The organism is Rhizobium pisi (assembly GCF_003938655.1).
In the GTDB taxonomy this organism is placed as follows: Bacteria; Pseudomonadota; Alphaproteobacteria; order Rhizobiales; family Rhizobiaceae; genus Rhizobium; species Rhizobium pisi.
Map to the genome: position 1 here is coordinate 1 of NZ_RJJT01000030.1, position 56,874 is coordinate 56,874.

General features: G+C 61.5%; 55 protein-coding genes (1 of these 55 only partly in view). 23 read left to right on the top strand and 32 right to left on the bottom strand.

Annotated features, from left to right (window positions below):
• The 3 genes from EFD55_RS29165 to EFD55_RS29175 form a co-directional block, all read right to left on the bottom strand.
• On the bottom strand, positions 1-162 hold a 162-nt coding region (locus tag EFD55_RS29165), incomplete at its 3' end, for a transposase (RefSeq protein ID WP_502362136.1).
• Positions 163-260: 98 nt separating this feature from the next.
• A complete protein-coding gene (locus EFD55_RS29170; protein WP_125850041.1) occupies positions 261-1,862 on the bottom strand; it encodes a DHA2 family efflux MFS transporter permease subunit in 1,602 nt (533 codons plus the stop codon).
• A 24-nt stretch (positions 1,863-1,886) separates the two neighbouring features.
• A complete protein-coding gene (locus tag EFD55_RS29175; RefSeq protein WP_125850043.1) occupies positions 1,887-3,101 on the bottom strand; it encodes an HlyD family secretion protein in 1,215 nt (404 codons plus the stop codon).
• A 153-nt stretch (positions 3,102-3,254) separates the two neighbouring features.
• On the opposite strand from EFD55_RS29175, the gene EFD55_RS29180 reads away from it, so the two are divergent.
• From EFD55_RS29180 to lysS, 5 genes are all read left to right on the top strand, one after another.
• Positions 3,255-3,935, top strand: a complete 681-nt coding sequence (locus EFD55_RS29180; RefSeq protein ID WP_125850045.1) for a TetR/AcrR family transcriptional regulator — start codon at positions 3,255-3,257, stop codon at positions 3,933-3,935.
• A gap of 107 nt (positions 3,936-4,042) precedes the next feature.
• Positions 4,043-4,882, top strand: a complete 840-nt coding sequence (locus EFD55_RS29185; protein ID WP_125850047.1) for an AraC family transcriptional regulator — start codon at positions 4,043-4,045, stop codon at positions 4,880-4,882.
• A 218-nt stretch (positions 4,883-5,100) separates the two neighbouring features.
• Entirely contained in the window at positions 5,101-5,850 is a 750-nt protein-coding gene (locus EFD55_RS29190) for a TerC family protein (RefSeq protein WP_125850049.1), read from the top strand.
• A gap of 245 nt (positions 5,851-6,095) precedes the next feature.
• Positions 6,096-7,550, top strand: coding sequence for a glutamate--tRNA ligase (gltX, locus tag EFD55_RS29195; protein ID WP_125850051.1), 1,455 nt, complete (start codon positions 6,096-6,098; stop codon positions 7,548-7,550).
• Between the two features lie 22 nt (positions 7,551-7,572).
• Positions 7,573-9,066, top strand: coding sequence for a lysine--tRNA ligase (gene lysS / locus EFD55_RS29200; protein WP_125850053.1), 1,494 nt, complete (start codon positions 7,573-7,575; stop codon positions 9,064-9,066).
• Positions 9,067-9,127: 61 nt separating this feature from the next.
• On the opposite strand, the gene EFD55_RS29205 is transcribed toward lysS, so the two are convergent.
• Positions 9,128-9,865 carry a hypothetical protein gene (locus tag EFD55_RS29205; RefSeq protein ID WP_125850055.1) on the bottom strand — a complete coding sequence of 246 codons (738 nt, stop codon included), beginning with the start codon at positions 9,863-9,865 and terminating at the stop codon, positions 9,128-9,130.
• Positions 9,866-10,044: 179 nt separating this feature from the next.
• Between EFD55_RS29205 and EFD55_RS29210 the strand changes: the two genes are divergently transcribed.
• From EFD55_RS29210 to EFD55_RS29240, 7 genes are all read left to right on the top strand, one after another.
• A complete protein-coding gene (locus EFD55_RS29210) occupies positions 10,045-10,953 on the top strand; it encodes a LysR family transcriptional regulator (protein ID WP_125850057.1) in 909 nt (302 codons plus the stop codon).
• A 117-nt stretch (positions 10,954-11,070) separates the two neighbouring features.
• Complete coding sequence (locus EFD55_RS29215; protein ID WP_125850059.1) at positions 11,071-12,231, top strand: ABC transporter substrate-binding protein; 1,161 nt, start codon at positions 11,071-11,073, stop codon at positions 12,229-12,231.
• A gap of 214 nt (positions 12,232-12,445) precedes the next feature.
• Positions 12,446-13,432, top strand: a complete 987-nt coding sequence (locus EFD55_RS29220) for an ABC transporter ATP-binding protein (RefSeq protein ID WP_125850061.1) — start codon at positions 12,446-12,448, stop codon at positions 13,430-13,432.
• Complete coding sequence (locus EFD55_RS29225) at positions 13,429-14,391, top strand: ABC transporter permease (RefSeq protein ID WP_125850063.1); 963 nt, start codon at positions 13,429-13,431, stop codon at positions 14,389-14,391. Before EFD55_RS29220 ends, EFD55_RS29225 begins: the two co-directional genes overlap by 4 nt.
• Positions 14,381-15,193, top strand: coding sequence for an ABC transporter permease (locus EFD55_RS29230; protein WP_125850065.1), 813 nt, complete (start codon positions 14,381-14,383; stop codon positions 15,191-15,193). The genes EFD55_RS29225 and EFD55_RS29230 overlap by 11 nt, the downstream gene beginning before the upstream one ends.
• Positions 15,194-15,206: 13 nt before the next feature.
• Positions 15,207-16,634: a gamma-aminobutyraldehyde dehydrogenase gene (locus tag EFD55_RS29235; RefSeq protein ID WP_125850067.1), complete on the top strand. Its 1,428-nt coding sequence runs from the start codon at positions 15,207-15,209 to the stop codon at positions 16,632-16,634.
• Positions 16,635-16,875: 241 nt separating this feature from the next.
• Entirely contained in the window at positions 16,876-17,049 is a 174-nt protein-coding gene (locus EFD55_RS29240) for a DUF1328 domain-containing protein (protein ID WP_003582429.1), read from the top strand.
• Between the two features lie 61 nt (positions 17,050-17,110).
• On the opposite strand, the gene EFD55_RS29245 is transcribed toward EFD55_RS29240, so the two are convergent.
• Genes EFD55_RS29245 through EFD55_RS29255 form a run of 3 tightly spaced genes read right to left on the bottom strand, consistent with a single transcriptional unit; the run spans position 17,111 to position 19,067 of the window.
• Complete coding sequence (locus EFD55_RS29245) at positions 17,111-17,557, bottom strand: DoxX family protein (protein WP_125850069.1); 447 nt, start codon at positions 17,555-17,557, stop codon at positions 17,111-17,113.
• A 58-nt stretch (positions 17,558-17,615) separates the two neighbouring features.
• Positions 17,616-18,080 carry a tetratricopeptide repeat protein gene (locus EFD55_RS29250; protein WP_183736878.1) on the bottom strand — a complete coding sequence of 155 codons (465 nt, stop codon included), beginning with the start codon at positions 18,078-18,080 and terminating at the stop codon, positions 17,616-17,618.
• 12 nt (positions 18,081-18,092) lie between these two features.
• Entirely contained in the window at positions 18,093-19,067 is a 975-nt protein-coding gene (locus EFD55_RS29255) for an MBL fold metallo-hydrolase (protein WP_125850071.1), read from the bottom strand.
• A 299-nt stretch (positions 19,068-19,366) separates the two neighbouring features.
• Here EFD55_RS29255 and EFD55_RS29260 point away from each other — a divergent pair, with 299 nt between their 5' ends.
• Together EFD55_RS29260 and EFD55_RS29265 are read left to right on the top strand one after the other, a co-directional pair.
• A complete protein-coding gene (locus EFD55_RS29260; protein WP_183736881.1) occupies positions 19,367-20,119 on the top strand; it encodes a sigma-70 family RNA polymerase sigma factor in 753 nt (250 codons plus the stop codon).
• Positions 20,116-20,907, top strand: coding sequence for an anti-sigma factor family protein (locus tag EFD55_RS29265; RefSeq protein WP_125850075.1), 792 nt, complete (start codon positions 20,116-20,118; stop codon positions 20,905-20,907). The genes EFD55_RS29260 and EFD55_RS29265 overlap by 4 nt, the downstream gene beginning before the upstream one ends.
• Positions 20,908-20,911: 4 nt before the next feature.
• Here EFD55_RS29265 and EFD55_RS29270 read toward each other — a convergent pair whose 3' ends face one another.
• Positions 20,912-21,580 (bottom strand): DUF1345 domain-containing protein, encoded by a 669-nt coding sequence (locus tag EFD55_RS29270; protein WP_125850077.1) that lies wholly within the window; start codon positions 21,578-21,580, stop codon positions 20,912-20,914.
• A 92-nt stretch (positions 21,581-21,672) separates the two neighbouring features.
• Entirely contained in the window at positions 21,673-22,638 is a 966-nt protein-coding gene (gene tal, locus EFD55_RS29275; protein WP_125850079.1) for a transaldolase, read from the bottom strand.
• A 425-nt stretch (positions 22,639-23,063) separates the two neighbouring features.
• Here tal and EFD55_RS29280 point away from each other — a divergent pair, with 425 nt between their 5' ends.
• Positions 23,064-24,089, top strand: coding sequence for a sugar-binding transcriptional regulator (locus EFD55_RS29280; RefSeq protein ID WP_125850081.1), 1,026 nt, complete (start codon positions 23,064-23,066; stop codon positions 24,087-24,089).
• 81 nt (positions 24,090-24,170) lie between these two features.
• Here the strand turns inward: EFD55_RS29280 and EFD55_RS29285 are convergent, their stop codons facing one another.
• Both EFD55_RS29285 and EFD55_RS29290 read right to left on the bottom strand, forming a co-directional pair.
• Positions 24,171-25,043: a methylated-DNA--[protein]-cysteine S-methyltransferase gene (locus tag EFD55_RS29285; RefSeq protein ID WP_125850083.1), complete on the bottom strand. Its 873-nt coding sequence runs from the start codon at positions 25,041-25,043 to the stop codon at positions 24,171-24,173.
• An 84-nt stretch (positions 25,044-25,127) separates the two neighbouring features.
• A complete protein-coding gene (locus tag EFD55_RS29290; protein ID WP_125850155.1) occupies positions 25,128-25,625 on the bottom strand; it encodes a DUF2244 domain-containing protein in 498 nt (165 codons plus the stop codon).
• 22 nt (positions 25,626-25,647) lie between these two features.
• Here EFD55_RS29290 and nth point away from each other — a divergent pair, with 22 nt between their 5' ends.
• Positions 25,648-26,430, top strand: coding sequence for an endonuclease III (nth, locus tag EFD55_RS29295; RefSeq protein WP_125850085.1), 783 nt, complete (start codon positions 25,648-25,650; stop codon positions 26,428-26,430).
• On the opposite strand, the gene EFD55_RS29300 is transcribed toward nth, so the two are convergent.
• Complete coding sequence (locus EFD55_RS29300; protein ID WP_125850087.1) at positions 26,395-26,973, bottom strand: TetR/AcrR family transcriptional regulator; 579 nt, start codon at positions 26,971-26,973, stop codon at positions 26,395-26,397. The genes nth and EFD55_RS29300 overlap by 36 nt on opposite strands.
• Before the next feature lie 84 nt (positions 26,974-27,057).
• On the opposite strand from EFD55_RS29300, the gene EFD55_RS29305 reads away from it, so the two are divergent.
• Complete coding sequence (locus EFD55_RS29305) at positions 27,058-27,483, top strand: VOC family protein (RefSeq protein ID WP_125850089.1); 426 nt, start codon at positions 27,058-27,060, stop codon at positions 27,481-27,483.
• Between the two features lie 3 nt (positions 27,484-27,486).
• On the opposite strand, the gene EFD55_RS29310 is transcribed toward EFD55_RS29305, so the two are convergent.
• Positions 27,487-28,200, bottom strand: a complete 714-nt coding sequence (locus tag EFD55_RS29310) for a sulfate transporter family protein (RefSeq protein ID WP_125850091.1) — start codon at positions 28,198-28,200, stop codon at positions 27,487-27,489.
• Positions 28,201-28,436: 236 nt separating this feature from the next.
• Between EFD55_RS29310 and EFD55_RS29315 the strand changes: the two genes are divergently transcribed.
• Positions 28,437-29,291 (top strand): MurR/RpiR family transcriptional regulator, encoded by an 855-nt coding sequence (locus EFD55_RS29315; protein WP_125850093.1) that lies wholly within the window; start codon positions 28,437-28,439, stop codon positions 29,289-29,291.
• Between the two features lie 68 nt (positions 29,292-29,359).
• Here the strand turns inward: EFD55_RS29315 and EFD55_RS29320 are convergent, their stop codons facing one another.
• The 9 genes from EFD55_RS29320 to EFD55_RS29360 all read right to left on the bottom strand — a co-directional run bounded on the left by EFD55_RS29320 (position 29,360) and on the right by EFD55_RS29360 (position 39,273).
• Positions 29,360-30,943, bottom strand: coding sequence for an FGGY-family carbohydrate kinase (locus EFD55_RS29320; protein WP_125850095.1), 1,584 nt, complete (start codon positions 30,941-30,943; stop codon positions 29,360-29,362).
• Positions 30,943-31,632, bottom strand: a complete 690-nt coding sequence (locus EFD55_RS29325) for an HAD family hydrolase (RefSeq protein WP_125850097.1) — start codon at positions 31,630-31,632, stop codon at positions 30,943-30,945. Before EFD55_RS29325 ends, EFD55_RS29320 begins: the two co-directional genes overlap by 1 nt.
• A gap of 96 nt (positions 31,633-31,728) precedes the next feature.
• Positions 31,729-33,210: a mannitol dehydrogenase family protein gene (locus EFD55_RS29330; protein ID WP_125850099.1), complete on the bottom strand. Its 1,482-nt coding sequence runs from the start codon at positions 33,208-33,210 to the stop codon at positions 31,729-31,731.
• Between the two features lie 80 nt (positions 33,211-33,290).
• Entirely contained in the window at positions 33,291-34,289 is a 999-nt protein-coding gene (locus tag EFD55_RS29335) for an ABC transporter ATP-binding protein (protein ID WP_125850101.1), read from the bottom strand.
• A gap of 18 nt (positions 34,290-34,307) precedes the next feature.
• Positions 34,308-35,138 carry a carbohydrate ABC transporter permease gene (locus EFD55_RS29340; protein ID WP_125850103.1) on the bottom strand — a complete coding sequence of 277 codons (831 nt, stop codon included), beginning with the start codon at positions 35,136-35,138 and terminating at the stop codon, positions 34,308-34,310.
• 1 nt (position 35,139) lies between these two features.
• A complete protein-coding gene (locus tag EFD55_RS29345) occupies positions 35,140-36,012 on the bottom strand; it encodes a carbohydrate ABC transporter permease (RefSeq protein ID WP_125850105.1) in 873 nt (290 codons plus the stop codon).
• A 137-nt stretch (positions 36,013-36,149) separates the two neighbouring features.
• Positions 36,150-37,460, bottom strand: a complete 1,311-nt coding sequence (locus tag EFD55_RS29350; RefSeq protein WP_125850107.1) for an ABC transporter substrate-binding protein — start codon at positions 37,458-37,460, stop codon at positions 36,150-36,152.
• A 145-nt stretch (positions 37,461-37,605) separates the two neighbouring features.
• Positions 37,606-38,559, bottom strand: coding sequence for a sugar-binding transcriptional regulator (locus tag EFD55_RS29355; RefSeq protein ID WP_125850109.1), 954 nt, complete (start codon positions 38,557-38,559; stop codon positions 37,606-37,608).
• A gap of 135 nt (positions 38,560-38,694) precedes the next feature.
• Entirely contained in the window at positions 38,695-39,273 is a 579-nt protein-coding gene (locus EFD55_RS29360; protein WP_183604866.1) for an exopolysaccharide biosynthesis protein, read from the bottom strand.
• 293 nt (positions 39,274-39,566) lie between these two features.
• Here EFD55_RS29360 and EFD55_RS29365 point away from each other — a divergent pair, with 293 nt between their 5' ends.
• The gene (locus EFD55_RS29365) at positions 39,567-40,484 is read left to right on the top strand and encodes an ROK family protein (protein WP_125850113.1); all 918 of its coding nucleotides are present in this window, start codon (positions 39,567-39,569) and stop codon (positions 40,482-40,484) included.
• Here the strand turns inward: EFD55_RS29365 and EFD55_RS29370 are convergent.
• The 5 genes from EFD55_RS29370 to EFD55_RS29390 all read right to left on the bottom strand — a co-directional run bounded on the left by EFD55_RS29370 (position 40,481) and on the right by EFD55_RS29390 (position 48,175).
• A complete protein-coding gene (locus EFD55_RS29370; RefSeq protein ID WP_125850115.1) occupies positions 40,481-42,391 on the bottom strand; it encodes a beta-N-acetylhexosaminidase in 1,911 nt (636 codons plus the stop codon). The two genes, EFD55_RS29365 and EFD55_RS29370, sit on opposite strands and share 4 nt — an antisense overlap.
• Positions 42,392-42,549: 158 nt before the next feature.
• On the bottom strand, positions 42,550-45,696 hold the full coding sequence (locus EFD55_RS29375) for an efflux RND transporter permease subunit (RefSeq protein WP_125850117.1): 3,147 nt from the start codon (positions 45,694-45,696) through the stop codon (positions 42,550-42,552).
• A gap of 25 nt (positions 45,697-45,721) precedes the next feature.
• A complete protein-coding gene (locus EFD55_RS29380) occupies positions 45,722-46,861 on the bottom strand; it encodes an efflux RND transporter periplasmic adaptor subunit (RefSeq protein ID WP_125850119.1) in 1,140 nt (379 codons plus the stop codon).
• A gap of 50 nt (positions 46,862-46,911) precedes the next feature.
• Entirely contained in the window at positions 46,912-47,520 is a 609-nt protein-coding gene (locus EFD55_RS29385; RefSeq protein WP_125850121.1) for a TetR/AcrR family transcriptional regulator, read from the bottom strand.
• A gap of 223 nt (positions 47,521-47,743) precedes the next feature.
• Positions 47,744-48,175 (bottom strand): OsmC family protein, encoded by a 432-nt coding sequence (locus EFD55_RS29390; RefSeq protein WP_125850123.1) that lies wholly within the window; start codon positions 48,173-48,175, stop codon positions 47,744-47,746.
• Between the two features lie 346 nt (positions 48,176-48,521).
• On the opposite strand from EFD55_RS29390, the gene EFD55_RS29395 reads away from it, so the two are divergent.
• Positions 48,522-48,917, top strand: a complete 396-nt coding sequence (locus EFD55_RS29395) for a DoxX family protein (protein WP_125850125.1) — start codon at positions 48,522-48,524, stop codon at positions 48,915-48,917.
• 36 nt (positions 48,918-48,953) lie between these two features.
• On the opposite strand, the gene EFD55_RS29400 is transcribed toward EFD55_RS29395, so the two are convergent.
• Positions 48,954-50,171 (bottom strand): adenylate/guanylate cyclase domain-containing protein, encoded by a 1,218-nt coding sequence (locus tag EFD55_RS29400; RefSeq protein ID WP_125850127.1) that lies wholly within the window; start codon positions 50,169-50,171, stop codon positions 48,954-48,956.
• A 62-nt stretch (positions 50,172-50,233) separates the two neighbouring features.
• Positions 50,234-51,259 carry a LacI family DNA-binding transcriptional regulator gene (locus EFD55_RS29405; RefSeq protein ID WP_125850129.1) on the bottom strand — a complete coding sequence of 342 codons (1,026 nt, stop codon included), beginning with the start codon at positions 51,257-51,259 and terminating at the stop codon, positions 50,234-50,236.
• 95 nt (positions 51,260-51,354) lie between these two features.
• On the opposite strand from EFD55_RS29405, the gene EFD55_RS29410 reads away from it, so the two are divergent.
• The 3 genes from EFD55_RS29410 to EFD55_RS29420 all read left to right on the top strand — a co-directional run bounded on the left by EFD55_RS29410 (position 51,355) and on the right by EFD55_RS29420 (position 54,573).
• Entirely contained in the window at positions 51,355-52,542 is a 1,188-nt protein-coding gene (locus EFD55_RS29410) for a phytanoyl-CoA dioxygenase family protein (RefSeq protein ID WP_125850131.1), read from the top strand.
• 203 nt (positions 52,543-52,745) lie between these two features.
• A complete protein-coding gene (locus EFD55_RS29415) occupies positions 52,746-53,567 on the top strand; it encodes an SDR family oxidoreductase (protein WP_125850133.1) in 822 nt (273 codons plus the stop codon).
• A gap of 94 nt (positions 53,568-53,661) precedes the next feature.
• The gene (locus EFD55_RS29420) at positions 53,662-54,573 is read left to right on the top strand and encodes an SMP-30/gluconolactonase/LRE family protein (RefSeq protein ID WP_125850135.1); all 912 of its coding nucleotides are present in this window, start codon (positions 53,662-53,664) and stop codon (positions 54,571-54,573) included.
• A 1-nt stretch (position 54,574) separates the two neighbouring features.
• On the opposite strand, the gene EFD55_RS29425 is transcribed toward EFD55_RS29420, so the two are convergent.
• The 3 genes in view from EFD55_RS29425 to EFD55_RS29435 are tightly spaced (at most 34 nt apart) and all read right to left on the bottom strand, a layout consistent with a single transcriptional unit that may run on beyond the window.
• Complete coding sequence (locus EFD55_RS29425) at positions 54,575-55,324, bottom strand: ThuA domain-containing protein (protein ID WP_125850137.1); 750 nt, start codon at positions 55,322-55,324, stop codon at positions 54,575-54,577.
• A gap of 34 nt (positions 55,325-55,358) precedes the next feature.
• Entirely contained in the window at positions 55,359-56,441 is a 1,083-nt protein-coding gene (locus EFD55_RS29430) for an ABC transporter ATP-binding protein (protein WP_125850139.1), read from the bottom strand.
• A 19-nt stretch (positions 56,442-56,460) separates the two neighbouring features.
• Positions 56,461-56,874, bottom strand: partial view of a carbohydrate ABC transporter permease gene (locus tag EFD55_RS29435; RefSeq protein ID WP_125850141.1) — the 3' end only. The gene runs 498 nt beyond the window's last position; 414 of the gene's 912 nt are visible here — the last part of the coding sequence; its start codon lies off the right edge, out of view — the gene reads right to left on this strand; it ends in the stop codon at positions 56,461-56,463.

Below are 56,874 nucleotides of genomic sequence, written 5' to 3' on the forward strand. Positions count from 1 at the left end.
TGGGCGGCCGTTGTCGGCGCAATAAAGCCCCGCAACGCGATCGTGGATGAAGGAAAAGTCGATCACCGCGTCGATCTTGCGAAGCAGGTGATCCTTCGGCACCAGGCTATCGAGCGTCACCATCTCAGGAGCCGTCTGGGTGGGGGCAGGTTTCTTCAACATGTCCCAATGAATCATAAACCCCTGGACGGTGCCAGGGGTTTGTCAGCAGTCTGAGGCCCTCCGGAGAGGGCCTTTTCAAGGGGCGACGGGGCCGGAGGTCAGTGGCCGCCGCCACCTCCTCCCCCGCCTTGGGGCGCGGGTTTCTTGATCATGGCGACACCGAGGATCATCGCAACGAAAAGCGCGGTCAGAATCAGGAACACATCGCTGAAGGAGAGGATGACCGCCTGCCTGGTGGCAAGACCCACCATCTGCTTGATTGCGACCGAGGCCCCGTCCATGCCATAGGCGTTGAAATTGGCGGTCATGTTGTTCATCTGGTCGATCGCCGCCGGATGACCCCAGTCCATATTCTCCCGCAGCCGCTCGTAGTGCACGTCCTGCCGGTTGGTGAGCACGGTGTTGATGACGGCAAGGCCGACGGCGCCGCCGAGATTCCTTGTCAGGTTGAACAGACCGGACGCCCCGCGGATACGCGAGGGTGGCATCGTGCCGAGCGCGATGTTGTTGATCGGCACCATGCACATCATCAGGCCGAAACCGCGCAGGATCTGCGGGATGAAGAGCTCGTAGAAATCCCAATCCGCCGTCAGGTGCACCATGATGAACGTGCCGGCGGCGAAGCTGATGAAGCCGATTACCATCATCAGGCGCAGGTCCATCTTGGTCGACAGCCGCCCGGCAATCGGCGCGGTGAAGAACATCGCAAGCCCGGAGACGAACATCGTCTGGCCAATCATCAGCGAGTCATAGCCGCGGATACGCCCGAGATAGACCGGATAGATATAGGTGAGCCCATAGAGGCCGATGCCCATGACGAAGGAAAACACCGAACCGAAGGAGAAATTCCGGTTCGAGAATGCTCTGAGGTCGACGACGGGGAAATCCACCGTGAAGGCCCGATAGAAGAAGACGATGCCTGCAACACCGGAGGCCACGGCCGCGATGGTAATGGACTGGTCGTTGAACCAGTCGTTCGAATTGCCCTCTTCGAGCACATATTCCATCGCGCCGAGGAAGACGCCCATCGAGATCAGCCCCCACCAGTCGAACTTCTTGAAGAGCGACAGTTCAGGCTTGTCGAAATCGATAAAGTTCCAGGTGACGAGCGTTACGATGATACCGGGAACGATATTGACGAGGAACAGCCAGTGCCAGGAGAAGGCGTGGCTGAGATAGCCGCCGACCGTCGGGCCGATGGTCGGCGCCAGCGTCGCGATCAGGCCGATGATCGGCGAGACGATGCTGCGCTTCGACGGCGGAAAGATGGTGAAGGCAGCCGCGAAGACAGACGGGATCATGCCGCCACCTATGAAACCCTGGATGGCGCGGTAGACGATCATCTGGTCGATATTCGTCGCCGTCGCGGCGAGCGCGCTCGCCATGGTGAAGCCAGCGGCCGAGATCGCGAAGAGATAACGCGTCGAGATGATGCGGGCCAACGTGCCCGAAAGCGGGATCATGATCACTTCGGCGATCAGATAGGCCGTCTGCACCCAGCCGATCTCGTCGGAGCCGGCCGAAAGGCCGGCTTGGATTTCAGCCAGCGAGGCCGAGACGATCTGGATGTCGAGGATCGACATGAACATGCCGAGCACCATCGCGAAGAAAGCGATGAGCTTCTTCGGATCCATACGATCCGCGGCATGGGCAGGCGCTGCCGGAATCGTTCCTGCTGTTGCTGTCGCGCTCCCGGCCATCGGACCACCTCCGCCTTTTAAAGGCTACTTGTCCGGCGCCGTACGCGTATCAACGTCGACGACGACGCTGAGACCCGCGCGCAGGCGCCTGCTGTCGAGGACATCCTGCGGCAGAGCGATGCGCACCGGCACGCGCTGGATCACCTTGGTGAAGTTGCCCGTGGCATTTTCAGGCGGTAGCAGCGAAAAGACCGAACCGGACGCTGGCGAGATCGATTCGACGGTGCCGACGACAGGATGGTCGCTATAGGCATCGACGTGGACGTTGACCTTCGAGCCCGGAACGAGATGCTGGATCTGCGTTTCCTTGAAATTGGCGTCGATATAGAGTTCATGCACCGGAACGAGCGCCATCAGGCGCTGGCCGGGCGAGACGAGATCGCCTTCCTGAACCGAGCGGTTGCCGACAATGCCGTCATAAGGCGCCTTGAGCACGGTGAAGGAGAGATCGCGAGCGGCCTTGTCTCGGGAGATCTCCAGCGAACGGACCGAACCTTCGGCCTCCTTGCGCTGAGCTTCAAGGATGGCAATATTGGCCTGCGCAGCCACGATATTGGCATCGCCGCCGGCAAGATTGGCCTTGGCCTGATCGAGTGTAGTATTGGCATCATCGAGATCTGCGGTGGTGCCGACCGACTTTGCCTGCAGGTCGCTCTGGCGCTTCTGCTTGATTTCCGCGCCGCGAACCGTGGCTTCGAGGGCAGTCTTCTGGGCCTGCGCCTGCACGAGGCTGGCCTTGGCACCTTCGATCTGCGCATCGATACGGCCTAGCGAAAGCTGCTCGGTCGCGATCTGGGCATTCGCCTGATCGAGGGCATTCTGGTAGTCGCCGTTATCAAGGGTAGCGAGAACATCGCCTGCCTTGACTTCCTGGTTGGCAACAACATTCACCTTCGCGACATAGCCGGTAACCTTCGGCGAGATGGTCGCGATATCGCCTTCGATGTAGGCGTCGTCGGTCGACACCATGAACCGGCCGTTCGTCCACCATTCGTATCCATACCAGCCCCCGCCCGCGAGCAAGGCGAGCACGACGATCGGCAACACCGGGCTGCGGCGCTTCTTCGCAGCTGCAGGAGGAGCAACCGGAGCCTGGGCCGGCGCCGACTGCGCGGGAGCAGGCGGCTTTTCCAGGGCCTCCGCTGTCGGAGCCTCCGCAACGGCAGCGACCTCTACCTCTTCGGCTTCGGCGTTTTCGCTGACGATCCGCGCGACGTTGCTCTTCTGGTTGCTCGACATGGCCACTTTACCGATCTTGGAGTAAAATAATCGAACTGAACGGTTCGGTTCAGTTGACGTAAACCTGTTTTATCGTCATATCAAGATGTATAGAACCAATCGGTTCGATTTCTTTTAAAGAAAATGCCAAAACATGAAGACGGTTAAGGAGATATGACACTGAAACCCGACCATGCCGCAGCATTCAGCCCTCCTGCTGCAGGGGGGAGATTTGCCGCAGGCGAAGATCCGGCAAAGCGCCAGCAGATCCTCGCTGGCGCCAAGCGCGTCTTCATGAAGATGGGCTTCGACGCCGCCAGCATGAACGACGTGACGCGTGAGGCCGGAGTCTCCAAGGGAACCCTCTACGTCTATTTCACCAACAAGGAAGAGCTGTTTTCGGCGATGATCGAGGCCGAGCGCGCCACCTTCCTGGCGACCATGCGCACGGCGCTTGCCGAACACGACGATCCCGAAACCGGCCTGTACGAATTCGGCATCAGCTTCGTCACCCATATGACCGACGAAAAGGTCATCAGTGCGATGCGCACCGTTCTCGGTGTTCGCGATCGCATGCCGGTCCTCTGTCAGCGCTTCTTCAAGGGGCCGGAAAACCTGCGCACCGTCCTGCGCGACTTCCTGGAACGGCACATCGCCGACGGCGCACTTGAGATCGACGACATCGAATTGGCCGCCGGTCAGTTTCTCGATCTCGCCAGCGGCAGCTTCTTCAAGCTTCGCCTGTTTGGAAGCATGGAAGAGCCGCCGCCGCGCGACGAAATCGAGCGTGTCATCCGCGGCGCGATCCGGGTCTTCATGGCCGCCTACGGCGTGCGCCGGCACACGACCGCCTGACCTATATCCTTGACTACAGCCCTCCGCCGGCCAGAATCCCGCAATAGCGATCAAACCCGACTGCTGGTTTTTCTCTAAAGAGGAAAGCCGCAACCAAGGGAGTTGAGATGAGCGCCGTCGCACGGGCGATCTGGTTCATAGAGAGCCATTTCGAACATGATCTATCGCTGGAAGAGATATCCGAAGCCGCCGGATTGTCGCGTTACCATCTGTCGCGCGTCTTCGGGCTCGTCACCGGCCACTCGATCAGCGGCTATATCAGAGGGCGGCGCCTCAGCCGCGCCGTGCCCGCGCTCGTCGGCGGTTCGTCCACCATTCTCGAGGTTGCGCTTGCTGCGGGCTACGGCTCGCACGAGGCCTTCACCCGTGCCTTCCGCGACCAGTTCGGCATGACGCCGGATGCGGTGCGCAGACAGGGGCACGCCCGCAACCTTGTTTTACTGGAGCCGATCAGAATGGACCCCGCCCGCCTTAACGATCTCGAACCGCCCCGCTTCGAGACCCTTCAACCGATGCTCTTTGCCGGCCTGCAGGAGATCTACCCCTATGGCGGCAATGCCGCCATCCCTTCCCTCTGGCAGAAGTTCAACGCCCATTTCGGCCATATCCCAGGCCAGAAAGGCAATGTCGCCTACGGCATCTGTACGCATATCGACGGCGAAGCGGAAAAATTCCGCTATATGGCCGCGGCCGAAATCTCCGATGCCGGCGACCTGCCGCCGGATTTTGCGACGCTCAAGCTTCCGGGACAGCGTTACGTCGTCTTCATCCATCGCGGCCATGTTTCCGGCATTCCGCTTACCATGCATCGGATTTTCGACACATGGTGGCCGACCTCCGGCCTCGAGCATGGTGACACACCTGACATGTTCGAACGCTACGATGAGCGCTTCGATCCTTATACCGGCATGGGCGTCACCGAAATCTGGTTGCCGATCACGGCATGATGCCGAAAAGCGCGAGCGGTTTTCGGGCGACGTCATGCTCTAACTCTTTAATTTAGAACAGGATTCAAATTTAAGGCCGACCCGGCCTTAATCATCCTGTTCTAGGGAATAAAAGTTACATCGGTTTCGTATACCCCCTTGCGGCGCTTGTCGGGTAGGCAGGCGACATTACATTGCACGCGTCGTTTCATCATGTGACGCAAAGAGGGTATACGCTGATGCAGGAAATCATGACGCTCATTCAGGATCCGGCCGCCTGGGTGGCGCTCATCACGCTGGTGGTGATGGAAGTCGTTCTCGGTATCGACAACCTGATTTTCATTTCGATTCTGACGAACAAGCTGCCGCCTGAGCACCGCGAGAAGGCCCGCAAGATCGGTATCGGCCTCGCCCTCGTCATGCGCCTGGCTCTCCTCGGCACCGTCGCCTGGATCGTGCAGTTGACCGAACCGCTGTTCGAGGCCTTCGGTCACGGCTTCTCCTGGAAGGACCTGATCCTGATCGCCGGCGGCCTGTTCCTCGTCTGGAAGGCCACCAAGGAAATTCACCACAGCGTCGACCCCGTGGACCATCAGGAAGATTTCATCGCCACCTCGGCAACGACAGGCTTTGCATCGGCCATCGGCCAGATCCTGCTGCTCGACCTGGTCTTCTCCGTCGACAGCATCATCACCGCCGTCGGCATGACGCCGCATCTGCCGATCATGGTGGTCGCCGTCATCGCTGCCGTCACGGTCATGCTCGTTGCCGCGACCCCGCTTGCCAACTTCATCGAGAGGAACCCGACGATCGTCATGCTGGCGCTCGCCTTCCTGCTGATGATCGGCACGACACTGATCGCCGAAGGCATGGGCTTCCACGTGCCGAAGGGCTACGTCTATGCCGCCATGGCGTTCTCCGCGCTTGTCGAGGTGCTGAACATGTTCGCGCGCAATGCCCGCAAGCGCAAACGCGAGGGCGCGCATTGAGGCTGACGAGGGAGGGCCTGGCGTCACCGGCGCGCCCTCCCGCAGTGCCATGAAGCCTCTGCGGACGCGGTTTTTCTTGACGCGCCCGGTTGAATATGGCCTAAGGCCAGCCGAACGGACGATCGGCGGATGGTGCGGGCGAATGCCCTTTTTCGGTCGGTTTGCCGATGAAGATATCTGCATCCTTCCGGCCGAACGTCGCTTCCCAGCGAGAACCGTCCGGCATTCATTGACGGGCACATAAAATGACAGTTTCCGGCGTCCGCGTCCGCATCGCTCCCTCACCGACCGGCGAGCCGCATGTCGGCACTGCTTACATCGCTCTCTTCAACTATCTTTTCGCCAAGAAGCACGGCGGCGAGTTCATCCTGCGCATCGAAGATACCGATGCGACGCGCTCGACCCCGGAATTCGAGACGAAGGTGTTGGATGCACTGAAATGGTGCGGGCTGGACTGGAAGGAAGGCCCCGATATCGGCGGCCCCTACGGCCCCTATCGCCAGTCCGACCGCAAGGACATGTACCAGCCCTACGCACAGGAACTGCTGGACAAGGGCCATGCCTTCCGCTGTTTCTGCACGCCCGAGCGGCTGGAGCAGATGCGCGAAGGTCAGCGCGCCGCTGGCAAGCCGCCGAAATATGACGGTCTCTGCCTGAGCCTGACCGCCGAGGAAGTCACCTCGCGCATGGCGGCCGGCGAAACGACCGTGATCCGGATGAAGATCCCGACCGAAGGCTCGTGCGACTTTACGGACGGCGTCTACGGCGACGTTTCCATCCCGTGGGATTCCGTCGACATGCAGGTCCTCATCAAGGCCGACGGCATGCCGACCTATCACATGGCCAACGTCATCGACGACCATCTGATGAAGATCACACATGTCGCGCGTGGCGAGGAATGGCTGGCTTCGGTGCCGAAGCACATCCTGCTCTATCGCTATTTCGGCTGGGACCAGCCGGTCTTCATGCATCTGTCGCTTATGCGCAATGCCGACAAATCCAAGCTTTCGAAGCGCAAGAACCCGACCTCGATCTCCTACTATTCAGCGCTTGGCTACATCCCCGAAGCGCTGATGAATTTCCTCGGCCTGTTCTTCATCCAGATCGCCGAAGGCGAAGAGCTGTTGACGATGGACGAGCTCTCCGAGAAGTTCGATCCCGACAACCTTTCCAAGGCCGGCGCGATCTTCGACATCCAGAAGCTCGACTGGCTGAACGGCCGCTGGATCCGCGAGAAGCTCTCCGAAGAGGAATTCCAGGCGCGCGTGCTGACCTGGGCGATGGAAAACGATCGTCTGAAGGCTGGCCTGCGCCTGTCGCAGACGCGCATTTCCAAACTCGGCGAACTGCCCGATCTTGCCGGCTTCCTGCTGAAGTCCGATCTCGGCCTGCAGCCTTCCGATTTCGCCAAGATCAAATCGCCGCCGGAAGAGATCCTGGAGATCCTCAACACTGTCCAGCCGGATCTCGAAAAGATCCTGGAATGGAATGTCGAGACGATCGAGGCCGAGTTGCGCGCAATCGCCGACCGCATGGGCAAGAAGCTGAAGGTCGTGGTTTCGCCGCTCTTCGTGGCCGTTTCCGGCTCGTCGCGCTCGTTGCCGCTCTTCGATTCCATGGCGATCCTCGGCCGTTCCGTCGTGCGCCAGCGCCTGAAGCTCGCCGCGCAGGCCGTCGCCGCCCTCGTCGGCTCGAAGTAAGAACAGTCAGAGGATTTCGACAATGGCTGACAAGACCGAAAACACGCTCTCCTCCGACGCAACTGAGGTGCGGGCCCAGAAGCTGAAGCTGCTGCGCGAGCAGATCGGCGAAGTCTATCCGGCGCATTTCCACCGGACGCTGACCAATGCCGAATTGGCGGCTAAATACGAAGGGCTGGTACCCGACACCGAAACGCAGGACGTCGTCACTGTTGCGGGCCGCGTCTATTCCTCGCGCAACTCCGGCATGTTCATGGACATCCACGATGCGGGCGGCAAAATCCAGATCTTCAGTCACAAGGACACGACTCCGGAAGAAGCCCGCGCCCTGCTGCCGATGATCGATATCGGCGACATCATCGGCGTCACGGGCGTCGTGCGCCGCACCAAGCGCGGCGAACTGACGATCAACGCGCAGAAGATCGAAATGCTGACCAAGTCGCTGCTGCCGATGCCCGAGAAATGGCACGGCCTCTCTGACATCGAGCTGCGTTACCGCAAGCGCCATCTCGACATCATGACCAACGAGGATTCGAAGCTGCGCTTCCAGCAGCGTTCGAAGATCCTTTCGGGCATCCGCCGCTTCATGGAAGATGACGGCTTCATGGAAGTCGAGACGCCGATGCTGCATTCGGTCTATGGCGGCGCCACCGCCGAGCCGTTCAAGACGCATCACAATACGCTGAAGCTCGACATGTACCTGCGCATCGCGCCGGAATTGTTCCTGAAGCGCACCCTGGTTTCGGGACTGACCGACAAGGTGTTCGAGATCAACCGCAACTTCCGCAACGAAGGCGTCTCCACCCGGCACAATCCCGAATTCACGATGATGGAGTGCTACTGGGCCTATGCCGACTACGAGGACATCATGGATCTCGTCGAGCGGCTGTTCGAGAGCCTGGCGCTCTCAATCCACGGCACGACCGAATTCCCGTTCGGTGACAAGACCATGTCGTTCAAGGGACCGTTCAAGCGCGTGCCGATGCCCGATGCCGTCAAGGAAGTGACGGGCATCGACTTCCTGGCGATCAAAACCGACGAGGAAGCCCGCGCCGCAGCGAAGGCTGCCGGCTTCGCGGTCGAGAAGGATTGGACCTGGGGCGAATGCCTCGCCTTCATTTTCGAGGAAAAGGTCGAAGCCACGCTGATCCAGCCGTCCCACGTCACGCATTTCCCGAAGGACATCTCGCCCTTCGCCAAGGAAGTGCCGGGCGAGCCGCGCCTCGTCGAACGTTTCGAGACCTATTGCAACGCCTGGGAACTCGGCAACGCCTTCTCGGAGTTGAACGACCCAGAAGAGCAGCGCCGCCGCATGGTCGAGCAGCTCGAGCAGGCGCATGCCCGCGGCGAAAAAGAAAAGCAGCTGGACGAGGAATTCCTCGACGCGATCGACCAGGGCATGCCGCCCGCGGGTGGTCTCGGCATCGGCGTCGACCGCCTGATCATGCTGCTGACCAACGCACCGTCGATACGCGACGTCATCCTCTTCCCGGCCCGCCGCAACAAGGCCGACTGACAGGAAGAGACATTGAAAAACGAAGCGGAGTGCCGGTGGCCCTCCGCTTTTTTATGCCGTTTCAGTGGGTCTTCGGGGGTGGCTCTTCGGCCGGCTCCTCGGCGACCATATCAGCGCCGGCGCTTTCGGCGGCAGGTGCAGCTTCGCTCACGGTCGCCGGCGCGGCGCCATGTCCGCCGCCTGCTGGCTTCTTTTCCTTACCCTTCTCCTCGTTCTTGGTCGAAGCGACGGCAACAGGGTCGACGCAATCCTCCGGGTCTTTGAAACCCGCGCTGATCATTGCGATCTCGTCCGCCGGCAGGTCGATTCGCTCGCCGAAGAACAACCCGCTTTCATTGGCCTTGCCGTCGTAATAGCGCGCCGTATAGGGCTTGTCGTCAAGGCCGGGAACGGTCTTGTCGGGATGCGGGATATAGACAACATCGGCGCCGATCGCCCGGCCGCGAATATCTGCGCGCAGCGTCGGGCCATTCTCGTCGAGCACCACAACCTGCACCAGATCCGGCTTCTGCGCGGCATAGACGGCCTGAGCGACGCGAAGTGCGGTCTTGACGCGCGTCATCCCGTCGGTCGGCTCGGTCTTGATGTATTTCCGGACCCAGATGTGATCCTGCTTTTTGATCGTCACCAGATTGACGTCGCTGCATTCGAGGCCGTAGACGCCATCCGAGGAACCGATCAGCCGGCCCTTGCCGACATAGACCGCCGCGCCGCCGGAAACGCCCGCCAGAAGAGCGACTCCGCCGATGATGATTGTCAATTTCCGGGAGGGCCGGAATATGCGCAGTAAGGCCTTCACGCCAACTGCTCCGCCATCTGAAACTCCAACGCAGGACTGGTGCTGAGAACGCTAGAGAAATGACGTTTCGGAAAGTTTAAGTGGGCGTGCCAAGCCAGCCCCATTTTAGGAAAATACCAAAAAAGGTCCGCTTTTTTCGGCCGCTTGCCACGGCGCATTCTGCCATGCTCTAAACGTCCATGGCCTTCACCCTTCGCCAGATCCAATATTTTGTCGCCGTCGCCGAACAGGGTTCGGTGACACGGGCAGCACAGAACCTTTCGATCTCGCAATCCTCGGTGACTGAAGCGCTGAAGGAGCTCGAAACCGACCTTGGCGTCGAACTCTTCGAGCGCCATCCGCGCGGCCTGACGATCACCCACAATGGACACCAGTTCCTGCGCCACGCGACGAAGATTCTCGCCTCCGTTTCCGATGCGCGCACGAGCTTTTCCGGCCAGCAAAGCGCGCTTTCCGGCACATTGAACATTGGCGTCACATCGCTTGTCGCCGGCTATGTGCTTTCCGACCTCCTGGCGCGATACCGGCGCGCCTGCCCGGGCATCGACGTCAGCGCGATCGAGGATAATGGCGGTTACCTCGAACATCTCCTGGTCGGCGGCGAACTCGATGTCGCCGTTATGGTGATATCGAACCTGCGCGACCGCATGGCACTGCAGGCCGAAATCCTCGAAACCTCGCCCTATCGGCTGTGGCTGCCGATGGGCCATCCGCTGGTATCGGCCGATATCATCTCGGTTGCCGATATCGCCCGCGAACCGCTGATCATGCTGACGGTCGACGAAATCGAGGAGAACACCGGCAAGCTGCTTTCGGCACTTGGCGCCCGCCCGCATGTCGCCTTCCGCACCCGCTCGGTGGAAGCGGTGCGCAGCCTGGTTGCGACAGGAGCCGGCGTGGCGCTGCTTCCCGACCTCGTCTATCGGCCGTGGTCGCTGGAAGGCGACCGCATCGAGAGCCGCGACGTCTCCGGTTCGCTGCCGGTCGTCCAGGTAGGCATGGTCTGGCGCAAGGGCTCCAGCCTGCCCCAGGCGGCGCGCGATTTCGTCGGCATTGCCGAAAGCATGCGCTCCGGCCGTATCCGTTGATATCGGAATTTCCGATATCGCCCTTCTGATAAATGAATTTGCGAAAGCGGCCTTTTCGCGTCACCTTTTCATCCGGGAACGAACCGCCACAAAAGTGGCACCACTGGGAGACGGATGATGAGGAATCTCTTGAAATCCTGCACGGCAGCGCTCGCCTGCCTGGGCTTTGCGACGCAGGTGATCGCCGCAGAACCGCTCAAAGCGCTCGGCAAGGGTGAAGGCGCAGTCAGCATCGTCGCCTGGGCCGGCTATATCGAGCGCGGCGAAACCGACAAGAATTACGACTGGGTCACCGATTTCGAAAAGGAGACCGGCTGCAAGGTTTCCGTCAAGACCGCAGCCACCTCGGATGAAATGGTGTCGCTGATGAACGAGGGCGGCTTCGATCTCGTCACCGCATCCGGCGACGCCTCGCTGCGTCTCATCGCCGGCAAGCGTGTGCAACCGATCAACACCGATCTGATCCCGAGCTTCAAGAATGTCGACGAGCGCCTGCAGAAAGGCCCATGGTATACGGTCGGCGGCGTGCATTACGGCGTCCCCTATCTCTGGGGGCCGAATGTGTTGATGTACAATACTGACACCTTCAAGGACAAGGCGCCGACCAGTTGGAGCGTCGTCTTCGACGAGCAGACTCTTCCTGACGGCAAGTCCAACAAGGGCCGCGTCCAGGCCTATGACGGCGCTATCTACATCGCCGATGCCGCCATGTATCTGATGGCCCACAAGCCGGATCTCGGCATCAAGGACCCTTATGAACTGACCGAGGACCAGTACAAGGCCGCCCTCGACCTCTTGCGCGGCCAACGCAAACTCGTCTCACGCTACTGGCACGACGCGATGATCCAGATCGACGACTTCAAGAACGAAGGCGTCGTCGCTTCCGGTTCCTGGCCCTTCCAGGCGAACTTGCTGCAGGCCGACAAGCAAAAGATCGCCTCCACCTTCCCCGAGGAAGGGGTCACCGGTTGGGCCGACACGACAATGCTGCATGCCGACAGCGAACATCCGAACTGCGCCTATATGTGGATGGAGCATTCGCTGAAGGCCAAGGTCCAAGGTGATGCCGCCGCCTGGTTCGGCGCCGTGCCCTCCGTTCCCGCCGCCTGCAAGGGCAACGAACTGATGGGCGATACCGGCTGCGCCACCAACGGCTTCGATCACTTCGACAAGATCAAGTTCTGGAAAACCCCGGTCGCCAAATGCGCCACGCAGAGCGAATGCGTTCCGTACCATCGCTGGGTGTCGGACTATATTGGCGTGATCGGCGGGCGATAAGCCGCGATCTGTGTCGGTAAAATCCCCTCCCCAAACCCTCCCCACAAGGGGGAGGGACTCGGAGTGGCACCGCGAGTTCCTGCCGAAACGCCAAGGTATTTGCGAAGGGGTACGGCAGGTTAAACCCCTCCCCATTGTGGGGAGGGGTTTGGGGCGGGGTCTTCAATAGACAAGACCGACCCCTCTCTAAACACGCAAGACCTGGAGCCCTCAAATGACGTCAGCCGTCCGCTTCCAACAGGTATCGCGCCACTTCGGCCAGGTTCGCGCTGTCGACGGCGTCGATCTCGAAATCGCGCCCGGCGAATTCTTCGCCATGCTCGGGCCATCCGGCTCCGGCAAGACGACCTGCCTGAGATTGATAGCCGGCTTCGAGCAGCCGACCGCAGGCCATATCCAGATTTTCGGCGAGACGGCCGAGGGCATTCCGCCCTATCGCCGCAACGTCAACACCGTGTTCCAGGACTACGCGCTCTTCCCACATCTCAACATCCTCGACAACGTCGCCTATGGGCTGATGGTCAAGGGCGTCGGCAAGGCGGAGCGGATGAAGGCCGCGGGCGATGCTCTCGAGCTCGTCAAGCTGCCGGGCTACGGCGCCCGCCGCCCCGGCCAGCTGTCGGGCGGCCAGCGGCAGCGCGTGGCGCTCGCCCGCGCGCTGGTCAACAAGCCGAAGGTCCTGCTGCTCGACGAGCCGCTCGGCGCGCTGGACCTGAAGCTGCGCGAGCAGATGCAGGAGGAATTGAAGAGCCTGCAGCGCGCGCTCGGCATCACCTTCGTCTTCGTGACGCATGATCAGGGCGAGGCGCTGTCCATGGCCGATCGCGTCGCCGTCTTCAACAATGGCAACATCGTCCAGGAGGGCACGCCGCAGGATATCTACCGCTCCCCGAAGACCCGCTTCGTCGCCGATTTCGTCGGCTCGTCGAACGTGATCGCGCCGGATCTGATGGCATCGCTCGGTGGCGAGAAGCGCTGGGCAAGCCTCCGTCCCGAAGCGATCCGGCTGGCAAGCGACGGCGTCGAGGCGAAAGTCGAAAACGCAAGCTTCCTCGGCGCAGCCACGCGCCTCAGCGTCGATCTCAAGGGCAGCCGGTTGCATGTCATGCTGCCGGCCGGCGCGTCCGTGCCTGTGATCGGCGCCGGCATCCGCCTCGCCTGGCAGCCTGCCGATATCCACTATATGGACGACGCGGCATGACGGCGATCACCATGTCAGGCGGCAAGACATCGATCCTTCCGCGACGCGGCGGGTTCTTCGGCCTGATGTCAGATGCTTTCTGGCGACACCCGAAGCTGCTGCTTTTCGTGATGCTGACGCCGCCGCTGCTCTGGCTCGGCATCATCTATATCGGCTCGCTGATCGCTCTTCTGCTGCAGAGCTTCTTCTCGATCGACGATTTCTCAGGCCTGGTGAATTACGAATTCACGCTCGCGACCTATGCCCAGCTTCTCAGCCCGACGAATTTCGACATCATCATCCGCACCGTCATCATGGCGGCGCTGGTGACCGTCGCTGCCGCCCTGATCGCCTTCCCGATCGCCTATTATGCGGCGCGTTATGCGCAGGGCAGATGGAAGGCGCTCTTCTATCTCGGCGTCATGCTGCCGCTCTGGTCGAGCTATCTCGTCAAGATCTACGCCTGGAAGCTGATCCTCGCCAAGGAAGGCATCCTCACCTGGATCTTCGAAAAGCTCTCGCTCTCCTGGCTGCTCGACGGCATCCTGACCCTTCCCGTCATCGGCGGCAATTCGCTCTCGGTGAGCTATCTCGGCACCTTCATCGTCTTCGTCTATATCTGGCTGCCCTATATGATCCTGCCGACGCAGGCGGCGTTGGAGCGCGTGCCCGGCAACCTGATCGAGGCCTCCGCGGATCTCGGCGCCACGCCGCGCCAGACCTTCCGCACCGTGCTGCTGCCCTTGGCGCTCCCCGGCATCGTCGCCGGTTCGATCTTCACCTTCTCGCTGACACTGGGCGATTACATCATCCCGCAGATCATCGGCTCTTCCAGGCTCTTCATCGGTCAGGCCGTCTATGCCCAGCAGGGAACGGCCGGCAATGTGCCGCTCGCCGCCGCCTTCTCGGTCGTGCCGATCGTCATCATGGCGCTCTATCTCTGGATCGCCAAGAAACAGGGAGCCTTCGATGCGCTCTGACCAGAAGACGTCACCGCTTCCCCTGAAGATCGCCGCTGCGGGTGGCCTGCTCTTCCTGCATCTGCCGATCCTGCTGATCTTCGTCTATGCCTTCACGACAGAGGAGAAGAGCTATCAATGGCCCCCGCCCGGCCTGACGCTGCAATGGTTCACCATCGCCTGGAACCGGCCTGATGTCTGGTCGGCCCTCGGGCTCTCCGTGCAGGTTGCCGTCATCGCCACCGCGATCGCGCTGGTTCTCGGCACACTCTGCGCGGCAGCCGTCAGCCAGACGAAGTTCTTCGGCCGCGAGGCGATCTCGCTGCTCGTCATCCTGCCGATCGCGCTGCCCGGTATCATCACCGGCATTGCGCTGCGCTCCGCCTTCAGCCTGTTCGACATCCCGTTTTCGGTCTGGACCATCGTGCTCGGCCACGCCACTTTCTGCGTGGTCGTCGTCTATAACAATGCCGTCGCCCGCTTCCGCCGCACATCCGGCTCACTGATCGAGGCCTCGATGGATCTCGGCGCCGACGGCTTCCAGACCTTCCGCCATGTCATCCTGCCGAACATCGGCACTGCCCTGCTTGCCGGTGGCATGCTCGCTTTCGCGCTTTCCTTCGACGAAGTCATCGTCACCACCTTCACCGGCGGCCAGCAATCGACCTTGCCGATCTGGATGCTCGAAGAACTCATCCGCCCGCGCCAGCGCCCCGTCACCAACGTGGTCGCCATGGTCGTGGTGCTCGTCACCTTCCTGCCGATCCTGGCAGCCTATTACCTCACCCGCGACGGCGACCAGATCGCCGGCGCCGGCAAATAACAGGGAGAACATCATGGATACCCAAATGCTGATCGGTTCCCGCTTCGAAAAGGGCACGGAGACGGACGAACACATCCTGAACCCCAGAACGGGCGAGACGGTGATTGACCTTCCCGAAGCCTCGCTTTCCCAGGTCGACGCTGCCGTCGATGCCGCCGAAAAGGCCTTCGCAAGCTGGTCGCAGACAACGCCTTCCGAGCGTTCCGGCTATCTCCTGAAGATCGCCGATGCCATCGAAAGGGATGCCGCGGGTTTTGCCACGCTGGAGGCGCTGAATTGCGGCAAACCGATCAATTCAGTGCTGAACGACGAAATCCCGGCGATCGTTGATTGTTATCGCTTCTTTGCAGGCGCCGTGCGCAACTTGCACGGACCGGCCGCCGGCGAATACCTGCCCGGCCACACCTCGATGATCCGCCGCGATCCGATCGGCATCGTCGGCTCGATCGCGCCGTGGAACTATCCGCTGATGATGATGGCCTGGAAGCTGGCGCCGGCGATCGCCGGCGGCAACACCGTCGTCTTCAAACCTTCGGAGCAGACGCCGCTGACGGCGCTGAAGATGGCGAAACTGCTTTCCGAAATCCTTCCCGAAGGCGTTGTCAACGTCATCCTTGGCCGCGGTGAAAGCGTCGGCAACGCCCTCATCAACAATGCCAAGATCGGGATGATTTCGATCACCGGCGATATCGCCACCGGCAAGAAGGTGCTGCAGGCCGCCGCCAAGACGGTCAAGCGTACCCATCTCGAACTCGGCGGCAAAGCCCCCGTCATCGTTTTCGACGATGCCGATATCGACGCCGTCGTCGCCGGAATCCGCACTTTCGGCTATTACAATGCCGGCCAGGACTGCACCGCCGCCTGCCGCATCTATGCCGATGCCAAGGTCTACGACAATTTCGTCGCCGATCTCTCCTCGGCGGTCTCGAGCATCCGCTTCAATCAGGCCGACGATACCGAAAACGAGATCGGGCCGCTGATTTCCAAACGCCAGCGCGATCGCGTCGAAAGCTTCGTCGCTCGCGCATCCGAGCACAAGCACATGGAGATCACCACCGGTGGCAAGGTCTCCGGCGACAAAGGCTTCTACTTCACCCCGACCGTTATATCAGGCGCCCTTCAGGACGACGAGATCGTCCGCCGCGAAGTCTTTGGCCCGGTCGTGTCTGTCACTCGCTTTTCCCAAACCGATGATGCCATTGCCTGGGCAAACGACAGCGACTACGGCCTCGCCTCCTCCGTCTGGACCAAGGATATCGGCCGCGGCATGAAGACCGCCGCCCGCCTGCAATATGGCTGCACCTGGATCAACACGCATTTCATGCTCACCAACGAGATGCCGCATGGCGGTCTCAAACAGTCGGGCTACGGCAAGGACCTGTCGGTCTACGCGCTGGAGGACTACACCGCCGTCCGCCACGTGATGATCAATCACGGCTGATCAGCGGGAAAGGCAGGGTGTTGCTCATAATGCGCGCCCTGCCCTCTGCCGGCCTTTTATTGATCACGATCACTCGAAATAGGCTGAAATCGCGTGCTGATCCCGAAGAGCTGGCATGATGAGGAGCTTTCATCGATCGGCTAACCGATAACCCGTTGAAATAGATCGTGCCGGCTGTGAAAGCGCCGGAACAATTTGCCGGCTGCAGCGTCTTTCCCATGCAAACGCAAAGGATGACGCCATGCTGAAATGGGCTCTCATATTTTTCGTGATTTCGATCATCGCCGGCTTCTTCGGCTTTTCCGGCGTATCCGCAGCCACCGCAACGATCGCACGCGTTCTCTTCGGCATCGCGCTGGTAATCTTCCTGATCTTCCTGGTCCTCGCCCTGCTGGCCGGCCAGGCGATCCTCTGATCAGGCGCCGGGCTTCTTGAATACGGCGTAGCGTCGAAGTGAAGTTCGCTTGGCCGCGGTGCTACATCACTGCCCTCAGCCAGGCAGGTATGCCGCGCACTCGCCGTTTCAGCAGATTGTCGATCGAGATCGATCCCGCACCCGAGACCGCCAGCACGAACATGCCGCCGGCAATCGCCAGGTCCTTTTCGAAATGCAGCAACTCGTTCTGGCTGGCAAAATTGGTGTGGAAGAGAAAGGCCGTCGCCAGGCAAAATAGGCCTAATGCCACAGCGCCAATCCGGCTGAGAAAACCCGCTGCCACGGAAAAGCCGGCGCCGATCTGAAGGGTACTCACGCCAAGTGCCACGGGCGCCGATAAGCCGAGCGTTGCGAAAGTGTCGATGGTCGCTCCGATATCGGCCGCGAGTGTCGAACCTTCGTGCAGGAAGATCAGCGCCAGCAGAAGCCTGCCTAGGAGAAGAATGAGATCAGCCAATCGGGGCCGGCTTGGGGCGTTTTCCATCATATCCTCCGTTTACAGAGAGCAGGCGGTTCTGCCGCCTGCCCTAGCGTTCATATGGACGTCAATTTCCGTCCTTGGCCGCAATGGCCTTTTGCAGGTCTTCCAATTCCTCGCAGCCGCTTGGGCAAAGTTGCTTCAGCGATGCCACCTGCTCCTCGGCCTTCGCCATCTCGCCTGTTTCGACATAGAGTTCGCCGAGATATTCACGCGCTGCCTTGTGACCGGGCTGAAGCTCCAGCGCCTTGGTGTAATAAGTCAGCGACGTCTTGTAGTCGCCGGTCTTGCGCAGCGTATATCCCATCAGATTATAGACATCCGCCTGCTGGTTGTCTTCGGCAAGGCCGCGAAGCTCCACCAGAGCGCCGGCATAATCCTTGGCATCGATCTTGGCGCGTACCGACGTCAGGTCGGGAGCATCCGTCGATTGCATGTTGTCGACGGCAAAGGCAGGAAGCGCGGTCAACGCGGAAAAGCCGGCAAATATGGCGCAAAGCCAGACGAATGCGAGAATTGCATATTTCATCATGGTGGTCTCCTTTCAGGCCTGGATTGTCGGTGTGAAGCCATAGGCGCTTCCGTCCTTGACGAAAGTGCCCGAGCCGGGGAAGGGGAAGTGCGAGCCGCAGATCGCAATATTGTCGGCGATGACGCGGTCGATCAGGCGCCGGCGCGTGTCGATAGCCATCGGCCCATCCTGGTCGTAGCTGCCTTGCCATTCGGGATGCGGCGCAAGCAGGGCCGGCACATACATGATGTCGGCCGAGACGAGCAGTTGCTTGCTGCCCGAGGTGACGAGATAGGCGGAATGGCCGGGCGTATGGCCGGGCGCCGCGACAAGCTGCATGCCGGGGGCGACTTCCGCGCCATCGGCGACGGGCTTCCAGTTCTTCCATTTCGGAAAGACGTCGGCGATACGCTTGCCGGCTGGCTTGCGGCCTTCGGCAAGCTTCTCGACCCGGCCGGGCTCCGTCCACCAGTTGTACTCGACAGCGTTGACGATGAGTTCGGCGTTCGGGAAGACAGGATCGTTCGTTCCCTTTTCCATCAAGCCCCAGACGTGGTCCGGGTGGAAATGCGAGAGCATGATCGTGTCGATCTTCTTGTAGTCGATGCCGGCGGCCGCCATGTTCGCCGGCAGGTGCGTGGCATTCGCCTGCCACTGACCGACGCCCGAGCCGGCATCCATCATGATCAGGCGATCGCCGAGCTTCAGGACGACCACGGTCAGCGGGATCGGCATGAATTCGGTCGTCAGCCCCGCTTTGGAAAGCGCCTCCTTGGTGTCTTCGATCGAGGCGTTCTTGATGAAGGTCGGGTCATGCGGCTTTTTCCAGATGCCGTCGTAGATCGCTGTGACCTCGACATCCCCGACCTTGTATTTGTAGAAGCCGACCATCGGCTCCAGCGGCGTTGCGGCGAACGCCGGCATGACGAATTCGAGCTTCGACGACAGGCCGAAAGCGGCCGCTGCGGCAGCCGATCCCAGCACGGCGCGACGTGACATGGTAAACATGAATATGCCTCCTCTTGTTGATGGCATTTCCGGGTGGCGAAGACAGCGATTGCTCGGATGACCTCGCTGAAGAACTAGATCGCCGGCAGAGAGCGCTTATTCCCGATCCCTGGCGCTTTTCCTTCAAGCAATTGAAAATTCCTCATTATTTCCTTTGCATGCGACCAATATCCCGCTGCGTGCCAATAAATTGGCGTCGACATGGAATAAAACCGCGTGCCGACCGGTCTAGAGGCAAGGGACCGCATTGCAGACTGCGGGTCTCACGCCTAAATTCGGCTGCTGTTGAGGCAGGGAGGATCATGACAAGCGCTCAGATCGCCTATCCCGTCGGATCGAACGACTGGTTGCTGCCGGCCCGGTTGAGGTCGCAGATTCGCATTCGACCCTCGCTTCTGACCGTGCTTCTCGGCGGCGCGGCGCGGCTGTTCCACCTCATGGTCTCGGAAAAAACGAACAGCGATCGGGTCGCTCCTGCAGCCGATGCGACGGCGCAGGACGAGTTCATGCAGCGCTTTCAGCACATGATCGTTCCGCATCTTGACGCCGCCTATAATTTTGCCCGGTTCCTCAGCCGCGACGCCGATGCCGCGCAGGACATCGTCCAGGAAGCATTCCTGCGCGCCTACCGCAATTTCGAAACCTATCGTGGCGGCGACCCGCGCGCCTGGCTTTTTGCCATCGTCAGGAACTGCTGCCATGCCTGGCGTCAGCAGGATCGCCGCAAAGCGCGGTTCGAGCGGCATCTCGGCAATGACGGCGAGGACGATCTTGACGAAGGCGAAGAGTATCAGATCGCCTCGGAGGAAGATTCGCCGGAAACGGCGACGATCCGGCGAAGCGAGCAGCAGCGCGTGCGCGCTGTTATCAGCCGGCTTCCGGAAGCGATGCGGGAAATCCTCGTCTTGCGCGAACTTGAGGATCTTTCCTATCGGCAGATCGCCGAGATCATCGATGCGCCGATCGGCACCGTCATGTCGCGGCTTGCCAGGGCGCGGCGCGAATTTGGCGAAGCCTGGGATGCATGCAGCAAAGGCGGGACGGCGGGATGAGTGCTCAACAGAAAGGCTGCCCCGAATGGCGCGTCGTGCTGCACGGCTTTGTAGATGGCGAACTCGATTCCGTCCATGCGGCGCAATTCGAGGATCATCTTGCCACCTGCGCGAATTGCAGGGCTGAGATGGAAGGGGTCCGTGCCGTGAGAAAAATCATCGATCAGGATGGCGTCAAGTGGCGCCCCCCGGAGGCACTGCGTTCGCAAGTCCTGTCGATGCTGTCTTTCGAACAGATGGCAACGGCATCCAGCCTGCCGCGCCAGGCACCTGTCTGGCGCCGTGCGCTGGATTTCATAAGACAATGGAGCTTCGTGCCTTCGCTCGCGGTTCTGGCAACAGGCGCCTTCCTGTTCGCCAACGCACCGACGCAGACCCTGCTTTTGCAGGACCAGATCATGGCAAGCCATGTCAGGTCGATGATGGCCGATCATCTCACAGACGTGCTGACCTCAGATCAGCATACGGTAAAACCCTGGTTCAACGGCAAGATCGATTTTTCCCCACCGGTGAGCAATCTCGCCAAGGACGGCTTTCCGCTGGTCGGCGGGCGTGTTGACTATATCGGTGGCCGCGCCGTTGCGGCTCTCGTCTATCGACGCCACGGTCACGTCATCAACCTGTTCATATGGCCCTCGGCATCAGCCGCAGAGGTGACCACGGTGCATGACGGCTACAACATGATGCAATGGTCTGACGGCGGGCTCATATTCTGGGCGATTTCCGATGTCGCCTCAGGCGACCTCGCCGAGTTCGAGTCCTTCTTCAGGGCGGCGGCGAGAGCATGATGATCTAAAGCAGGCTCGCCCCGACGTTGATCGCAAGCGCCAGGATCGTTGTGTTGAACAGGAACGACAGCACGGCATGCAGCAGCGTCAGCTTGCGCATGCTGGTCGAGCTGACCGCGACATCCGCCGTCTGCGCTGCAACACCGATCGTGAAGGAGTAATAGAGGAAATCCCAATAGCCGGGCTCCGTGATCCCGTCGGGAAATTTGAGCCCGCCCTCCTCGTCTGCCCCGCCATAGAAATAATGGGCATAGTGGATGGTGAAGAGCGTGTGCAGGAAAATCCAGGAGATCAGGATCGTCAGAATCGCCGCACCTGCCCGCGCCAGCGCGACGTCAGGCGCCGCTTCCTTGATCGAATGAAGCTCGAGGCCGATGCCGGCGATGCTGGCAAGCGCTGCACCGATCGAAAGAGCCAGCAGAACCGTGTCGGAGAAGTCTAGATCCGCGGAGCGTTTCCGGATGCTTTCCACCGTCGCCCGCAGCATCTTGCGCCAACTCAGCGCGACAAAAACGCCCGCGCTGACATTCCAGCCGAACAGGATGTTGCCGGCGCTGACCTCACGCGAGGTCAGAAGCAGAAAGACCACCAGTCCGGCAAGAGCGGCGACGATGAAGCTCGCATGCTTGTAGGCAAATGCCGCAACCGAATTTGCCCGTTCTTCATCTGCCATATCGGTCTCCGATAGCATATGCCCTTGATAACAGCACGAAAAAGGCGCGCCTGCCAGCCGGCAGCCGCGCCTCTGATTGTATGCCGTGCCTATCAGGCGGCGGCGAGCTGCAGTTCTTTCTGCACCATGGTGCGCAACGTTCCCAGATCCTTGGCGAAGGCGCGGATACCTTCGGCGAGTTTTTCCGTCGCCATGGCGTCTTCGTTCATCATCCAGCGGAAGGTCTTCTCGTCGACCGAAACCTTCGGATCCGGCTTGCGGCTATCCGGTGAGAGCTTGCGCTCCAGCTTGCCTTCGTCCTTGGCGAGCTCGTCGAGCAGGTTCGGGCTGATGGTCAGGCGGTCGCAACCGGCAAGGGCTTCGATTTCGCCGGCGCTGCGGAAGGAGGCACCCATGACGATCGTCTTGATGTCATTAGCCTTGTAGTAGTTATAGATTTCACGGACGGAGATGACGCCCGGATCTTCCTCAGGGGTGAATTCCTTGCCCGTTGATTTCTTGTACCAGTCGAGGATGCGGCCGACGAAGGGCGAGATCAGGAACACCTTGGCATCGGCGCAGGCGATCGCCTGGGCCTTGCTGAAGAGAAGCGTCAGGTTGCAGTCGATGCCTTCCTTCTGCAGCACTTCCGCGGCGCGGATGCCTTCCCAGGTGGAAGCGAGCTTGATCAGGATGCGGTCCTGGCCGATGCCCCGATCCTTGTAGGCGGCGATGATCGCGCGCGCCTTGGCAAGCGAAGCCTCGGTATCGAAGGAAAGATCGGCGTCGACCTCGGTCGAGACGCGGCCCGGGACGAGCTTCACAAGTGCTGCGCCGACGGAGATGGCGAGGCGATCGGCAACCGCCGACGAAACGGCTTCGGGATTGCCGCCCTGCTTCTTGCCCCAGGCCACGGCTTCCTTGATGGCGTCGGCGAACATCGGCGTGCCGAGCGCCTTGAGCACGATGCTCGGGTTCGTCGTGCAATCCACAGGCTTCAGGCGGGCGACGGCTTCGATGTCGCCGGTATCGGCGACGACGGTGGTAATCTCGCGGAGTTGGTCAAGCTTGGATGTCATGGTCAATAATCCTTGTTGAATTTGGGATGCGGACCGGCGCGCGTTCCGCCCGGCGAAGAGGTGATCTAGGGACCGATGCCTTGCATGCTGCAGGTAAAGATACGCGCATCCGTCACGGATGATTCATAAACGTGGAGGACAGTGGCCATGTTCCGGCGAACAAGCGGCTGCCTGAACGCAAGCGGCGCCGCCTGCGGCTCAAAGGCCGGTCGTGACTTTCGGCATGCCCGCACTGTGTCCTCCTCGGACGGACAAGAACGACTTGTATCGTGAGGACTATCGCCGTTCGGCCAAGGAAAAGTCAAGGACATTTGTGCATTTCAATTGACATAAGTATCACACCCGTCATTATCCCGGCAACAAGCGCATCGTTGCGCTCCTTCACCCTGTGAGGGATCTAGGGCGGGAATCGTGCGGGAGGAGATGTGGTCAAGCTCAAACGCGGCACGCATACGGCCTATTCCGAGGCATCCTCGCTGCGGCTAAGGGCGGCATGGCTCTATTATAACGGGGGCCTGACCCAGAAGGACGTTGCCGAACAGCTCGGCATCAGCCGTACCACCGTCATCCGCCTGCTCGACGAGGCGATGAAACGCAGTGAAGTCCAGATCTGGATCAACGATTCGATCGGCGACTGCGTCGAGCTTTCGGTGAAGCTCGAGCGCGCCTACGGCCTCGAAGAGGCGATCGTCGTGCCGGCGCCAGTCAGCTGTGACGTCAATTCGCTGGCAAAAAATGTCGGCCTGGCGCTCGGCCAATTCCTCTCCGAGGCGATCCCCGACGATTACACCATCGGCGTCGGCTGGGGCCGCACCATGACGGCCTCGCTTGCAAGCTTCCGCCCGCCGCGCCGCGACAATTGCAAGATCGTCTCGCTGCTTGGCGGCATCGTCGCCGTCCACCAGACGAATCCGATCGACTATACCTGGCGGCTGGCAAACCAGCTCGGCGCCGAATGTTACATGTTCCTGGCGCCGCTTCTCGTCGATTCCATCGAGACCAAGCGCAATCTGATCGAGAAATGCGGGCTGGACACGATCTACCGGCTGGCGGAAAACCTCGATCTGGCGATCGTCAGTTGCGGCGATATCGGACCGCATTCGACTTCGCTATCCGAAGGCTGGATATCGAAGGCCGAGCTGCAGGAGTTGATCGATGCCGGCTGCGTCTGCGACACCATGTTCAACTTCCTCGACAAGGACGGCAATTCGGTCGATCACTCGATCAATCGGCGCGTTATGTCCGTCGATCTCGACACGCTGAAGGAGGCGAGGCACATCGTGCTTTCCTCCGGCGGTGCCCATCGCGCCGTCGCCATCCGCGCCACGATCAAACGCATCGGCTGCAACACGCTGATCACGGATGAAAGTGCTGCGCGAGCGTTGCTGGACCTGGCGGAGACATCTCCGCTTGCTTCTTCTCCCCAGCGAGAAGAAGTGCAGGAACGATAACAACGACCAGGAGCGAGCGGTCAGAGCGGCAAACGATGAACGACTTGCCGCTCTTCTCTCGATATGGCGAAAGGAAACCTATCAGGCGTGCCCCGACTCCCAGCCGAGCATGGCCCGCTTGCGGGTCAGGCCCCAATGGTATCCGGTCAACGCTCCGTTCTTGCCGAGCGCGCGATGGCAGGGCACGACGAAGGAAATCGGGTTGGCGCCGACGGCAGCACCCACAGCGCGCATCGCGGTCGGTCGGCCGATATCCTTGGCGATATCGCTATAGGTCACGGCCTTGCCGAAGGGGATCTTCAGCAGGCTCTGCCAGACGCTGACCTGGAAATCCGTGCCGATCAGCACGACCCGCAACGGCTGGTCCGACGTCCAGCGACCCGGCTGGAAGATGCGCTCCGCATAGGGCGCCGTCGCCTGGCGGTCCTCGATATATTCCGCATTCGGCCAACGGCAGCTCATGTCCTCAAGACAGGCCTTCTCATCGCCGGCATCGCTGAAGGCAAGGCCTGCAAGGCCGCGATCAGTGACCATGACGAGTGCCGCTCCGAAGGGGCAGTTGTGAAACCCGTAGCGGATCGTCAGGCCGCCGCCCTTGGCCTTCCATTCCCCCGGAGACATTGCCTCATGCGTCACGAACAGGTCGTGCAAGCGGCTGGGGCCGGAAAGACCGACCTCGATGGAGGTTTCGAGCAGCGGCATCTCTTCCCTGCGCAGCAGCCGCTTCGCATGGTCGAGCGTGACAGCCTGCAGGAATGCCTTGGGCGAAAGGCCGGCCCAACGGGTAAAGGTCTTTTGAAGCTGCGTCGGCGACTGGTTCAGCCGCGCCGCGATCGCTTCCAGCGAGGGCTGGTCACGATATTCTTCGCTGATGAGTTCGATGACCTGGCGGACCGTATCGTAGTCCGGGCCATCCGGGGTGATATCTGTGTCGAGCTTGGCGATCATATTCATCGTTTTTCTCCTTTAGGCAGGAGATAATCAAGGGCAGTCCGCCAAACCACCCGATTCTTGCGCCCCCGATCGAAATGCAATGCCTCAAATCCGCTGCTTGACCGTGGCGAGCGCGCCCTTGAAGGCCTTGGCGAAACTTTCGCGATCATCGGGATTGAGAAAGGAGCCAATATCGGTGCGCCGCCCCTCGCCGAAAATATGCATGGAGAGAATGCCGATCTCCTGGTGCCGGCGTACGAGGAAGCGGGCCCAGAACGGATTGAAATGATGCTCAACCATCTGTCCCGACGGCGTGAACTTGCGCACCGAAACATCCGTGCGTGACACCGTCACCTCTTCGCGCGCCTTTCCCGAGCGATAGCTCAGCCAGAAGGCGCCGTAGAGCAGCGCGAAATCCAGTCCGAAGAAGAAGCCGATCGGCCAGGCGCCGGTGGCGACGAAGAACATGCCGTAGAGAAAACAGACGGCGCCGGAGAGGGCGAGCAATATCTTGAATCCCCTGCGTCCGAGCGAGCGGTGGGGGAAAAGCTCGGCTGCGAAAACAGGCTGCTCGTTGAAGCTGTCGGCGTTGCTTTCCTTCATGGCCGTTGAGTATAGATTCTCCATGGCGAATCCGAAACTCAAATCAATCAGCAAACCGTCGCAAAATTCGAATGTGATCGCCCGCCGCAAGCCGGCGGCCGCGGTGAAGACCGCCTATTCGCTGGCCGAGCGCGAGGAGATTTTCCATCGCTTTTCGGTGCAGCGGCCCGAACCGCGGGGTGAACTCGAGCACACCAACCCCTTCACCCTTGTCGTGGCGGTGGCGCTCTCCGCCCAGGCCACCGATGCCGGTGTCAACAAGGCGACGCGGGCGCTGTTCAAGGTCGCCGATACGCCGCAGAAAATGCTCGATCTCGGAGAAGAGAAGGTCCGCGATTACATCAAGACGATCGGCCTTTATCGCAACAAGGCAAAGAACGTCATCGCGCTGTCGCAGATGCTGGTCGACGAATTCGCGGGCGAAGTGCCGGAAACGCGCGAGGAACTGGTTCGCCTGCCGGGCGTCGGCCGCAAGACCGCCAACGTCGTGCTGTCCATGGCCTTCGGCCAGGCGACCATGGCCGTCGACACCCATATCTTCCGCATCGCCAATCGCATCAAGCTCGCGCCGGGCAAGACACCCGACGAGGTGGAAGAGCGACTGATGAAGGTCGTGCCGAAACATTACCTCTATCACGCCCATCACTGGCTGATCCTCCACGGCCGCTATACCTGCAAGGCACGGCGTCCGGAATGCGAACGTTGCGTCATCGCGGATATCTGCAAGTCTCCCGAAAAGAGCTGCGACATCCCGGCGCCGCTCGTCGAGCTACCGCCGCAGGTGATCGGTGAGGCCGTCGAGTAGGGCCGCAATCGCCTGCTCGTAATCCCGCCGCCCGCCCCCCGCTTCGATCGCGATCGCCGCGCGGTCGAAGGCTGCCGACAGCAGCGACGTCAGCGGGCCGAGCATAGCGCCGGCTTCCGGAAGCATGGCTGCAAGCCCTGTGCGCAACGTCGCTTCCGCATTCTCCGCATCGATCGTCGCAGCCGCTGATGGGCCGAGAACGGCAGGTGCCTCGATCAGCAACAGCCGTGTGCGCCCTTGCACCCTCATCGCATCGAAATAGGCCGAGGTACCGGCAATCAGTGCGGCACGCGGCGCATCGTGCGACGCCGAGCGCTCCTCGATCGCCTCGGTTACCCCTTGCGCCTCGCATTCGATAACCGCGCGAAAGAGTGCCTTCTTGTCTTCAAAATGATGATAGAGCGCCCCCCGCGTCACGCCCGCCGCCGCCACGATCTCCGGCGTCGACGTTTCGGCATAACCCTTCTCGACGAAAAGACACCGCCCGGCATCGATCAGCGCTTGTCTCGTCTGTTCCGTTCTCTCTCGATTGCTACGGCTCATGCATGTCTCTTTACATACAATCTGAATGTATGTTAACAGAAAAAACATACAGACTGCATGTAAATTGGAAGAGGAGGGAAACAGATGAAATCGACGAGCTATTATCCTGTCATCATGACCGGCGACGTTGGCGGCACCGCCGGCTTCTATTGCGCGCATTTCGGCTTCAAGGCGCTGTTCGAGAGCAATTGGTATGTTCATCTGCAATCGGCGGAGAAGGAGCATGTCGCGCTTGCCATCCTCGACGGCAGTCACGAGACCATCCCTGCCCTAGCCCGCGGCAAGGTCTCTGGCCTGCTCCTCAATTTCGAGGTCGCCGATGTCGATGCGATCTATGCGGCCTGCCGGAATGCCGGCCTGCCGATTTTGAGGGAGATCCTCGATGAGGATTTCGGCCAGCGGCATTTCATCACCGCCGACCCGAACGGTGTGCTGATCGATATCATCACGCCGATCCCGCCGACCGCCGAATTCGCCTCAATGTACGACGCTTCAGCCCTGCCCGGCTGAGCCTCAGGCGCGCAAACTGGCGTCGCGCGCCGAAATCAGCTTGTGCAGATGCACCATCATGCCGGCGGCAAAGAGCGGCGTCAGAAGATTGACGATGGGAATTGCCAGAAAGAGTGCGATCACCAGTCCGCCAAGAAAGACGGTGGGCGCATTCCTGGCCCGGAAGAGCCGCGCCTCGTCAGGCGCACGGAAGCGCATGGCGGCGAATTCGAAGAATTCACGCCCGAGTAGATAGCCATTCACCAGAAAGAATGCGACCAGGTTGATGCCGGGAATGAACAACAGCAGCAGCGCCACGATATTGCCGAGGATCACCACGCCGAGGAACTTGATCGAGCTTGCCATCGCCGGACCAAGCGGCATGGCGGTGCCCGGCGCGTCCTTGGGATAGTCGCGCTTTTCGATGACATCGGCGACATCATCGAGGAACAGGCCGGCGATCAGCGCAGTCACCGGCGAAAGCAAAAGCGCCAGCAGGAGCGCGAGACCGATGCCGGCAAGAATCGCGAAGACGAAGGCGAACCACCCCGCCCAATCCGGCAGGTCGGGAAAGAAACTCGTGAGCCAAGGGAAAAGGAAGGCCATGAAGGCTCCGCGCAGCGCGAACCAGAGGCCGACCAGCACGAGAATCGTCAGGCCGAGCACCTTCCAGAAGACAGACCGTGTCTCCGGCGCGAACAAATTGGCGAGGGAAAGTCGAGCGGCGTCAAGGATCATGTCTTCGGCGTCTCCGTTTGCGCGCAAAGATGTAGGAAAGGCAGACGCCACCGGCAAGAGAGAATAAAATTGCATGCTGTACTAGAAAACTTGTCGAAAAATAAATGCTAATATAATATTGTGAGATATCAGAATATGCATGGGCCTGAGAAGCAGCTTCCGTAATAGTTGCAAAGACAACGGGTCGCAACAGCGCGTCCGCGGAGCGCCTCTGAGGGAAGACGGGGGAGGCTGATGTGGAAGATTTTGTACACAAACTCAGGCAATACGTAAAAACCGGTACGCCAGCCGAGCGTCGTATCGCGAAATATTTCACCGAGCACCTGAACGACCTGCCGTTTGAGACAGCCGCGTCCGTCGCCGACAGGCTGGACCTTTCGCCGATGACCGTCGGACGCTTCCTGCGCGCGCTCGGTTATCAGGGGCTGGACAGCGTCAAGGTGGAAATCCGCGAGACGGTAACGACGTCGCCGGCGCAATTGCAGAGCGCCATGACCGAGCTGCATGAGGACGCCGCCGAGGGCAAACCGCTCGCCGTGCTGGTCGCCGAACAAATCCAGGCGCTCCATCACATCTACCATCTGACGGCGCAGCCGAACTGGGCCGAAGCCGTCGGCCTGATCAGCACGGCCCGGGAAGTGTCGATCGCTACCCATGCCAGGCTTTCAAGCCTGGCCAATCATTTCTGTCAGAGGCTGACGCAGGCCCGCGACGGCGTACGCACGCTCGACAGCGCCGACAACCGTTTCGCCGAACTCTTCGCTAGGCTGGCGGTCGACGATGCGCTGCTCGTCATCATCGACTGTCGCCGCTTCGCCAAGGCGCGCCTCCTTGCCCGGACAGCGCGGCGTTACGGCTACAAGGTCGTTCTCATTTCGCCACAGCAAGCGGACTGGATGGCCGACCAGTCGAACGTGATGCTGCCCCTGCCGGCCGCCCGCGCTCCCGATCTCGACAATCTTCCGCCGCTGATCGCACTGCTCGATTGCCTATCGGAATCCGTCATTCTCGAAGTCGGAGAGGAAGCCGCGCTCCGCCGCCGCCGCATGCTGGAATTTGCAACAGTCCTCGGCGAGACGGCGAACCACTAAGCAATTCTGCCAAGATGCGAGGGATAGAGTATTTCCGTGGTTCCAGGAAAAACGGAATGCTCTGACCGTTATTGCATCGCTTCCAGTTCGGCCCGATGCCGGTACATGGCAAGCAGACGGCGATAGTCGCGGTCGTAGAGCGCCTGCTTCGCCTTGTCGGGAAGCCGTTCGTCGCCGCCCGGATACATCGCCTCGCCGGCCGCTGCCAGATCCTTGTGCAGGCCGCAGGCGACGGATGCTGCGATCGCGGTGCCGAGCAGCACCGCTTCATTCATCTTCGGCACCACCACCTTGCAGCCGGTGGCGTCACAATAAAGCTCCATCAGCACCGGGTTCTTCACATGACCGCCGGCGATATGCAGCGTATCGGGCACGTAACCGTATTCCTTCATCGTCTCCAGGATGTGGCGGATCCCGAGCGCGATCGCCACCGCCGTGCGCCAATAAAGCGCGCAGAGGCTGTCGAAGGAAGCATCGAGCGTCAACCCGCTGACGACGCCGACGGCATGCGGATCGGCGAGCGGCGAGCGATTGCCGTGAAAATCCGGCAGCACGAAAATGCGCGCGCCGAAGTCGTCGCCTTCCTCTGCCCGCAATTCGGCGATGCGCGCCACGATCTTCTGATGCAGCGCCGCCGTCGGCTCGCCGCCGGCCGCATGCATGCGCACGATATGGTCAAGCAGCGCGCCGGTCGCAGATTGCCCGGCCTCCACTAGCCAGCATTGCGGGAAGACCGCCTCGTAATAAGGCCCCCACATGCCGTGGCTCGGCTTGCGCTCTTGTGAAAAAGCGACGATGCAGCTCGACGTGCCGGCGATCAGCGCCAGCTGGTGCTCGCGTTTCACAGGATCGGCGGCGTAACCGCCGAGCGAGCCGAGTGCGCCGGCATAAGCATCGATCATCCCGGCCGAAACATGGCAGTCCGTGGTCAGCCCAAGCGCCTCGGCCGCTTCCTGCGTCAGCCGTCCGACGCTCTCTCCGACAGGCGCGGTCTCTTCCGGCAGGTTCCCACGCGCCTGAAGGTCCTCAAGACCGATCCGCTCCAGGAAATCCTGCTGCCAGCCCTTTTCGAGATGGGCGAGATAGTTCCACTTTGCCGTCAGCGTGCAGCGTGAACGGGCAAGCGAGCCGGTCGATTTCCAGGTCATGAAATCGGCGAGGTCGAAGAAATAGCCGGCCTTTTCCCATGTGGCGGGCAGCTTCTTCTTCAGCCACATCAGCTTCGGCATCTCCATCTCCGGCGACATCACGTGGCCGGAATGTTCGAGCACCCTGTGCTCCGTCGCCGTGCAGAAATCGGCTTCCTTCAGAGCCCGGTGGTCGAGCCAGACGATCGTGTCGAAACGCCTCTCGCCGCCCGTGGAAACGCTGATCTGCCGGCCTTCGATATCGCGAACGACGAGCGAACAGGTGGCGTCAAAACCGATCGCTCCGACAGAGGCGGCGGCGATGCCCGATTGCTCCATCGCCCTGCGCACCGTTATGCAGACGGCCGACCAGATATCTTCGGAATCATGTTCGGCATGGTTCTCGCGCGGCCGGTTCATGACGATCGGCTGCTCGGCCTTGGCGAGCAGCCGGCCGCGTGCATTGAAGACGCCGGCGCGCGCGCTGCCCGTGCCGATATCCACCGCAACCACATGATCACCCATCAAGACTTGGTCCCGTGCAGCTTGTGTTTGCGGACAAGGTGTATCAAATCCGGCATGGCGTCAAACACCACTTCCGGCGAAAGCCGATCGAGTTCGGCGCGGTATCCGGCAAAGTTGGCGTGCGATCCGCCGGTGAAGGCAAAGACCGTCATGCCCGCCGCCTTGGCCGCCGCGACACCGGCCGGACTGTCCTCGACGACGACGCAGGATGCGGGCTCCACATGCATCTCACGCGCCGCATGCAGAAAGAGATCGGGCGCCGGTTTGCCGCGCTTGACCATCGTCGCGCTGAAGATGTCGGGCAACCTGTCGAGAAGTCCGGTGACGGAAAGCGACAGCCGGATCCGCTCCATCTGGCTGGATGAGGCGACGCAGCAGGGAATGCCGAGCCCATCGATGGTCGCAGCAATCCCCTCGATCGGCTTCAATTCGGTACGGAAGCGGGCATAGAGATCAGTACGGATGCGCTCGAGGAATTCCTCGCCGGCATGGACGTTGAATTCGACTTCGAGCGTATCGATGACGGTCGAAAGGCTGCGGCCGAGAAAGCGCTCGTAAGCCTGATCCTCGGTGATCGAGACGCCGAAATCATTCATCGCGCTGACGAGCACGCGGATCGAGATCGGTTCGCTGTCGACGAGCACGCCGTCGCAATCGAAGATGACCAGCCCTGGTTCACTATCAGCCATGAAAGACCCAACCTGAGTTCAATTCGGACGTGCAACGCCCCGCTTCGTCCGCAAGGCCGGATGGATGGCGGCAGCGCGCGCCGCCATCCGGAATTCCTACACTGCCAACTTACCGTCGAGATAGAGCTGCAGCGTCTCCCGCGTGCCCTTTTCCCACAGGCTATTGAGAGCATGTGCGAAACGCTTGCGGAAAAGTTCGGATTTCGCCACTTCGCCGAAAATATCGTCGAAGGCGAGAAAGGCCGACGGATCGTCCTTTGCCTTCAGGGCTGCCGCATGCAGGCGGTCGGCGCTCGCATCGTTGAAGACGATATCGTTGCCGCTGTCGGTCTTGCCGGCGAAATAACGGCACCAGAGCGCCGAAACCAATGCCAGGCCGACGACGTCCCTGCCCTGGCGGAGATTGTCGAGCGTCGAGGGCAGGATGAATTTCGGCTGGCGGTTCGAGCCGTCCTGCGCAAGCCGCGGAATGGTGTCGGCGATCTTCGGATTGAGCAGGCGATGTTCGATCAGAGCAAAATAATCGGTCAGCGACGTGTTCGGCACCGGCGGCACGATCGGAATGATCTCGTCTTTCTCGAGCTTGGCGAGGAAGGCGCGGATCAACGGGTCTTCCATGGAATCATGAACGAAGTGAATGTCCATCAGCGCCGCAGGATAGGCGATTGCGGCATGCCCGCCGTTCAGGATGCGGATCTTCATATGCTCGTAGGGCGTGACATCAGGAACAAAGGTCACGCCAACCTTTTCCAGCGCCGGGCGGCCCGCCGTGAACTTGTCTTCAAGCACCCATTGCTTGAATTCCTCGCAATAGACCGGCCAGTTGTCCTCGATCTGGAAATGCTCGTTGAGGAAATCGATCTCCCGCTGACCGGTCGCCGGCGTGATACGGTCGACCATCGCATTCGGGAAGGCGACATTCGCCCGGATCCATTCGGCAAGGGCAGGATCGGAAAGGGCCGCCGTGCCAACCACGGCATTGGCGGTGACGACGCCGTTATGGGGAATGTTGTCGCAGGACATCACTGTGAAGGGTCCGATGCCCCTATCCTTGCGCGCCTTCAGCCCGGCGACAACAAGGCCGAAGACTGTCTTCGGCGCGGAGGGGTTTTGTCCATCGGCAGCAATTGCCGGATGAGCCGGATTGAATGTGCCTGATGCATCGATGAAATAACCGCCCTCGGTGATGGTCATCGAAACGATGCGGATCTCGGGATCGGCAAGCCTGGCGATGATCGCGGCGGAATCGCCGACCGGAAGGATGTCGATCATCGGCGCGGTGACGCGCGCCGCGGTTCTGTTGTTGTCCTGTTCGACCACCGTCGTCAGAAAATCCTGGGCCGCGAGCTTTTCGCGCATGGCTGCATCCGACGGCAGCACGCCGGCGCCGACAATCGCCCAGTCGTGGTCGGTGCCCTGATTGAAGAGATCATCGAGGTAGATCGCCTGGTGGGCGCGATGGAAATTGCCGACGCCGAAGTGCACGATGCCGGCTTTCAGCGACGCCCTGTCATAACCAGGGATGGCGGCAGTGCGCGCCGCGTCGGAAAGCGTTGCCAGCGATAGTTTGCACGTCATGATTCAGTCCTCTTGAAGGTCTTGCCGAGACGGCCGGGCGCCATCGTCCGGCTCGCATGCCTGCCCCCCGGCGGCGCGCCTCAGATGGAGAGGCCGCCCTCGTTGAATTTGTGAATGCGCGAACGGTCCGGCGTCAGGTAGACGGTATCGCCGGCCTTTGCGGCGAAATCGCCGCTGCCGCGCGCCGTCACCATGCCGATGTCCTCGGCATCGATATGCAGGAAGGTGTCGGAGCCGAGATGTTCGGCGACCACGACCCTGCCCTTCCAGTCGCCGCTCTCCATCGACAGCAGCACATGCTCGGGGCGGATGCCAATGGTATGCGCGCCAAGCTGGGCCGCGTTCTGGCCCTTGATGAAATTCATCTTCGGCGAGCCGATGAAGCCCGCGACGAAAAGGTTGCGCGGGCGGCTGTAGAGCTCAAGCGGCGAGCCGACCTGTTCGATATTGCCCCTGTTCAGCACGACGATCTTGTCGGCCATGGTCATGGCCTCGACCTGATCGTGCGTGACGTAGACCATCGTCGTCTTCAGCTGCTGATGCAGTTCGCTGATTTCGAGGCGCATGTTGACGCGCAGCGCCGCATCGAGGTTCGACAGCGGCTCGTCGAACAGGAAGGCCGAAGGCTGTCGCACGATGGCGCGGCCGATCGCGACACGCTGGCGCTGACCGCCGGAAAGCTGGCGCGGTTTGCGCTCCAGATAGTCGGTCAGGTTGAGCACGCGGGCGGCATCCGTGACCTTGCGATCGATCTCCGCCTTGTCCACGCCCGCCATCTTCAGCGGGAAGGCGATGTTGTTGCGCACGCTCATATGCGGATAAAGCGCGTAGGACTGGAACACCATGGCAAGGCCACGCTCCGAGGGCGCCTTTTCGGTGGCGTCCCTGCCGTCGATGACGATCTTGCCGCCGGAAACATCCTCGAGACCGGCGATCAGCCTGAGCAGCGTGGACTTGCCGCAGCCCGACGGGCCGACGAAGACGACGAACTCGCCGTCCCTGATGTCGAGATCGATCGAAGGGATGACCTTGGCTTCGCCGAAGACCTTGGAAACCTTCTGAAGGGTAATGCTGCCCATGTTTCTCTCCCTTTTATCTTACTTCACCGCGCCGAAGGTCAGGCCGCGTACGAGTTGTTTCTGGCTGAACCAGCCGAGGATCAGGATCGGTGCGATCGCCATGGTCGAGGCCGCCGAGAGCTTGGCATAGAACAAGCCCTCGGGGCTCGAATAGGAGGCGATGAAGGCCGTCAACGGCGCCGCCTTCGAGGCGGTGAGGTTGAGCGTCCAGAAGGCCTCGTTCCAGGCAAGGATGATGTTCAGAAGCAACGTCGAGGCGATGCCCGGCACCGCCATCGGCGTCAGCACGTAGACGATTTCCTTCATCAGCGACGCCCCGTCCATGCGGGCCGCTTCGAGGATCTCGCCGGGAATTTCCTTGAAGTAGGTGTAGAGCATCCAGACGATGATCGGCAGGTTGATCAGCGTGAGCACGATCACCAGACCGATGCGCGTGTCGAGCAGGCCCGAATTGCGGAACAGCAGATAGATCGGGATCAGCGCGCCCACAGGCGGCATCATCTTGGTCGACAGCATCCACATCAGCACGTCCTTGGTCCGCTTGGTGGGCGCGAACGCCATCGCCCAGGCGGCCGGGATTGCGATGATCAGGCCGATCAGCGTCGAGCCGAAGGAAATGATCACCGAATTCATGAAGTGGCTGAGGTAGTTCGACCGGCTTTGCACCTCCGCATAGTTCTCCGTCGTCCAATGGAAGAACAGGAACTGCGGCGGCGAGGCGATGGCGTCCGCTTCCGACTTGAAGCTGGTCAGAAACGTCCAGAGGATCGGGAAGAAGATCAGGATGCCGAGCGCCCAGGCGATCGCGGTCATGATGACCTTGCGTTGGGTGGTGACCTTTCTAGCCATCTCAAGCCTCCAGATTCTTGCCGACGAGGCGGACGAGGAAGATCGCAACGATATTGGCGAGCACGACAGCGACGATACCGCCCGCCGAGGCTCCGCCGATATCGAACTGCAAGAGCGCCTGCGCATAGACGAGATAGGTAAGATTGGTGCTGTCGGTGCCCGGTCCGCCATTGGTGGTGACGAGGATCTCGGCAAAGACCGACAGCAGGAAGATCGTCTGGATCAGGATCACCACGGTGATGGCGCGCGCCATATGCGGCAGGATGATGTAGATGAATTTCGAGATGGCGCCCGCGCCGTCCATCTCGGCCGCCTCCTTCTGCTCCTCATCGAGCGATTGCAGCGCGGTCAGGAGGATGAGGGTGGCAAAGGGCAGCCACTGCCAGGCGACGATAAGAATGACGGAGAACAGCGGTGCGTTCGCCAGCCAGTCGATCGGCTGCAGGCCGAACGCCTTCGCAAGATGCGCGAAGAGGCCGTTGACCGGGTTCATGAACATGTTTTTCCAGACCAGTGCGGCGACCGTTGGCATGACGAAGAACGGCGCAATGACGAGGATGCGCACGATCCCCTGCCCGTACATCGGCTGGTCGAGCAAGAGCGCGAAGGCGATGCCGCCGACAACGGTGATGACAAGCACGCCGGCGACCAGCACCAGCGTATTGATCAACGCAGCGATGAAGGCCGGGTCGGAAAGGAAATATTCGTAGTTCAGCAGACCGACGAAGCTTTCCAAGCCGGGGCTGAGCAAATTGTAATTCAGTAGCGAGAAATAGATCGTCATCGCGAGCGGGACGATCATCCATGCAAAGAGGAGCAGCACGGAGGGTGCGATCATCAGACGCGCTGCGGAGCGAGTGTGTAACGTTGCCATGGCAATCACCGATCTGGTCTGAAGCCGGGGGCCGGTCGCGGGACGGTTTATCTGAAAAAGAGGCCGCCGATGCAGTTCGGGCAGTCGGCGGCCCAGAGGGGCGGATTGTCAAGTATCCGCCTCTTGCTCAGGAGGTTTTATTTAATGTAGCCGGCTTTGGTCATTTCGCGGGTTGCCAGCTGCTGTGCGCTCTTCAACGCTTGGTCGACCGAAATCTGGCCGGCAAGGGCTGCTGAGAACTGCTGGCCCACCGCCGTGCCGATGCCCTGGAATTCCGGGATCGCCACGAACTGGACGCCGACATAGGGGACCGGCTTGACGGTCGGCTTGGTCGGATCGGCCGAGTTGATCGAGTCGAGCGTCATCTTGGCGAAGGGAGCGGCCTTCTGGTAGTCCGCATTCGCGTAGAGCGAGGTGCGGGTGCCGGGAGGTGCGTTCAGCCAGCCTTCCTTCTCGGCGACGAGGTTGGTGTATTCCTTGCTCGTGGCCCAGGCGACGAACTTCTCAGCTGCCTCGACCTTCTGCGAACCCGCCGGAATGGCGAGGTTCCAGGCCCAGAGCCAGTTGCCGCGCTTGCCGAGGCCCTTGTCCGGGGCGAGCGCGAAGCCGACCTTGTCGGCGACCTGCGACTGCTTCGGGTCAGAGACGAAGGAGGCGGCAACCGTTGCGTCGATCCACATGCCGCACTTGCCGGTCTGGAAGAGCGCCAGGTTTTCGTTGAAGCCGTTCGACGAGGCGCCCGGAGGGCCGGCTTCCTTCATCAGGTTGACGTAGAAGTTCAGCGTGTCCTTCCACTCGGGCTGATCGAACTGCGGCTTCCACTTTTCATCGAACCAGCGCGCGCCGAAGGAGTTGGACATGGCCGTCAGGAAGGCCATGTTTTCGCCCCAGCCGGCCTTGCCGCGCAGGCAGATGCCGTAGATTTCCTTGTCCTTGTTGGTGACCTTCTTCGCAGCGTCTGCAATGAAGTCCCAGGTCGGCGCGTCGGGCATCTTCAGGCCGGCGGCGTCGAACAGGTCCTTGCGGTACATGACCATGGAGCTTTCGCCGTAGAACGGCGCTGCATAGAGCTTGCCGTCCTTGCTGATGCCGCTGCGGATAGCCGGCAACAGGTCATTCACGTCATAGGCGTCGCCGAGATTGTCGAGCGGCAGGAGCCAACCCTGCTTTGCCCAGATCGGAACTTCATAGGTGCCGATCGTCAGAACGTCGTACTGGCCGCCCTTGGTCGCGATGTCGGTCGTGACCTTCTGGCGCAGCACGTTTTCTTCGAGGGTTACCCATTCAACGTCGATGCCGGGATTCTTCGCTTTGAAGTCATCCGTCAGCTTCTGCATCCGGATCATGTCGCCGTTGTTCACGGTCGCGATTGTTAGCGTCTCGGCCGAAGCCATGCCGGCAAACGCCAATGCTGAGCAGGCGCCCAGCAGAAAAGTTCTCAATGTCATATCTTCCTCCCAGAAGACGAGATGTGAGCATTCGCTTTGCTCATGAGCAATTACTCACCAAATGGCAAAAAATGTCAATCGGCAATCGTTGCTGCGACGCCGAAGGCCATACTTATATCATTGATTCAGAAGGAGAATTTTTTGCTCAGTTCCTGAGCAAAAACTCAGCGGTGTCTTCATCGGTGATCAGAGAATTGATTTGCCGGCCAACAACGGCCGCCCTGATCGCCTTGTACTTCCGCTTGCCCTTGGCCAGTCCGATCACCGTCGACGACTCACGCGAGGGGATTGGCGCGGAGGCGACACGCTCGTTGATCGGGTTGTCGATCAGCTTGCCGTCGGCATCGAAGATCCAGCCGCAGATCTCGCCGGCGGCCCCTCCGCGCATGAGCTCCATCATCTCGTCCTTCTCGAGGAAACCGTCAACGCAAAGCGGGCCGTCGATGCCGAGCTCGCCGATGCCGACGAAGGTGACGTCGGCCTGCGCACTGATATCGAGAGTGGAGCGCACGAGTTGCTGGCCGTGCAGCAGTTCCCGCTCCTCGGCCGACGTGACGAGCACCGGCAGCGGCATCGGATAGTGCCGCGCCTTCACCGCATCCGCCATGCTGAAGATGACGTTGTAATAGGCGGCCGATCCGTCCGGCGCGATGTTGCCGGTGAGCGAAACGATGCGATGATTGGGACACTCGATTGCCGGAAGCTGGTCGACGGCAGCCTTCAATGTGCGGCCGGTCCCAACCGCAAGCACGATGGGTTCCGGCCGCTTCAGCCAGCGCTCGATCTCGGCTGCCCCCGCCTCGGCAATGCCGACTGTCGTGGAGGAGGAACCCGGATCGCTGGGGACCACCTCCACATATTTCAGTCCGAATTTCCGCCGCAGCTGATTGGCAAGCTCGAGGCACGCGGCGATCGGATGGTCGAGCCGCACCTTGATCAGACGCTCGGCGACCGCCAGCGACACCAGCCGCTGTGCGGATTGCCGCGAGATGCCCATCGAGGCGGCGATCTCGTCCTGCGTGCGCCCGGCGACGTAGTAAAGCCATCCGGCGCGTGCCGCATCGTCGAGCCGTCCAGGGGTCTCGGTTCTTTTTGCCATTGATGCCTACCGCGCAAAATGAGCCGGCCTTGCCGGCACTGAACATGATTTCGAGTCTTTATCGCGCCAGATCAAAACAAAATTCCAGAAAATGTCGAGCCTGTTGAACAAGACCTGCCGAATAACCGGGTTTACTCAGGCAAACCATTGCATGATGAGATAGATCCCCGTCTTTACGAGACCGTAAATCACGCCGCCGGCAACGACGAGCGAAACGGCGGTCATCAGGAAGCCGACGAGCGAAAACAGCCCGTCGCGACCCAATATGCCGAAAGCGAAGACCGAGATCGTGATCGCCGGCAGGATATTGCCGAGCGGAACCGGCAGCACCAGCACGATCGACAGGAGCAGGCATGAAAGACCGGCAAGATATTCCGCGGGCGGTTCGGCGAAGATCGCAAGCCTCGGCTGCAGCATACGCTCCGCCCAGGCGAGCCAGCGATGGATGCGCCCGACGATGGACTCGAAGTCCTCCCGCCGCATCGAACGCGCGGCAATCGTCTTCGGCAGCCAGGGTTTCAACCCAAAGGTCAGCTGCACCGCCAGGAAAACCAGCGGCGCGCCGAGCACCGCGGAAGTGCCGGGCGGAGTGGGAAAGGCGTTCGGCAGCGCGAAGATCAGCATCAGCGCGCTGATCGCCCTGTCGCCCATCGTCTGGAACAGGTCGCCGATCGAAATCCGCTCCCGGCTCTGGTCTGCGGCCAGCTGCCGCAGGACGGATGAGAGGCGACGGCCTTTGGGACGTGGTGGACGTGGTCTTCTGCGTCTTTGGGAATCGGTGTTTTCGATGGTCATGATGCCAATGATGATGAAAGTGCAGGCTTTAAATTTGGCGACGTAATATGCCAATTGAATGACTTATGGGATGGGAATAGCTGTCGGTCGCGATTTAGTCTCCACCATTCATCGTTTGCGCCGCAGCACATGGCAGCGACGGATTGAAGGCTTGTAATTCCCGGCCAACAGTGCGAGCAGACGCTGAAGACCAGGGAAACGGCAGATAGGCAATGATCATTTCATTCGACATTGGCGGCTCCGCCATCAAGGGCGGCATCGCCCGCTCCGAGACAGACATCGTTCCCCTCGGCCGCCACCCGACTCCGAAGGATGACTTCCCCGCTTTCGTCCAGGCCTTGCGCGGCATCATCGCCGAAACCGGAGAAGAGCCGAGCCGTATCGCCCTTTCCATCGCCGGCGTCGTCGATCCCGATACGCAGCGGCTGACCTGCGCCAACATTCCCTGCATCCACGGCCGCGCGCTCGCGGCCGACCTCGAAGCCGAACTCGGCCTGCCGGTGCTGATCGCCAACGATGCCGATTGTTTCGCCATGGCCGAAGCCGGCCTCGGCGCCGGTCGCGGCCACCGCATCGTCTTCGGCGCCATCCTCGGCACAGGCGTCGGCGGCGGACTGGTCGCTGACGGGCGCCTCGTCAACGAGGCCGGCGGCTTTGCCGGCGAATGGGGCCATGGCCCGATCATTGCATCCGCGGCCGGCAATCCGCCCGTCGCTATACCCGCCTATGCCTGCGGCTGCGGCCAGAAGGGCTGCGTCGACACTGTCGGCGGCGCCCGGGGCCTGGAGCGCCTGCACAAGACGCTGCACAATCTCGACCTTTCCAGCGAAGAAATCATCGGTCAGTGGCGGCATGGGGAGGAGAAGGCGACGCGTACGATCGACGTCTATGTCGATCTCGTCGCCTCGCCCTTGGCGCTGACGATCAACATCACCGGCGCGACCATCGTTCCGGTCGGCGGCGGGCTTTCCAATGTCGAGCCGCTGCTTGCCGAGCTCGATCATGCGGTTCGCGCCCGGATCCTGCGCAAGTTCGACCGCCCGCTGGTGGTGCCTAGCGAATGCCGCATCGAACCCGGCCTGATCGGCGCAGCACTGCTGGGGCTGAAAGCCGAAGCGGCTGCTTCCTAAAGTATCGGCCACATCCGCACGATCGCCGCGAACCGGTTCCAGTCTTTGCGTTCTAAAGGCGTCCATGCGGCTTCGGCGACGGCCGCAAGGCGCGGGAAGACCAGCCGGTTGAAATAGGCGTGCGAGACGAAATTCTCGGTCCAGATGCAGGCCTGGATGCCGCGCATCTTCTCCTGCAGCGCCTCCGGCAACTCCCCCTCTGCCTCGTAGGCGTAGGTCTGTTCCGGCGGAGCGTAGCCCGCCCAAGCCGCGCCGGGCTCGGCCCAGGCTTCGGCCTGCGCCATGTCGAGATAATAGGCCTGCCCCGGCGTCATCACCACGTCGTAGCCTTCCGCAGCCAGCTCGATGCCGACGGCAGGCTTTTCCCAGGCCATCAGCAGCGTGCCGTCGCGATCGACGCCGCCGCCGTGCGAGACCTCGTTCCAGCCGGCGAGCTTCTTGCCGCGTTCCGACAGCATGGCCTTGATCCGTTTCAGGAAATAGGATTGCAGCTCGGCGGTCCCGGCAAGTTTCTCCCGCTCCATCAGCGCCTTGCAGAGCGGCGAGGATAGCCAGGAGCCCTGCGCCACTTCATCGCCGCCGATATGGAGATATTCGCTGGGAAACAGCGTGACCATCTCGTCGAATACCTTGCCGAGGAATTCATAGGTGAATTCGACCGCCGGGTTGAGGGCGTTGTTGGGATAACCCTGCACCGAGCGGTAGCTGTCCGGTGCCTCCTGCCCGTCGACGAGTTCAGGCAGAGAGAGCAGCGTCGCAGTACTGTGGCCGGGAATATCAATCTCCGGCACCACCTCGACATGCAGAGAGGCGGCATGCGCAACGATCCGCCTGACGTCATCCTGCGTGTAGTGGCCGGAGCGCAGCTCCGCCCCGTCGCCGAGTTGCGGCATGAGCACTTCCTCCGGCCCGCGCCGCGCGCCGATCTCCGTCAGGGCGGGATAGGCCTTGATCTCCAGCCGCCAGGCTTCGTCGTCGGTCAGATGCCAGTGGAAGATGTTGAGCTTGTTCCAGGCGAGAATATCGATCAGCCGCATGACGTCGGCGGCCGGATAGAATTGCCTGGACACATCGAGATGGCAGCCGCGCCAGCCATATCGCGGCTGGTCGGCGATCGCGCCGAAACTGGGGAATTTGAAAATCTCCGGCTCCGCGCGGGCGCCGTGCAGCAGCTGCGCCAGGCTGATCAGTCCGTATTGCCGTCCTGCCGCATCCGCACTCGAAAGTACGACCTCATGGGCGGTGAAACGCAACTCGTAGGCAAATTCAGCAATCGACGATTCGGTAACGAAACGAATGGCCCGCCCACCCTTCACGGTGCTGAGCGAAAACGGCACGTTGTTGGCGGGATAGAGCCGCTGATAGAGCTCCAGAACCAGGCAGAGCGCCTTGATCGCGTCGGGCCGTGTCTTCGCCGCCGGATGGAGAACGATGGGCAGGTTCCCAGCTTTCATTCCAAGCGACAGCGGCCAGGGCAGCAGTGAATAAGGTTCCTCGACCCGGCCCGGCGGCAGAAGCGGCGGCGCCGCACCGCCCTCTCGGCCTTCAAGGATGAGATCGCCGAAAGCGACGGGAACATGGCGCCCGCCGCCAAGTGTCAGATACGCCGATTTGATGCCTGCTGTCACATGTTTGGGCTCTCTGGTCAGCCCCTCGACCGTAAACCGCCAGTGCCCGCCGGGCGGCACGCTCAACCCTTCGTGCGGCAGGAATTCATGGAAATGCGCGAGCTGCCGCTTCAGGCTGCCGCCATTGCAGAGATGTTTGTCGGCGACTCGCGTCTCGGAGGTATAGGCAAGCGAGAAGCCGGACAGTGGCTCGGTCGAAAGATTGAAGAGCGTGAAGGTCAAGCGCCCGAAACTGCCTTCGACAGGGTGCCAGCTTGTTTCCAGACGATATTCGGCCATAGTCGCGCCCTCCCCGTCAATGAACGGCCAGGATCGCGGCTTGTCTCCCGGCATGCTTTCGCAGCTTAGCTTTTTCGAAGTGGCAATGGAATCAGCAGCGACACGCTTTGACGGGAAGGGCCTACAGGGAAAACGGCGCGGCTTTCGCCGCGCCGCTCTCACTCAGCTGCCAACGCCGGCGGATGTCTGTCATCCGCCTCTTCCTGGAAGGCGTCGGCATCCACGCCTGGCTCGTCCTTTGCCTTCGGCTCCCGGCCGAAGAAAAGGGCGTAACCGGCGGGCAGAACCAGAATGGTGAGCACAGTCGCAACCAGGATGCCGCCCATCATCGCGTAGGCGAGCGGACCCCAGAAGACGCCGCGCGAGATCGGGATCAGCGCCAGCACGGCGGTCAGCGCCGTCAGCATGATCGGCCGGAAACGCCGCACGGCCGCGCCGACGATCGCCTCCTGCCGGTGCATGCCCGCCTTGATATCCTGGTCGATCTGATCGACCAGGATGATCGAGTTGCGCATGATGATGCCGAGCAACGCGATGACGCCGAGGATCGCCACGAAGCCAAAGGGCGCGCCGCTGATCAGCAATGCGGCCGCCGCACCGATGATACCAAGCGGTCCGGTCGCGAGCACCAGCATTGCCTTGCCGAAGTGCTGCAGCTGCACCATCAGCAGCACGACGATGACGGCGAGCATGATCGGCGCCTTGGCGGCGATCGACATCTGGCTTTCCGCCGCATCCTCGGCGCCGCCCTGGATCTCGACCTTGTAGCCGGCAGGCAGGCTGTCGCGCAGGTCCTTCATGTCGGCGTACATCTTCATGACAACGTCGTTCGGCTGCACGCCGTCCGGCAGTGTCGCGCGCACGGTGATCGTCGGCAGCCTGTTACGCCGCCATTCGATCCCCTGCTCCATGACCGGCACGACCTTGGCAACCTGCGAGACCGGAACGAAGCCGCCGAAATCCGTCGGCACATAGACGGAGTTGACTGCCGACAGCAGCGAGCGGCTGGCATCCGGCTCGCGGGCGACGATCGAAACCGTCTCCTCGCCGTCACGGAAATCGTCGAGCGGCGCGCCGGACATGGCGGTCTGCAGCATCTGGCGCACGCGCTGCGAGGTGACGCCAAGCGCCCGGGCGCGGTCCTGGTCGATCACCAGCTTCATTGCCGGCACCTGTTCCAGCCAGTCATCATGGATCGCGCCGAGCATCGGATTGGCCTCGAAGCGAGCCTTCACCTGATCCGCGATTTCACGTACTTCCTGGCGGTCAGGCCCCATGACGCGCATCTGCACCGGCCAGCCCGTCGGCGGGCCGAGGAAGAGGCGGTCGACCTTACCGCGGATTGTAGGGAAATCTTCCGCAAGAATCGTGCGCAGCTTGACGATCAGGCGTTCACGCGCCGGTTCGTCCTTGGCCATGACGAGAAGCTGGGCAAAGTTCGGATTGCGCAACTGCTGGTCGAGCGGCAGGAAGAAGCGCGGCGCGCCCTCGCCAATATAGGTGGCGATGAACTTCTTGTCGGGATCGTCCATCATCTTGGCTTCGAGCGCCTTTGCCTGGACTTCGACTTCCTTGATGCTCGTGCCCTCGGGCAGCCAGAGATCGACGAGGATTTCCGGCCGCGAGGATTGCGGGAAGAAATTCTGCGGAATGAACTGGAAGGCCCAGAGGCTGGTGACGAAGGTGCCGAGCGTCAGCAGCAGCACGATGACCCGGTGGCGAACCGCCCAGGCGACCGTACCGCGCAGCCGGCGGTAGAAGCCCGTGTCGAAGGCATCGCGATGCTCGCCGGCGTGGTGACGCTGCTTGAGGATCATATAGCCGAGCCACGGCGTGAAATAGACCGCGACGAACCACGAAGTCACAAGCGCGATGCCGACGACGTAGAACAGCGATCGGACGTATTCGCCGGCCGTCGATGCCGCAAAGCCGACGGGAATGAAGCCTGCCGTGGTGATCAGCGTGCCCGTGAGCATCGGAAAGGCGGTCGAGGAATAGGCGAAGCTCGCAGCATCGATCTTAACGAGCCCTTCCTCCAGCTTTCGCTCCATCATCTCGACGACGATCATCGCATCGTCGACGAGCAGGCCGAGCGCGATGATGAGGGCGCCGAGCGAAATGCGCTGCAGGTCGATGCCGAGTTCGTACATCAGCGCAAAGGTGGCGGCGAGCACCAGCGGAATAGCGATGGCGATGACGAGGCCCGAGCGCCAGCCGATCGACACAAACGAGACGATCAGCACGATGATCAGGGCTTCGCCGAGCGCGTGCATGAATTCGCTGACTGCATCTGTCACGACATCGGGTTGATTGGCGATCTGGTCGACGGCGGCGCCATAGGGCAGCGACTCTTCGAAGCGCTGATAGGTCGCCTCCACGCCCTTGCCGACATCGATCACGTTGAAGCCCTTGGCCATGACGACGCCGACCTGAACGCTTTCGTGACCGTTGAAACGGTACTTGCGCTGATAGGGATCTTCGAGCCCGGAACTGACGGTGGCGATATCGCCGAGACGGGTCACCTGGCCGCCGGCGCGAAGGCGCAGTTCGCGGATATCGGCCGCCTTCTTCACGTCGCCTTCAACCGATATGCGCACGGAGCGCAGGCCGGTATCGACCGAGCCGGCCGGATCGACATTGTTCTGGCCCTTGATGGCGTTCTGCAGGTCGAGGATCGTCAGGCCACGCTCCGCGAGCGCCTTGGACGAGACGTCGATATAGATCTTCTCAGGCTGGTCGCCGATGATGACCGCCTTCTCGACACCCGGCGTCGTCAGCAGCATGTCGCGCGCCTGGATCGCGAATTTCTTCAGCTCGGGATAGGAATAGCCATCGCCGCTGATCGAATGCAGCGTGATGAAGGTGTCGCCGAACTCGTCATTGAAATAGGGACCGAGCAGGCCCTGCGGCAGCTCATTGGAAATGTCGCCGACCTTCTTGCGAACCTGATAGAAGGCATCAGCCACCTGTTGCGAGTTCGTGTCGCCCTTGACCTGCAGCGTGATGATCGCGCTGCCCGCGCGCGTATAGGACTTGACCCAGTCGATATGCGGCGTTTCCTGCAGCTTGCGTTCAATCTTGTTGACGACCTGATCTTCCATTTCCTGGATGGAAGCGCCCGGCCAGATCGCCTGAACGACCATGACGCGGAAGGTGAATTCGGGGTCTTCGCGCTGGCCCATGCGCATCAGGCCGAGCACGCCGGTGATGATGATCAGCCCGAAGAGGAAGCGGGCGATGCTCGGATGCCCGATCGCCCAGCGCGACAGATTGAAGGGCCGCTTTTCAGTGGTGGTGGCGTCCATGGTCCTGTTCCCTTTTATCGCGCGATCAGCGGACGGTCTGGTCCGTGTCAACAAGGGCCGACTGCTGGTTCGGCACCTTCACCTTCAGGTTCTCGCTCATGAACTGCGTGCCGGCCGAAACCACGAGGTCGCCGGTGTCGAGACCCTCGGTCACATGCACGCCGTCGCCGGTGAAATCGGCGACCTTGATGTCGCGGCCATGCACGGTCGCCGTGTCGCGGTCGACGGTCCAGACCATCTGCTTGCCGTCCTTGTCAGCGAGCGCGCTGAGCGGGATCGAGACATAGCTGTTGCCGTTGCTGACGTCAGCCTCGATCGTCGCGGTCATGCCGAGCAGGATGCGCGGATCGTTCGGCAGGCTTACCCGAACCGCAAAAGTGCGTGACTGCTGGTCGGCGCTGCCGGAAACCTCGCGCACCTTGCCGTCGAGCACCAGCTTATCGTCGGCCCAGAAGCTTGCCTTGACCGTTTTGCCGGGCTTGAATTCGGCAATGTCGTTTTCCGGAACCGCGATCTGCACTTCCTTCTCGCCGTCGACAGCGACGGTGACGACGGCAGCGCCGGCGCCGACGACCTGGCCGGTATCGGCATTGATCGCCGTCACGATGCCGTTCTGACCGGCCTTGAGTTCGGTGTAGCTCACCTGGTTCTTCGCCTGGTCGAGTGCGGAGAGCGCGGCATCACGCTGCGAGATCGCCTGGTCATGGCTGAGCGAGGCCTGTTCGACCTGCGACTTCGGCGCGACGCTCTTGTCGAAAAGCTGTTCGGCGCGTCTGTTGGCGAGATCGGCGGTTTCGACGCCCCTTTCCGCCGAGGCGAGATTGGCGTCCGCCGTCTTGACCGCAAGCTGATAATCCGTGGCGTCGACCCGGGCGAGAACCTCACCCGGCGTCACCCGGTCGCCGATATCGACGAGGCGCTCGGTGATCTTGCCGGCGACGCGAAAGCCGAGGTTCATCTCCGTGCGCGCCTTGACCGAACCGGAATAATCGAGCTTGCGCGTGTCACCGGCCTTGGCGATCTCGACGACCTTCACGGGCCGTATGACTTGCTTGACCTCAGCTTTCTCTTCCGAGCAGGCGGAAAGGCTGATACCGACGGCGCCGACGAGCACGAGACCGGCGACGGACGGCATGCGATGGCTGAGGGTCTTGAGCGAAAACATCTTCCGCACTCCTGGATCGTTTCGGGGGTCGCGACGGCGGCTGCCGTCCATTATTTCTTCAGGGCTCTGATCACATAGTCGATCAGTTCGTCGACGCTTGCGCGGTTGGTTTTGGCAAGACATTGCGCCACCATCTGCGGGTGGCAGAGATTGATTGTCGCCGCGCCGAAGCAGCGTGAGGCAACGACCGGGTCCTGCTCGGCGAACTCGCCGGCGGCAATGCCTTCGGCGATGATTTCGGCGATCAGATCGTGGACGCGGTCGATATGTTTTTCGATGACGTGCCAGTCGCGCTCGATCGCGACGATGATCATCTCATGCACCTTCATCTCGTCGAGCATCAGATCCAGCGTCAACTGATGCTGGGTCTCGACATAGCGACGCAGCCGCTCGCTGGCGCTGACCGGCTGGTGGCGGATGTCGTAGGCGATTTGATAAGCGGTGGCGAGCATGCGCCCGCAGAGTGCCTGGTGAATTTCCACCTTGGAGGCGAAGAAGCGATAGATGTTGGCTGGCGACATGCCGAGATCGCGGGCGATGTCGGCCACCGTCGTCTTGCTGTAGCCGTAGTGACGGAACAGCCGCTCGGCCGCATCGAGAATGCGCGTGACATTCTCCTGCCGCGTGATGTCGAGCGTATTTTCCGTGATGTCGTCCATAGTTTCGATACCTCGAATTACGACTGACGATTTTTGAATTTCGTCAGTCGTAAAATATCAGGCATCATTTGTCAAGCTGCGGCAGCGCGACGCAGGCACGCCTGATCAATGCGCCGGCGGCCGCAGGCGCATTGATCAGGCGAATTTTCCGGAAAAATCGTCGAGCCGCTTAAAAAGTGCCGCGACGCGGAAGCGTGCGGCACCCCTGCGCGAATAGCGGAAATCAGGCGAGCTTGACGTCGAGCGTGATCGGGACGGCTGCGAGCGCCTTGGAAATCGGGCAGCCGGCTTTCGCCTTGTTGGCGAATTCGGTGAAGGTCGCCTCGTCGGCGCCGGGGATGCGGCCGGAGAGCGAGAGATGGATAGCGGTGATGGCAAAACCGCCCTCGACGCTTTCGAGCGTCACCTTGGCGGAGGTTTCCATGTGCTCGGCGGTAAAACCGGCTTCGCCGAGGATCAGCGAGAGCGCCATGGTGAAGCAGCCGGCATGGGCTGCGCCGATCAACTCTTCCGGATTGGTGCCGGGAACGCCTTCGAAGCGGCTCGCAAAACCATAGGGATAATCCTTCAGGGCGCCGCTCTGCGTCGAGATCAGGCCTTTGCCGTCCTTGAGGCCACCGGTCCAATGAGCCGAAGCCGTACGATTGATCTGCATTCCGTCCTCCTGTTTTCGATTTGAGCTTTCGAGGGACGGCGGAATGCCGCCCCATCCGGAAGAGGACTTCGAGGTCCCCACCGGCAATATAACGCTCTATCGGGCGAAGACGACATCTTCATAACCTAAATCATCGTACCAGCAGATTGCTCTCGTCAGGGGCCGGGCCTGGGCATCGGGCGCGCCAAGGAGGGCGACCGCTGGCGCAACCCGATCTGGCGCCATACCGACGGCAGCTTCGCCGAGTGGTGAGAGCGGAGGGTCGCTCAGGCGACCTTTTTCATTCGCCGTGTAGGATATGCGGTATTTCATCCGTCATAATGGAAGCTCAAAAAGGAGGTTTCACATGGCCAGAGCAGTTGCAATCATCATCGCCCGCATCATCTTCAGCTTCGTCTTCTTCATGGCCGCCGGCTTCAAGTTCGCCGATATCGGCGCGACCGCGGCCTATATCGCCGCTGCCGGCTTCCCCATGGCGACATTTCTCAGCTGGGTCGCAGCCTTCTTCGAGATCGCCCTGGCACTCGCGTTCATATCAGGGGCTTTCTTCACCGAAGCGAGCCTCTTGGCAGGCATCTATGTGATCTTCCTCGCCTTCTCCTTCCACGGCCCATCCCATTGGCAGCAGAACCAAGCCGAGTTCGGCTTCTTCATCGATCACTTCACCTTCCTTGCCGGCCTGCTCTTTGCCGCCGTCCACGGGCCGGAAAAATGGGCGCTGCGGCACAGCCTTATCAAATAGTCGGTCGGCCCTGCTGCGATAGAGCAAGGCCTGGGATCAGTTGTTCAGCCGCGCGCTGTCGAGCGTATAAAGCTCCCGCGCGCGCTGCACACCACGCAAAGCATAGCGCCCGACGCAAGCAAGCGATGCGCGCTGTTCCTCCGGTATCGCAGCCGCAAAATCGGAGGAGATCAGCAGGTTGAGATCGACGGAACGGCACATCGAGGCAATGCGGCTGACCTCGTTGACGGCAGGGCCGATGACCGTGAAATCAAGCCGGTCCTGGCTACCGATATTGCCGTAGAACACATCGCCGATATGCAGGCCGATATAGACATCGGTGGTTGGCCGGCCGTCGGCCTCACGTGCGGCGTTCAATACGCGGAGCTTTTCGCGCAGAAGCGCTTCGGCCTTGAGCGCTGCGCGGCAGGTCTCCGCCGGCACCTCGCCCTTGAAGATGGCGAGCACACCGTCGCCGATCAGCTTCAGCACATTGCCGCCCGCCTCATGGACCGCGGAAATCGCCACCTCGCTGTAATCGTTAAGCAGCGGGATGATTTCCTCCGGCGGCACGCGATCGGAAATCTTGGTGTAGTTCAAGAGATCGGAAAACCAGAGTGCCGCCGAAATCCGCTCCGATTTGCCGCGGCTGATCTTGCCTTCCATCACCTGGCGGGCCGCATCCTCTCCCAAATAGACTTCTGCGATGGTGCGGGCGATGCGTCCGAGCGCGATGCACTTGATTGCCAGCCCCAGTACCGGCACCAGCTTGCGCAGGATGGCGAGGTGATGATCGGAGAAACCCTCGGGATGCTTCGTAGAGAAATGCGAAAAGAAACAATCCATCTCGCCGATCGTGCCGGCTTCGGCGAAACGATGCATTATCGCCACGAAATCCGTGTGGCCGGCCGCAGCAATCGTATCGAGCAGGCTGAAATCGATCGGATCGCCGAACCCGATGCGGCGACGCACTTCTTTCTCGTTGCCTGACCAGAGATAATAGAAGGCTGAACGCTGCCAGTTCGCAGCCGCCTCTCCCGCACTCGACGGACCATATTCGAATTCCGTCTCGACCATCTCCTCGCTGTCCCAGCGGAAGGCGCGGCCTTCATGCACGGGATGCAGCGTATCCATCAGCGCCAGACCGCGATCGAGCGGCAGCCCGGCATTCCGGCAGGCCGCGCAGAAACCGGTCATCAGCTCGACTTCCGAAGCACCCTTCAGGCCCTGCTCCGTGACCCAGGCTGCGATAGTGCTAACGTCGCTGTAATCCATTTCGCTCACCTCATTCACGCCAGCTGTAGCTCGAATTCGCCATGGTAGGAAAGCCGATTGGCTCAATCGCCCGCGGGCATATTGTAGGGCGTAACGATTTCGACGGAAGAGAGCGAGTTCGAAACCGCTCGCCCTGATGCCGCAGTCCGGCTCATGATCGCCCGGAAGGCGGAACGCGCATCAGTTCTGAGATCGTGATGCAGCACGAAGCCGATCCGGCGCGCAGCAAGCAGGGCGCGATTGTCCGCATCCAGATCATGAGCGACGAAGACACGGACCGGACGCTTGGCCGCCTCGAAGACCGCCAGTACCGCCCGGTTGCCGCCACCGATCGAATAGACGGCGTTGATGGCGGGATCGGCCGCAAGCGCTGCCGCCGCGAGCGTCCCCGTCGCGGCATCAGTGCCGTGCCCCTCGCTGATTTCGGTGATGCCGATTTCGGGATAGTGCGCGCGAATGATCCGGCGGAAGCCGATTTCGCGCTCCTCCTCGCCGCGGAACCGGCCGCTCGACAGCGTTACCAGCACCTTGCCGCCATGATCTCCGAGGAATTCACCGATCAGATAGGCGGCGGTCTCCCCCGCCGCCCGGTTGTCGGCGCCGGCATAGGCGATGCGCGCCGAATTCGGCAGGTCTGTCACCAGCGTCACCACAGGAATGCCGGCCGCATCGGCCCGCGCAACCGCAGCCGCCACGTCGGCGACGTCAGGCGCCTTCAGCACGATGCCGTGCGTGCCCCGCAGCCGGATGCGGTCGAGAAGCTGAACCAGCTCAGCCGGCTTCATCACCTCGGCGAAATGGAACCGGCAGCGGAAGACACCGGGAAGGAAGGCCGCCATCTCCGCCTCGAAGGCGGCGCGCACCGCGTCGCTGAACCGCTGCGGCGTCTCCATGACGATATCGATCGCCAATATGCGCCCGCTGCCCATCGCACCGGCCTGCTGCTTCTCCAGTTCTGCGATCGCCGCCTTCACGCGCATCTCTGTCTGCTGGCGCACGCCTGCTCTGCCATTCAGCACCCGGTCGACAGTCGCGGTGCTGAGCCCGGCCTGAAAGGCGATGTCCTTGACGAGAAAGAGATGTGCCATGGCCTCAGCTTGATGGTTTTTTGATGGATTTCTGATCTATATCACCTGGCATCGCGGCGTATAGTGCCTCCATCGGAAAGAGGGAGGAGCCCGCTATGAAAACCGACAACCGGCAGAAACTGCGCGTCGACCGCGTCTGGCTGAGCGAGGAAGCCTGCGATCTCGACGATTTCCGCAGCCTTGCGGAAAAGACGACCGAGCTTGCCGATTACTCCTCGGCGTCCGCGGTCGAAAAAAACGTGCTCATCTATGACAGCCGCAAGGTGACGGCCACAGCCGCAACACGGGAAGGCCGCCGAGCCGTGCTCGCCGAGATTTGCGAGGCCTTCGGCGAAGGCCCTGGTGTCGTCGTGTTCAAGCGCGCTTTCGAGGATACCAGCATCATTGACCGCGCGAGCGCTATCTTCGATGCAATCATCGAGGAACAGCGCCGCACCTCGACCGGTGGCGGCGATCATTTCGCCAAGCCTGGCGCCAACGACCGCATCTGGAACTCGCTGGAGAAACATTGCCTCGCCGATCCTGCGAATTTCGCCGAGTATTACGGCAACGCCATAATCGCGCTGGCAAGCGAAGCCTGGCTCGGCCCGAGCTACCAGATGACGGCGCAGGTGAACCGCGTCAATCCGGGTGGCGCGGCGCAGTCCGCCCATCGCGATTACCATCTCGGCTTCCAATCTTCTGAGGTGATCGAACAGTTTCCGGCGCATGTGCACCGGCTTTCGCCGGTCCTGACGCTGCAGGGCGCGGTCGCTCATTGCGACATGCCTCTCGAAAGCGGCCCAACGCTCTTCCTGCCGCACAGCCAGACCTATGTGCCAGGTTATCTCGCGCTGAGGCGACAGGAGTTTAGGGATTATTTCGAGGCCAACCATATCCAGCTTCCGCTCGAAAAAGGCGACGTCGTCTTCTTCAATCCCGCGCTCTTCCACGCCGCTGGCACCAACCGCTCGGCCGACATCAAGCGCGTCGCCAACCTTTTGCAGGTCTCCTCCGCCTTCGGCCGGGCGATGGAAACCGTCAACCGAGAACGGATGAGCGCCAAGCTCTTTCCTGCCTTGAAGGCGTTGCAGGACCCGCTTTCACCTGATGAAATCGCCAACGCCGTCGCCGCCTGTGCCGAGGGCTATTCCTTCCCGACCAATCTCGACCGCGACCGGCCGCTCGGCGGACTCGCGCCGAAGACACAGGCGCAGCTGATGCATGAAGCGTTGCGGGAGGGCTGGAGCGACGAGGCATTTGAAACGGCGCTTGCCGAGCAGGCACGAAAGAAACTGAGCTAACTTGGAAGCTGGAGCCCCCTCATCCGCCCTACGGGCACCTTCTCCCCGGGGGGCGAAAGGGGAATCGAGGCGTCGCGGCACGTCCCTTCTACCCAGCGGGGAGAAGGTGCCGGCAGGCGGATGAGGGGGCCACACGGCACCAACCTAAAAGCCTCCCGCACCCACGGGAGGCCATTTGCACATCATCACGAAGGAGGAACCACATGAGCACGGACCACGGCCGCCTTGACGGCAAGATCGCCATCGTCACAGGCGGCACGCAAGGGTTGGGGGCCACCATTGCCCGCCTCTTCGCCGAACGCGGTGCGGAAGGCATCGTCATCTGCGGCCGCAACGAAGCCAAGGGCAAGGCGAAGGCCGCGGAGATTTCGACCGCGACCGGCACCAAGGTCACCTACGTCAAGGCCGATCTCGGCAAGGTCGAAGACGCGCAGAGTGTCGTGCGCGCCTGCGACGAGGCCTTCGGCCGCGTCGACGCACTGGTCAATGCCGCCGCCATCACCGATCGCGGTACGATCCTCGACACAAACCCGGAACTCTTCGACGCCATGTTCGCCGTCAATGTGCGTGCGCCGTTTTTCCTGATGCAGGAAGCGGTGAAGGTCATGCGCCGTGAAAGGATCGAGGGGACGATCGTCAATATCGGCTCGATGTCAGCCAAAGCAGGCCAGCCCTTTATCGCCGCTTATTGCGCCTCCAAGGGCGCATTGGAAACGCTGACGAAGAACACCGCCTATGCGCTGTTGCGCAACCGCATCCGCGTCAATGGCCTCAACATCGGCTGGATGGCGTCCGAAGGCGAGGACCGCATCCAGCGCGAATATCACGATGCACCCGCCGACTGGCTGGAGAAGGCGGCCGCCGGTCAACCCTTCGGCCGCCTCGTCGACCCGCATGAGGTGGCGCGCGCCTGCGCCTACCTGTCATCGGCCGAATCCGGCCTGATGACCGGCTCGGTCATCTGCTTCGACCAGTCGATCTGGGGCGCCTATGACGGCTCGCCGCATCCCGTCGCTGCCCTTTGAGAAAACCGGAGCCCGGTATTTCCATTGCCGGGCTCTGGCACCTCCCAGGATTTGCCGCTAGGAAAAGGCGGTAGCATTCAGGGAGGAAGCTGGCGTGGCCGACAATCCGCTTTATGACATTCGCGACGAACGCTTCGGTGCAATGGTCATCGGCAGCGCAGCGCTCGAGGAGCTTTATTCTGGCTGCCGCTGGACGGAAGGCCCGGTCTGGTTTTCCGACCTGAACTGCCTGCTCTGGAGCGATATCCCGAATGAACGCATCATGCGCTGGACACCGGATGGGACGGTCTCGGTCTTCCGCTCGCCCTCCAACTACGTCAACGGCAATACCCGCGACCGGCAGGGCCGGCTGGTTTCCTGCGAACATGGCGGCCGTCGCGTCACCCGCACTGAGACGGACGGCACCATTACCGTTCTGGCCGACAGCTACAAAGGCAAGCGGCTGAACTCGCCGAACGACGTCGTCGTGCACTCCGACGGCGGCGTCTGGTTCACCGACCCGACCTACGGTATCCTGTCGGATTACGAGGGCCACAAGGCCGAGCCCGAGCAGCCGACGCGCAACGTCTACCGCATCGACCCCGCAAGCGGCGCGATCGAGGCCGTGGTTGAGGACTTCATCCAGCCGAACGGCCTTGCCTTCTCGCCCGATGAGACGAAGCTCTACGTCGCTGATTCAGGCTCGGCAAAACACGAAGTGCCCTGCCACATCCGCGTTTTCGACGTGATCGACGGCCGGAGGCTTGCGAATAGCCGTTATTTCTGCGGCCTCGACGTCGGCCATCCCGACGGCTTCCGTTTCGATGTGCAAGGCAACCTCTGGACGAGCTCCAGCGACGGCGTGCATTGCTTTTCGCCGGAGGGAGAGTTGCTCGGCAAGATCAGGGTGCCGCAGACGGTGTCCAATCTCACCTTCGGCGGCCCCAAGAAGAACCGGCTCTTCATCACCGCGACGCGTTCGGTCTATTCGATTTATCTCAAGACGAACGGCGCGCAGTATCCGTAGATCAGGCCTTCGGCCTATCGGGGCGCCCATGCAGCGGCTCGGCGCGGTGCCAGTTCTCCAGGATGCGGCCGTCGGTATGTTTCTGCCGGGCCCAGCGGATGCCGTTCGAGATCACCTTGTGTACGGTCTTGTCGTGATAGATCGGATAGGTCTCGTGGCCGGGGCTGAAGAAGAAGATGCGCCCACGCCCGCGCTGGAAAGTGCAGCCGCTGCGGAAAACCTCGCCGCCGGAATACCAGGAAATGAACACCAGCTCGTCCGGCTGCGGAATATCGAAGGGCTCGCCGTACATTTCCGAGGCATTGACCTCGAAATAGGGCGGCAGGCCCTCGGCGATCGGATGCGAGGGATTGACCACCCAGACGCGCTCCAGATCGCCATCGGGGCTCTCGCGCCAGGAAAGGTTGGCATTGGTGCCCATCAGCCGGCGGAAGAGCTTGGAATGGTGGCCGGAATGCAGCACCAGCAGGCCCATGCCTTTCAGCACGCGCTGCTGCACGCGGTCAATCAGCCCGTCGCTGACCTCCTCATGCGCCATATGTCCCCACCAGAGCAGCACGTCGGTATCATCGAGCACACTGTCCGGCAGGCCTTCGTCGGGATCGTCAAGCGTGCCGCGCCGGATTTCGAAATCCGGATGGGCGATGCCGGCGGCGATCGCTCCGTCGATGCGATCGGGATAGATCTCCTGGACTTCCCTATGGAGCTGCTCGTGGCGTCCCTCGTTCCAGATGGTGACCTTGATTGTCATGGCATTCCTCGATGTTTGGGCAATGGCTCGGGTGTCAGGCGGTGACCGGACGGATCACCCGGCCGGCGGAATCGAACAGATGGCAGGCGGCGGGGTCGGCCGTCAGCGACACGCGGTCGCCCGGACGCACGGCGATATCGCCCTCGGCGCGCACGACGATCGGCTGCTCCTGCGAGCCGACGGTCATATAGGTCTCGACGCCGAGGCGCTCGACGATGACGACCTCGGCGGTGAAATTGCCCTGCCCTTCCGGCGCGATCTTCAGATGCTCCGGCCGGATGCCGAGCTTGGCCTCGCCCTGCGGCACCGCGCCGCTGGCATCGGCAAGATCGAGCGAAAGCCCGATCGGGCTGGCAAGATGCAGTGTGCCCGCCGAGGCCCGCGTCGCGGTAACCGGTATGACGTTCATCTTCGGCGAGCCGATGAAGGTCGCGACGAATTCATTGTCCGGCTGATGGTAGAGCGACATCGGTGCGCCCTCCTGTGCCACCACGCCCTTGTTCAACACGACGATGCGGTCGGCCATCGTCATCGCCTCCACCTGGTCGTGGGTGACGTAGACGACGGTCGCCTTCAGCTCGCGGTGCAGGCGCTGCAACTCGGCGCGCATCTGTACGCGCAGCGCCGAATCGAGGTTTGACAACGGCTCGTCGAACAGGATCAACGCTGGTTTCTTGATGATGGCCCGGCCGATCGCCACGCGCTGGCGCTGGCCGCCGGAAAGGGCGGCCGGGCGGCGGTCGAGGTAATCGGTGAGCTGCAAAATCTCCGCAACGCCTTCCACCTGCCGGCGGATTTCCGCCTCCGGCACTTTCTTCAGGCTAAGCGAGAAGCCGATATTTTCGGCGACGCTCATATGCGGATAGAGCGCATAGGACTGGAACACCATGGCGATGCCGCGTTTGTCGGGCGGCACATCGTTGATGCGCTTGCCGTTGAGGATAAGGTCACCCTCATCGATGCCTTCGAGACCGGCGATCATCCGCAGCAGCGTGGACTTGCCGCAGCCGGAGGGGCCGACGAAGACAGCGAATTCGCCGTCTTCGACAGTGATGTCGACGCCTTTGATGACCTCGAGCGCGCCGTAGAATTTGCGAACGTTTCGGAGATTGATCATCCGTTTCTCTTTCTTGATCTCAGCCCTTCACGCCGCCCGAGAATGTCTGGACGAGGAAGCGCCGCGCAAAACCGAAGGCGACGACGGCAGGCAGCAGGTAAATGAAGGCGAGCGCGGTCAGCAGGCCGTAGTCGATCTCGTTGATGCGCAGGAAGGCGCGAAAGAGACCGAGCGGCAGCGTCTGCAGCTCCGGCGAGGACAGGAAGATCAGCGGCAAGAGGAAATCACCCCAGGCCGACATGAAGGCGAACAGCCCGGCGGCGGCGAGCCCCGGCAGCGCCAGCGGAATCAGCACCCGGCGGATGCGCTGGATGAGCGTCGCCCCGTCCATCAGCGCCGCCTCTTCATAGTCCTTCGGCAGCCCGTCGAAGAAGGTCTTCATGATCCAGAGCGCCAGCGGCAATTGCATCGTCGCAAGCACCAGAATTAGGCC

Coding starts and splice junctions, on each gene's coding strand:
- EFD55_RS29410 (WP_125850131.1), top strand. CDS start 51,355: ATGAAAACCGACAACCGGCAGAAACTGCGCGTCGACCGCGTCTGGCTG.
- EFD55_RS29210 (WP_125850057.1), top strand. CDS start 10,045: ATGGCCTTCACCCTTCGCCAGATCCAATATTTTGTCGCCGTCGCCGAA.
- EFD55_RS29430 (WP_125850139.1), bottom strand. CDS start 56,441: ATGATCAATCTCCGAAACGTTCGCAAATTCTACGGCGCGCTCGAGGTC.
- EFD55_RS29310 (WP_125850091.1), bottom strand. CDS start 28,200: ATGATCCTTGACGCCGCTCGACTTTCCCTCGCCAATTTGTTCGCGCCG.
- EFD55_RS29215 (WP_125850059.1), top strand. CDS start 11,071: ATGAGGAATCTCTTGAAATCCTGCACGGCAGCGCTCGCCTGCCTGGGC.
- EFD55_RS29240 (WP_003582429.1), top strand. CDS start 16,876: ATGCTGAAATGGGCTCTCATATTTTTCGTGATTTCGATCATCGCCGGC.
- EFD55_RS29380 (WP_125850119.1), bottom strand. CDS start 46,861: ATGTTTTCGCTCAAGACCCTCAGCCATCGCATGCCGTCCGTCGCCGGT.
- EFD55_RS29335 (WP_125850101.1), bottom strand. CDS start 34,289: ATGGGCAGCATTACCCTTCAGAAGGTTTCCAAGGTCTTCGGCGAAGCC.
- EFD55_RS29400 (WP_125850127.1), bottom strand. CDS start 50,171: ATGGATTACAGCGACGTTAGCACTATCGCAGCCTGGGTCACGGAGCAG.
- EFD55_RS29300 (WP_125850087.1), bottom strand. CDS start 26,973: ATGAGCCGTAGCAATCGAGAGAGAACGGAACAGACGAGACAAGCGCTG.
- EFD55_RS29305 (WP_125850089.1), top strand. CDS start 27,058: ATGAAATCGACGAGCTATTATCCTGTCATCATGACCGGCGACGTTGGC.
- EFD55_RS29225 (WP_125850063.1), top strand. CDS start 13,429: ATGACGGCGATCACCATGTCAGGCGGCAAGACATCGATCCTTCCGCGA.
- EFD55_RS29355 (WP_125850109.1), bottom strand. CDS start 38,559: ATGGCAAAAAGAACCGAGACCCCTGGACGGCTCGACGATGCGGCACGC.
- EFD55_RS29370 (WP_125850115.1), bottom strand. CDS start 42,391: ATGGCCGAATATCGTCTGGAAACAAGCTGGCACCCTGTCGAAGGCAGT.
- EFD55_RS29290 (WP_125850155.1), bottom strand. CDS start 25,625: ATGAAGGAAAGCAACGCCGACAGCTTCAACGAGCAGCCTGTTTTCGCA.
- EFD55_RS29345 (WP_125850105.1), bottom strand. CDS start 36,012: ATGGCAACGTTACACACTCGCTCCGCAGCGCGTCTGATGATCGCACCC.
- EFD55_RS29175 (WP_125850043.1), bottom strand. CDS start 3,101: ATGTCGAGCAACCAGAAGAGCAACGTCGCGCGGATCGTCAGCGAAAAC.
- EFD55_RS29220 (WP_125850061.1), top strand. CDS start 12,446: ATGACGTCAGCCGTCCGCTTCCAACAGGTATCGCGCCACTTCGGCCAG.
- EFD55_RS29235 (WP_125850067.1), top strand. CDS start 15,207: ATGGATACCCAAATGCTGATCGGTTCCCGCTTCGAAAAGGGCACGGAG.
- EFD55_RS29185 (WP_125850047.1), top strand. CDS start 4,043: ATGAGCGCCGTCGCACGGGCGATCTGGTTCATAGAGAGCCATTTCGAA.
- nth (WP_125850085.1), top strand. CDS start 25,648: ATGGCGAATCCGAAACTCAAATCAATCAGCAAACCGTCGCAAAATTCG.
- EFD55_RS29340 (WP_125850103.1), bottom strand. CDS start 35,138: ATGGCTAGAAAGGTCACCACCCAACGCAAGGTCATCATGACCGCGATC.
- EFD55_RS29350 (WP_125850107.1), bottom strand. CDS start 37,460: ATGACATTGAGAACTTTTCTGCTGGGCGCCTGCTCAGCATTGGCGTTT.
- EFD55_RS29390 (WP_125850123.1), bottom strand. CDS start 48,175: ATGCAGATCAATCGTACGGCTTCGGCTCATTGGACCGGTGGCCTCAAG.
- EFD55_RS29395 (WP_125850125.1), top strand. CDS start 48,522: ATGGCCAGAGCAGTTGCAATCATCATCGCCCGCATCATCTTCAGCTTC.
- EFD55_RS29405 (WP_125850129.1), bottom strand. CDS start 51,259: ATGGCACATCTCTTTCTCGTCAAGGACATCGCCTTTCAGGCCGGGCTC.
- EFD55_RS29250 (WP_183736878.1), bottom strand. CDS start 18,080: ATGATGAAATATGCAATTCTCGCATTCGTCTGGCTTTGCGCCATATTT.
- EFD55_RS29365 (WP_125850113.1), top strand. CDS start 39,567: ATGATCATTTCATTCGACATTGGCGGCTCCGCCATCAAGGGCGGCATC.
- lysS (WP_125850053.1), top strand. CDS start 7,573: ATGGCTGACAAGACCGAAAACACGCTCTCCTCCGACGCAACTGAGGTG.
- EFD55_RS29230 (WP_125850065.1), top strand. CDS start 14,381: ATGCGCTCTGACCAGAAGACGTCACCGCTTCCCCTGAAGATCGCCGCT.
- EFD55_RS29325 (WP_125850097.1), bottom strand. CDS start 31,632: ATGGCTGATAGTGAACCAGGGCTGGTCATCTTCGATTGCGACGGCGTG.
- EFD55_RS29265 (WP_125850075.1), top strand. CDS start 20,116: ATGAGTGCTCAACAGAAAGGCTGCCCCGAATGGCGCGTCGTGCTGCAC.
- EFD55_RS29285 (WP_125850083.1), bottom strand. CDS start 25,043: ATGAATATGATCGCCAAGCTCGACACAGATATCACCCCGGATGGCCCG.
- EFD55_RS29170 (WP_125850041.1), bottom strand. CDS start 1,862: ATGGCCGGGAGCGCGACAGCAACAGCAGGAACGATTCCGGCAGCGCCT.
- EFD55_RS29270 (WP_125850077.1), bottom strand. CDS start 21,580: ATGGCAGATGAAGAACGGGCAAATTCGGTTGCGGCATTTGCCTACAAG.
- EFD55_RS29190 (WP_125850049.1), top strand. CDS start 5,101: ATGCAGGAAATCATGACGCTCATTCAGGATCCGGCCGCCTGGGTGGCG.
- EFD55_RS29255 (WP_125850071.1), bottom strand. CDS start 19,067: ATGTTTACCATGTCACGTCGCGCCGTGCTGGGATCGGCTGCCGCAGCG.
- EFD55_RS29425 (WP_125850137.1), bottom strand. CDS start 55,324: ATGACAATCAAGGTCACCATCTGGAACGAGGGACGCCACGAGCAGCTC.
- tal (WP_125850079.1), bottom strand. CDS start 22,638: ATGACATCCAAGCTTGACCAACTCCGCGAGATTACCACCGTCGTCGCC.
- EFD55_RS29415 (WP_125850133.1), top strand. CDS start 52,746: ATGAGCACGGACCACGGCCGCCTTGACGGCAAGATCGCCATCGTCACA.
- EFD55_RS29245 (WP_125850069.1), bottom strand. CDS start 17,557: ATGATGGAAAACGCCCCAAGCCGGCCCCGATTGGCTGATCTCATTCTT.
- EFD55_RS29375 (WP_125850117.1), bottom strand. CDS start 45,696: ATGGACGCCACCACCACTGAAAAGCGGCCCTTCAATCTGTCGCGCTGG.
- EFD55_RS29330 (WP_125850099.1), bottom strand. CDS start 33,210: ATGACGTGCAAACTATCGCTGGCAACGCTTTCCGACGCGGCGCGCACT.
- EFD55_RS29180 (WP_125850045.1), top strand. CDS start 3,255: ATGACACTGAAACCCGACCATGCCGCAGCATTCAGCCCTCCTGCTGCA.
- gltX (WP_125850051.1), top strand. CDS start 6,096: ATGACAGTTTCCGGCGTCCGCGTCCGCATCGCTCCCTCACCGACCGGC.
- EFD55_RS29385 (WP_125850121.1), bottom strand. CDS start 47,520: ATGGACGACATCACGGAAAATACGCTCGACATCACGCGGCAGGAGAAT.
- EFD55_RS29320 (WP_125850095.1), bottom strand. CDS start 30,943: ATGGGTGATCATGTGGTTGCGGTGGATATCGGCACGGGCAGCGCGCGC.